The organism is Sphingobium sp. YR768 (assembly GCF_900111125.1).
In the GTDB taxonomy this organism is placed as follows: Bacteria; Pseudomonadota; Alphaproteobacteria; order Sphingomonadales; family Sphingomonadaceae; genus Sphingobium.
Map to the genome: position 1 here is coordinate 1 of NZ_FOGE01000030.1, position 50,198 is coordinate 50,198.

The 50,198-nt window shown below is 62.7% G+C and carries 38 protein-coding genes and 2 pseudogenes; 18 read left to right on the top strand and 22 right to left on the bottom strand.

Translation table 11 applies throughout. The features are described 5' to 3' along the window. Positions 1-173, bottom strand: a pseudogene (locus BMX92_RS22025) (electron transfer flavoprotein subunit beta/FixA family protein); the annotation flags it as partial. Between the two features lie 131 nt (positions 174-304). On the opposite strand from BMX92_RS22025, the gene BMX92_RS22030 reads away from it, so the two are divergent. Beyond that, positions 305-1,060, top strand: coding sequence for a FadR/GntR family transcriptional regulator (locus tag BMX92_RS22030; protein ID WP_093020575.1), 756 nt, complete (start codon positions 305-307; stop codon positions 1,058-1,060). A gap of 69 nt (positions 1,061-1,129) precedes the next feature. Then, complete coding sequence (locus BMX92_RS22035; protein ID WP_093020577.1) at positions 1,130-2,320, top strand: CaiB/BaiF CoA transferase family protein; 1,191 nt, start codon at positions 1,130-1,132, stop codon at positions 2,318-2,320. A 36-nt stretch (positions 2,321-2,356) separates the two neighbouring features. Here the strand turns inward: BMX92_RS22035 and BMX92_RS22040 are convergent, their stop codons facing one another. Then, a complete protein-coding gene (locus tag BMX92_RS22040) occupies positions 2,357-3,496 on the bottom strand; it encodes an acyl-CoA dehydrogenase family protein (protein ID WP_093020579.1) in 1,140 nt (379 codons plus the stop codon). Positions 3,497-3,649: 153 nt separating this feature from the next. On the opposite strand from BMX92_RS22040, the gene BMX92_RS22045 reads away from it, so the two are divergent. From BMX92_RS22045 to BMX92_RS22055, 3 genes are all read left to right on the top strand, one after another. Beyond that, positions 3,650-4,882, top strand: a complete 1,233-nt coding sequence (locus tag BMX92_RS22045) for a LysR family transcriptional regulator (RefSeq protein WP_093020581.1) — start codon at positions 3,650-3,652, stop codon at positions 4,880-4,882. Between the two features lie 82 nt (positions 4,883-4,964). After that, entirely contained in the window at positions 4,965-5,315 is a 351-nt protein-coding gene (locus BMX92_RS22050) for an antitoxin Xre/MbcA/ParS toxin-binding domain-containing protein (RefSeq protein ID WP_093020583.1), read from the top strand. Positions 5,316-5,323: 8 nt separating this feature from the next. After that, complete coding sequence (locus BMX92_RS22055; protein WP_093020585.1) at positions 5,324-5,824, top strand: RES family NAD+ phosphorylase; 501 nt, start codon at positions 5,324-5,326, stop codon at positions 5,822-5,824. 21 nt (positions 5,825-5,845) lie between these two features. Here the strand turns inward: BMX92_RS22055 and BMX92_RS22060 are convergent, their stop codons facing one another. The 5 genes from BMX92_RS22060 to BMX92_RS22080 all read right to left on the bottom strand — a co-directional run bounded on the left by BMX92_RS22060 (position 5,846) and on the right by BMX92_RS22080 (position 12,793). Further along, positions 5,846-7,333 carry an aldehyde dehydrogenase family protein gene (locus BMX92_RS22060; protein ID WP_093020587.1) on the bottom strand — a complete coding sequence of 496 codons (1,488 nt, stop codon included), beginning with the start codon at positions 7,331-7,333 and terminating at the stop codon, positions 5,846-5,848. A gap of 19 nt (positions 7,334-7,352) precedes the next feature. Then, entirely contained in the window at positions 7,353-8,978 is a 1,626-nt protein-coding gene (locus BMX92_RS22065; protein ID WP_093020589.1) for a GMC family oxidoreductase, read from the bottom strand. Continuing rightward, entirely contained in the window at positions 8,975-10,324 is a 1,350-nt protein-coding gene (locus BMX92_RS22070; protein ID WP_256213547.1) for an MFS transporter, read from the bottom strand. The genes BMX92_RS22065 and BMX92_RS22070 overlap by 4 nt, the downstream gene beginning before the upstream one ends. Positions 10,325-10,398: 74 nt before the next feature. Next, entirely contained in the window at positions 10,399-11,331 is a 933-nt protein-coding gene (locus tag BMX92_RS22075; RefSeq protein ID WP_093020591.1) for a PDR/VanB family oxidoreductase, read from the bottom strand. A gap of 148 nt (positions 11,332-11,479) precedes the next feature. Further along, on the bottom strand, positions 11,480-12,793 hold the full coding sequence (locus BMX92_RS22080; RefSeq protein WP_218145825.1) for a Rieske 2Fe-2S domain-containing protein: 1,314 nt from the start codon (positions 12,791-12,793) through the stop codon (positions 11,480-11,482). A gap of 249 nt (positions 12,794-13,042) precedes the next feature. On the opposite strand from BMX92_RS22080, the gene BMX92_RS22085 reads away from it, so the two are divergent. From BMX92_RS22085 to BMX92_RS22100, 4 genes are all read left to right on the top strand, one after another. Continuing rightward, positions 13,043-15,301 carry a TonB-dependent receptor gene (locus BMX92_RS22085; protein ID WP_093020595.1) on the top strand — a complete coding sequence of 753 codons (2,259 nt, stop codon included), beginning with the start codon at positions 13,043-13,045 and terminating at the stop codon, positions 15,299-15,301. A gap of 61 nt (positions 15,302-15,362) precedes the next feature. Continuing rightward, complete coding sequence (locus tag BMX92_RS22090) at positions 15,363-16,145, top strand: SDR family NAD(P)-dependent oxidoreductase (protein ID WP_256213548.1); 783 nt, start codon at positions 15,363-15,365, stop codon at positions 16,143-16,145. Positions 16,146-16,290: 145 nt separating this feature from the next. Beyond that, on the top strand, positions 16,291-17,337 hold the full coding sequence (locus BMX92_RS22095) for an aromatic ring-hydroxylating dioxygenase subunit alpha (protein ID WP_093020597.1): 1,047 nt from the start codon (positions 16,291-16,293) through the stop codon (positions 17,335-17,337). A 66-nt stretch (positions 17,338-17,403) separates the two neighbouring features. Beyond that, positions 17,404-18,147: a MerR family transcriptional regulator gene (locus tag BMX92_RS22100; RefSeq protein WP_093020599.1), complete on the top strand. Its 744-nt coding sequence runs from the start codon at positions 17,404-17,406 to the stop codon at positions 18,145-18,147. Here BMX92_RS22100 and BMX92_RS22105 read toward each other — a convergent pair. After that, positions 18,122-19,225 (bottom strand): NAD(P)-dependent alcohol dehydrogenase, encoded by a 1,104-nt coding sequence (locus BMX92_RS22105; RefSeq protein WP_093020634.1) that lies wholly within the window; start codon positions 19,223-19,225, stop codon positions 18,122-18,124. The two genes, BMX92_RS22100 and BMX92_RS22105, sit on opposite strands and share 26 nt — an antisense overlap. Positions 19,226-19,448: 223 nt before the next feature. Here BMX92_RS22105 and BMX92_RS22110 point away from each other — a divergent pair, with 223 nt between their 5' ends. From BMX92_RS22110 to BMX92_RS22120, 3 genes are all read left to right on the top strand, one after another. Next, positions 19,449-20,750: a cytochrome P450 gene (locus BMX92_RS22110; protein ID WP_093020601.1), complete on the top strand. Its 1,302-nt coding sequence runs from the start codon at positions 19,449-19,451 to the stop codon at positions 20,748-20,750. Between the two features lie 85 nt (positions 20,751-20,835). After that, positions 20,836-23,205: a TonB-dependent receptor gene (locus BMX92_RS22115; protein ID WP_218145826.1), complete on the top strand. Its 2,370-nt coding sequence runs from the start codon at positions 20,836-20,838 to the stop codon at positions 23,203-23,205. A gap of 145 nt (positions 23,206-23,350) precedes the next feature. Next, on the top strand, positions 23,351-24,787 hold the full coding sequence (locus tag BMX92_RS22120) for an aldehyde dehydrogenase family protein (protein WP_093020638.1): 1,437 nt from the start codon (positions 23,351-23,353) through the stop codon (positions 24,785-24,787). Here the strand turns inward: BMX92_RS22120 and BMX92_RS22125 are convergent. Next, a complete protein-coding gene (locus tag BMX92_RS22125; RefSeq protein ID WP_093020603.1) occupies positions 24,762-25,196 on the bottom strand; it encodes a helix-turn-helix transcriptional regulator in 435 nt (144 codons plus the stop codon). The genes BMX92_RS22120 and BMX92_RS22125 overlap by 26 nt on opposite strands. An 82-nt stretch (positions 25,197-25,278) precedes the next feature. Between BMX92_RS22125 and BMX92_RS22130 the strand changes: the two genes are divergently transcribed. The 4 genes from BMX92_RS22130 to BMX92_RS22145 all read left to right on the top strand — a co-directional run bounded on the left by BMX92_RS22130 (position 25,279) and on the right by BMX92_RS22145 (position 30,931). Then, on the top strand, positions 25,279-26,271 hold the full coding sequence (locus tag BMX92_RS22130) for an IS481 family transposase (protein ID WP_093020605.1): 993 nt from the start codon (positions 25,279-25,281) through the stop codon (positions 26,269-26,271). Positions 26,272-26,718: 447 nt separating this feature from the next. After that, positions 26,719-27,807 carry a glycoside hydrolase family 68 protein gene (locus BMX92_RS22135; RefSeq protein ID WP_093020607.1) on the top strand — a complete coding sequence of 363 codons (1,089 nt, stop codon included), beginning with the start codon at positions 26,719-26,721 and terminating at the stop codon, positions 27,805-27,807. After that, on the top strand, positions 27,804-28,718 hold the full coding sequence (locus tag BMX92_RS22140; protein ID WP_177185202.1) for an ROK family protein: 915 nt from the start codon (positions 27,804-27,806) through the stop codon (positions 28,716-28,718). The genes BMX92_RS22135 and BMX92_RS22140 overlap by 4 nt, the downstream gene beginning before the upstream one ends. 5 nt (positions 28,719-28,723) lie before the next feature. After that, entirely contained in the window at positions 28,724-30,931 is a 2,208-nt protein-coding gene (locus tag BMX92_RS22145) for an alpha-galactosidase (protein WP_256213550.1), read from the top strand. Between the two features lie 4 nt (positions 30,932-30,935). Here the strand turns inward: BMX92_RS22145 and BMX92_RS22150 are convergent, their stop codons facing one another. Beyond that, positions 30,936-32,480, bottom strand: coding sequence for a putative 2OG-Fe(II) oxygenase (locus tag BMX92_RS22150; protein ID WP_093020609.1), 1,545 nt, complete (start codon positions 32,478-32,480; stop codon positions 30,936-30,938). 189 nt (positions 32,481-32,669) lie between these two features. Here BMX92_RS22150 and BMX92_RS22155 point away from each other — a divergent pair, with 189 nt between their 5' ends. Then, positions 32,670-35,180, top strand: coding sequence for a TonB-dependent receptor domain-containing protein (locus BMX92_RS22155; RefSeq protein WP_256213551.1), 2,511 nt, complete (start codon positions 32,670-32,672; stop codon positions 35,178-35,180). A 98-nt stretch (positions 35,181-35,278) separates the two neighbouring features. On the opposite strand, the gene BMX92_RS22160 is transcribed toward BMX92_RS22155, so the two are convergent. After that, on the bottom strand, positions 35,279-36,292 hold the full coding sequence (locus BMX92_RS22160) for a LacI family DNA-binding transcriptional regulator (RefSeq protein ID WP_093020611.1): 1,014 nt from the start codon (positions 36,290-36,292) through the stop codon (positions 35,279-35,281). A 53-nt stretch (positions 36,293-36,345) separates the two neighbouring features. Continuing rightward, positions 36,346-37,632, bottom strand: a complete 1,287-nt coding sequence (locus BMX92_RS22165) for an MFS transporter (protein WP_256213552.1) — start codon at positions 37,630-37,632, stop codon at positions 36,346-36,348. A 636-nt stretch (positions 37,633-38,268) separates the two neighbouring features. On the opposite strand from BMX92_RS22165, the gene BMX92_RS28455 reads away from it, so the two are divergent. Then, complete coding sequence (locus tag BMX92_RS28455; protein WP_177185203.1) at positions 38,269-38,619, top strand: hypothetical protein; 351 nt, start codon at positions 38,269-38,271, stop codon at positions 38,617-38,619. A 113-nt stretch (positions 38,620-38,732) separates the two neighbouring features. Here BMX92_RS28455 and cobA read toward each other — a convergent pair whose 3' ends face one another. From cobA to BMX92_RS22215, 10 genes and pseudogenes are all read right to left on the bottom strand, one after another. Next, positions 38,733-39,521 (bottom strand): uroporphyrinogen-III C-methyltransferase, encoded by a 789-nt coding sequence (gene cobA / locus BMX92_RS22175; RefSeq protein ID WP_093020615.1) that lies wholly within the window; start codon positions 39,519-39,521, stop codon positions 38,733-38,735. After that, positions 39,508-42,117, bottom strand: coding sequence for a nitrate reductase (locus BMX92_RS22180; protein WP_093020617.1), 2,610 nt, complete (start codon positions 42,115-42,117; stop codon positions 39,508-39,510). Before BMX92_RS22180 ends, cobA begins: the two co-directional genes overlap by 14 nt. After that, positions 42,117-42,452, bottom strand: coding sequence for a nitrite reductase small subunit NirD (gene nirD, locus BMX92_RS22185; RefSeq protein ID WP_093020619.1), 336 nt, complete (start codon positions 42,450-42,452; stop codon positions 42,117-42,119). The genes BMX92_RS22180 and nirD overlap by 1 nt, the downstream gene beginning before the upstream one ends. A gap of 5 nt (positions 42,453-42,457) precedes the next feature. Next, positions 42,458-44,980, bottom strand: coding sequence for a nitrite reductase large subunit NirB (gene nirB / locus BMX92_RS22190; RefSeq protein WP_093020621.1), 2,523 nt, complete (start codon positions 44,978-44,980; stop codon positions 42,458-42,460). Positions 44,981-45,192: 212 nt separating this feature from the next. Further along, positions 45,193-46,401, bottom strand: coding sequence for a hypothetical protein (locus BMX92_RS22195; protein WP_093020623.1), 1,209 nt, complete (start codon positions 46,399-46,401; stop codon positions 45,193-45,195). 79 nt (positions 46,402-46,480) lie between these two features. Further along, a complete protein-coding gene (locus BMX92_RS22200) occupies positions 46,481-47,725 on the bottom strand; it encodes a nitrate/nitrite transporter (RefSeq protein ID WP_093020625.1) in 1,245 nt (414 codons plus the stop codon). Between the two features lie 216 nt (positions 47,726-47,941). After that, positions 47,942-49,156 (bottom strand): CmpA/NrtA family ABC transporter substrate-binding protein, encoded by a 1,215-nt coding sequence (locus BMX92_RS22205; RefSeq protein ID WP_093020628.1) that lies wholly within the window; start codon positions 49,154-49,156, stop codon positions 47,942-47,944. Beyond that, positions 49,153-49,734 (bottom strand): ANTAR domain-containing response regulator, encoded by a 582-nt coding sequence (locus tag BMX92_RS22210; protein WP_031298515.1) that lies wholly within the window; start codon positions 49,732-49,734, stop codon positions 49,153-49,155. Before BMX92_RS22210 ends, BMX92_RS22205 begins: the two co-directional genes overlap by 4 nt. Before the next feature lie 50 nt (positions 49,735-49,784). After that, entirely contained in the window at positions 49,785-49,913 is a 129-nt protein-coding gene (locus BMX92_RS28130) for a hypothetical protein (protein ID WP_256213553.1), read from the bottom strand. Positions 49,914-50,014: 101 nt separating this feature from the next. Continuing rightward, positions 50,015-50,198, bottom strand: a pseudogene (locus BMX92_RS22215) (hypothetical protein); the annotation flags it as partial.

The window sequence follows — 50,198 nt, forward strand, 5'->3', positions numbered from 1 at the left end:
ACCTCGGTCGCCACGCCCTTTTCCTTCAGGCGAATGGCTTCCTCGACCGCGATCTCGTCAAACGGGTTCATGCTCATCTTGACGTTCGCAAGCTCCACGCCCGTCCCGTCAGACTTCACCCGCGGCTTCACATTATAGTCAATCACCCGCTTCACGGGCACAAGGATCTTCATATCTAACATCCTCCTTTAATGGTCCGACCATTATAATATTCAGGATTGTTGTCAACTCCGCTGGTCTAACCATTGCTCGATCCGCTGGAGGGCGTTAGCGTCTGCTTTCCCGTTCAACAGGCCGGCACGTCATGAAATCTCCGTCACCCACACCCAATTTTGCGCCAATCAAGACGCAGCGCGCCTTCGAGGTCATTTGCGAGCAAATTCGTGCGCAACTGGCTTCGGGTACGCTCAAGACCGGCGACAAGCTGCCAGCAGAGCGCGAACTGGCAGCGGAGTTCCAGGTCAGTCGCAGCGCTCTGCGTGAGGCGCTGCGCAGCCTGGAAGTGGCGGGGATCATCCGTAATGTGAAAGGCGTGAAGGGCGGCGCTTTCATACAGTCGGCCGAACCTGACCGGATCGTGCAGGCAATGCAGGATTATGTGCATCTGGGCAATATCTCGCTGGACGAACTGACCGAGGCGCGACTGGCGACGCAGGATATCATCGTCCGCCTCGCCTGCGCGCGCGCGAGTGAAGCGGATCTGGCCGAATTGGAGGCGATTGCAGAACGAACGCGGCAGGAAACGAGCGTGGAAGCGCGTTATGAATGCGCGGCGGCCTATTATCGCGTCCTGGCACGCGCGACCAGGAATCGCATGTTCGGTATCTTCGTGGACTCGCTGTCAGCCATCCTGCACGAGTTTGTACAGGGGCCGGATTATGAGACGTTGCAGGAGACATTGATCGACTCCCGTTTCAAGCTGGTCCGCCATTTGCGCGCGCGCGATGCGGATGCTGCGGCGGCGGAAATGCGCAAGCATCTGGAGCGGGTGCATCGCCATGTTCGCAAAAACCTGAAGGCGCAAGGCGCGTCAACGAAGACCAGGAAGATCCCCACATAGATTGACCACCCGCCCTTGTCATGCAATAGGTAGGACCATTCAATAATTTGGTTCTGTCGGGGATGAGGCATGGTTGGAGAACAGGTGATGGCGAAGGGCGATGCCCTGGCCGGCGTGCGGGTGCTGGATTTTACCAGCGTAATGGCAGGACCGTTTGCCACACGGATGCTGGCCGACCTGGGCGCCGACGTCGTGAAGGTGGAATCGCTGGACGGGGATCAGGTACGCGCTCGTCCGCCGGTGCGAAACGGACATAGCGCCTATTTCGGCCATCTGAATGCAGGCAAGCGGTCGATCGCCTGCAACCTCAAATCGCCGGAAATTCGCGCTCTGATCCTGGAACTTGTGAAGCGGTTCGATGTGGTGGTCGAAAATTTCCGGCCCGGCGTGATGCAGCGGTTCGGGCTGGACTATGCGACGCTGGCCGCCATCAATCCGCGCCTGATCTACTGCTCCATCTCCGGCTATGGGCAGGAGGGGCCAAAGGCGCATCATCCCGCTTATGCGCCAGTGATCCATGCGGCCAGTGGCTTCGACATGGTCAACCTCCATTATCAGGATGGCGCCGATCGCCCGGCAACCGGCGGCATCTTCGTTGCCGACGTGTTGGGCGGCACCCATGCCTTTGGCGCGATCCAGGCGGCGCTCTATCAGCGCGAGAAGACCGGCATGGGTCAGCATATCGACCTGTCGATGCTGGAAGCGATGATCGGCATGCTGGTGTTCGAGGCGCAGGAGGCGCAATTCCCCGGCGGGGCGCGACGGCCACTCTACTCGCCGCTTCGCACCAGGGATGGCTTCATCATGGTGGCGCCGACCAGTCCGCGCAATTTCGAACAGTTGAGCGATGCGGTGGGCCATCCCGAATGGCGCGATGATCCGCGTTTTTGCACCAATGCCGATCGCAACGCTAATTGGGCGACATTGCTGAGCCTGACCGAGCAGTGGACCGTCGAACGAACATCGGCCGAGGCAGAGGCGGTCCTGTCGCAGCATGGCGTGCCATGCGCATGCTACCGCGATATGGCGGCGGTGCTGGATGATCCGCAACTCGCCGCGCGGGAGGCATGGACCACGATCAATGATGGGGCAGGCCCCTTCGCGGTGCCCAATCCGCCGTTTCGCATGAGTGGGTCGCGGGCGCAGCCGCGCGATTTGGTGGCGGATCTTGGTCAACATGGCGGGTCATTGCTGACGGAAGAACTGGGATTGTCTGATGAAGCGGTCGCGGATTTGCGGACGGCAGGGCAATTGATCTGACAAGAGGGGGGAGGGTCTGCCCTCCCCCCTTCCACTTTAACGCAGCAATTCGCGAGCGATGGTGTTGCGCTGGATTTCCGAGGAGCCTTCGTAAATCCGGGTGATGCGGATGTCGCGATACAGGCGCTCGACCGCGAAGCCGCGGCAATAGCCATTGCCGCCGAAAATCTGGACGGCGGTGTCGACGGTACGGCTGCCCGCTTCGGTCGCGAACAGCTTGGCCATGGCGGCGCGTTCACGGCTCTTGTCGCCCTGATCATAGCGCCATGCGGCGTCGAGCAGCATCAGGCGGGCGGCGCGCATATCGGTCGCCATGTTGGCCAGATAATGGCGGATCGCCTGAAATTCGGAGATGACGCCGCCAAAAGCCGGGCGCACCTTCGATTCCTCGATCGCCAGTTCCAGCGCATATTCGCCCATGCCGACCGCAGTGGCACCGACATTGATGCGGCCTTCATTGAGGCCTTCCAGCGCATAGCGGAATCCCTGCCCCTCTTCGCCCAGCAGCGCGTCGGCCGGCACCTGACATTCGTCGAAGCTGAGTTCGAACACGCCGGGGGATGCGGTGCCCATCAGTTCGATCGTGCCGGTGACCGAGAAGCCGGGCGTGTCGGCGGGCATCAGGAAGGCGGAGATGCCGTTGCGGGCGCCCGCTGCCTTGTCCGTATAGGCGTAGACGATGACATATTTGGCCTTCTTTCCGTTGGAAATGAAGGTCTTGCTGCCATTGATTCGCCAGCCGTCGGCATTGCGGACCGCAGTGGTGCGCATCGAACCCGGATCGGAGCCGCTATTGGGTTCGGTCAACGCGAAGGCGATCGGGATTTCGCCGGTGGCCATGCCGGGCAGCAGGGCAGCGCGCTGTTCCTCGCTGGCATGATAGATGATGTTCTTTGCCCCCGGGCCCATCAGCGGGCGCAGTTCGGTCCAGAACTGGGGCGGAAGGCGGGCAAGTTCGATCTGTACGGCCGCCTGCGCCAGGGCGCCAAGGCCAAGGCCGCCATAGGCTTCGGGCAGGGCCATGCCGAAATAGCCATTGTCGACCAGCGTCTGACGCACGATCGGCGGGATGACCCCCGTCTCCTGAAAGGCGACCTCATAAGGCAGCAGGTCGCGGACGATGGTGCGCGTAACGTCGCAGAATTCCTTGATATCGTCGGGCAGTTCGAAATCCACGGGGCTTCCCCTCCTTGATGAATGAGGCAACGAGTTGGACACATAAATCGGTTTCTTGTTCCATAATGGTCCTACCATTTGTTAAATGGTCAGTCCATTCAAATTTTCAAAGCCGCTGGCGTTCCCGCCAGTACGCATTAGGATGTTGACGCCATGTCCACCGACCCGTTCGACCTCAATCTGCGGCACCTGCGCGCTCTGCTCGCGATCCGGGAGCATGGCGGGATCACGGCCGCCGCCGATGCGGTCAGCCTGTCGCAGCCGGCGCTGACGCAAGGGCTGGCCAAGCTGGAACGGCAGTTCGGCTACACATTGTTCGAGCGACGGTCGGGCGGCATGATCGCGACGCCGATGGGAGAGATTGTGATCGACCGCGCGCAGGCTGCGCTGGAACATCTGTCAGTGGGGGCCAAGGGTCTGTCGGCGGTGTTCCTGCACCCCGAAAGATTGATGACGATGACCCAGTTGCGCGCCTTTCTGGCGCTGGCGGAGGCGGGGAGTTTCGCCTCTGCCGCACAGGGCACCGGCCTGTCGCAGACGGCGGTGCATCGCGCAGTCGGCGATCTGGAGCAGATGATCGGCGGCAAGCTGGTCGAGCGGCGCGGGCGGGTGGTGTGGCTCAACCCGGCGGGCAAGCGGCTGGCGCGCGGCACGCGGCTGGCGGTGGCGGAGATATCGGCGGCGATCGCCGATCTGGGGCTGGATAGCGGCAGCGGCAGCGAACTGATCGCCTTCGGTGCGCTCCCGCTGTCGCGCCCCTATCTGGTGCCCGCCGCCATGGGGCGGCTGACGCGGGAGGAACCGCGCGCGGCCTTCAAGGTGCTGGAGGGCAGTTGGCGCGAACTGGTCGAGCCGCTGCGCGATGGGGTGATCGACATGATCGTGGGCGCCCTGCGGCCCTATGAGATTGCCGACCTTTACCAGATGCCGCTGGTGGAGGATCGTCTGGTGATCGCGGCGGGCAGCGGGCATCCGCTGGCGCAGGTGGCCGCGCCGACCATGGCGCAACTGGCGGCCTATCCGTGGATCGTTGCGCCGGCCAATTCGCCACTGCGCGAACAATGGCAGCAATTGTTCGCTGACCAGCCGCAGCCGCCGACGCCGATCGAGTGCGGGTCGGTGATGATCATCGGCCGGCTGCTGACCGAGGGGCATTTCCTGACCCTGCTGTCGCCCGATCAGGTGGCGTTGCAGATCCGCAGCGGATTGCTGACCCAGATCGGTCCGCCGCTGGAAACCAGCCGGCGTCTGGTGGGCATCACGACGCGCCGTAGCTGGCGCCCGACCGCGATTCAGCGGCGCTTTCTGGATCTGGTGAAGGATGCCGCGACGCGGCGAGTTGAGGAAGCGGCGGTCGTGGGGTTGCGCGGAGAGGGGTGGGTCTAGGAAATGACAGACCCTATCCGTTCCCTGAATGCCGATAATTTTGACGCTATATTGCGTTAGAATGATTGTGGTAGGAAATGATATGAGCCTGCTGGACTATGTCGATCATGGGCTGTTCGCGCCGATCAAGATTGCGGCGGCATTTCGCACGACCAGTGAGGAAGTGGCGCGATCGGCCGGGCTGGGCCGCGATGCGGTGCAGCGCAAGGAGCGGCTGCGTTCCGACAAGACCCAACGCCGCTTGCGGGAAATGGTCGAGATCGTCACGAAGACCAGCCCTCGTTTCGGGTCCGCGCTGATTGCCTATGCCTGGTACAGGTCGGAGCCTCTGGCGGGATTTTCCGGGTGGACGGCGATGCAGCTTGTGCAGGAGGGCAGGGCGAGCGACGTGCTGGATTATATCGACGCGGTCGATGCGGGCGTTTACGCCTGACTACATCCATGCGCTATCGCGGGAAACTCTATCGGGCGTTGAACCCGATCTACGCGCGTGAACCCTGTTCGGGGCAAGGCGCGCAACTGCATGGCGGCCGTTTCAACCCGAAACGCATGGCTGCGCTTTACTGCGCGACATCCCTCCACACCGCCCTTGGCGAGGCCAATCAGGTGGGTGATCTGCAACCCACGACGATTCTCTGCTATGATGCGGATATCGAAACCGTCTTCGACGGGCGCGATCCTGACGGACTGAAGCGGTTCGGCATGACCCCGGCCGCTTTGGCCGATCCGACGTGGCGCGATCAGATGAAGGCGGCCGGAAAGGCCCACACCCAGATTTTTGCCGAAGCCCTGATGGCCGATGGCTTTGACGGACTGCTCGTTCGCAGCTTCGCGCGTGGGGCCACCGACGATGATATCAACCTCATAGTCTGGACGTGGAGCGATAGCGCGCAGTCCAGACTCACGCTGATCGATAATGAGGGACGGCTGGCTACAATCTGATCGCGATATCAAGCCGCGCTCTCAATCCAGCTTGATCCACACCGCCTTGGTTTCCAGATAATCCTCGATATGGTGCGGGCCGGATTCCCGGCCGAAACCGCTCATGCCATAGCCGCCGAAGGGGACGCCGGGGTCGAGCATCTGGTAGCAATTGACCCAGACCGATCCGGCCCTGATCCCCCGCGCGATGCGGTGCGCGGTGGCGAGGTCGCGGGTCCATACGCCGCTGCCGAGGCCAAAGGGGGTGGCGTTCGCGCGCTCCAGCACTTCCTCGATCGTCTCGAACGAGAAGGCGGAGAGAACAGGGCCGAAAATCTCCTCCCGCGCGATCGTCATGTCGTCAGTCACATTGTCGTAGATGGTGGGAGCGAGGAAATAACCGTCGTCATAGCCGGCGCCCGACAGGCGCGCGCCACCGGCCAGCGCACTCGCGCCCTCCGCCACTGCGCTGTCCATGAAGCCCAATATCTTGTCCATCTGAAGCGCGGAGACGACGGGGCCGATCTGGGTTTCCGCGTTGAGCGGATCGCCGACCTTGATGGTCTTTGTGAAGGCGGCGAGGCGCTCCATGAACTCGGTGCGGATCGAGGATTGGACGAAGAGGCGGGTGCCGGCCGAACAGATCTGCCCCGAATTGGCGAAGACGGCCATGGCGGCGGCAGGCACCGCCTTGTCCAGGTCCGCATCGGCGAAGACGATGTTCGGGGACTTGCCGCCCAGTTCGACCGTGACTCGCTTCATGGAGGGGGCGGCGGCGTGCAGGATCTTTTCGCCCACGCCGGTCGATCCGGTGAAGGCGATCTTGTCCACGCCGGGATGGCTGGAAAGCGCCGCGCCGGCGTCGCCCATGCCGGTCAGGATGTTGATGACACCTTCGGGCACGCCGGCCTCCAGACAGAGTTCGCCAAAGCGCAGGGCGGAGAGCGGCGTCTGTTCGGCCGGCTTCATGACGAGGGTGCATCCGCTGGCGAGAACCGGGCCGGCTTTCCACACGGACATGCCGATCGGGCCGTTCCACGGGTTGATCGCCGCGACGACGCCGATCGGTTCCTTCAACGTATGGGACAGGACATCGCCGGGCGCGCTGTTGTCCAGCGTTTCGCCGGCGATCAGCGTCGCCTGCCCCGCATAATAGCGCAGCAGGCTGCCCGCGCGCGCCTTGCCAAGGATGGTGCGGCTATAGGGCGCGCCCAGATCCAGCGTGTCGAGCATCGCCAGTTCTTCATAATGGGCTTCTACCAGATCGGCGAGGCGCAGCATGATGCGCTGGCGTTCTGCGCCCTTCATCCGGCTCCATGGACCGGTGAGCGCCGCGCGGGCGGCCTTGACCGCGCGATCGACATCCTCCGCGTCGCCCTGCGCTACCAGTGCCAGCAATTCGCCGGTCGCGGGGTTGCGGGTTTCGAACCGTTTGCCCGACAAGGCGGGCACGCGCTGGCCGCCGATCAGCATATCCTGTTCGGTCCGGTCGAGCAGGGCAGGGCGAGGCGGGATGGTGGTGATGGTCATAAGTTTCTCCGGGCCGGGATCAGGCGGCGATATTGGATCGAAGGGCATCTTCGAGGATGAAGCGGGCGGCGCGTTCGGCGATCATCATGGTGGGGGCGCTGGTGTTGCCGCTGATGATCTCCGGCATGACCGAGGCATCGACCACGCGCAGGCCGGCGACGCCGCGCACGCGCAGGCGGTTGTCGACCACCGCCATGGGGTCGCCGTCCGGCCCCATCTTGCACGTGCCGGTCGGGTGATAGGCAGTGTTGACGATCTTGCGCAGCGCGGCGTCGATGTCCGCATCGCTCTGATGCTGGGCGCCGGGTTCGATTTCGTCGCCGGTCATGGCGGCCAGCGCCGGCTGGGCGAAGATGCGGCGGGCTTCGCGAAAGCCGGCGATCAGGGTCTTCATGTCATAGGGATCAGCGAAGAAATTGGGGTCGATGACCGGCTTGTCCTCCGGCCGGTTGCTGGCGAGACGGACCGAGCCGGCGCTTTTGGGGCGGAGCAGCTGGATCAGCGCCATATAGCCATGGCGGCGCGGGACCGAGCGGGCGTCGATCTTCAGCCCGACGAGGAAGGTGATCTGGATATCGGGCCGACCGCTGCCGTCGGTGCAGAGAAAGCCGCCACATTCGGCGACATTGGAGGCCAGCATGCCGGTGCGGTTGAAGAGGTAGCGGAACGGGCTGGCGAGGATGCGCGGCAGCGCCTTGGGCGAGATGGCGTAGGATTCCCCCGACGGATTTTCCATCGCGACATGGACGGTCGGGTGATCCTGCAAATGCTGGCCGACGCCGGGCAGGTTGTGGACAAGGTCGATGCCCATGGCGCGCAGATGATCCTGCGGCCCGATGCCCGACAGCATCAGCAACTGGGGCGAATTGGTCGCGCCAGCGCACAGGATGATTTCGCGCCGGGCAGTCAGGATGCGGCGGGCGCCGTCCTTCTCGATTTCGATGCCGCTGGCGCGGCCGCGGTCGAAGAGGATGCGGCGAACCATGGTTTCGTCAAGGACGGTGAGGTTATCGCGATGCAGTGCGGGGTGGAGGAAAGCGCGGGCGCTGGAGAGGCGGGTGCCGTTCCGCTGGTTGAGATCGTAGCGGCCGAAGCCGTCCTGCCGTTCACCCGCGAAGTCCGCGTTGCGATGATGGCCGGCCTGCGCGGCGGCGTCCACGATGGCGGTGGCGATCGGGTTCCAGCTACGCGGCTTTTCGACGTCCAGTTCTCCCCCCTTGCCGTGCCAGGGCTGGTCGGGGCCGTGATAATTTTCGACCGCCTTGAAGGCGGGAAGGACGTCGTCATGGGACCAGCCGGCGTTGCCAGCATCGGCCCAGCCATCATAATCCGCCTTTTGTCCGCGAATATAGACGCCGCCATTGATGGCGCTGCATCCGCCGAACAGCTTGCCGCGCGGAAAGTTGATCTGGCGGTTGTTGACCGCGTCGTTGCCGGCGAGCGATTGTTTCCAGTTATATTTTTCGTGCGGCAGCAGGAAGATATTGCCGACCGGCATGGCGGTCTTGATGTTGACCGGCCAATTGCGGTCGGAAGGGCCGGCTTCGATCAGGGCGACGCGGTTGGCCGGGTCGGCGGACAGGCGATTGGCCATCAGGCTGCCCGCCGAACCGGAACCGATCACGATATAGTCATAGTCGCTCATGCGCGTGCATCCTGTCGGCCGAGGCGGGGGACATGGCCCCGCACGGCGATGAAACCAAGCGCATTGACCAGCATCAGGCCGGCCAGCACGCCGAAGAAACCCAGATTGCCGCCGCCGATCAGCGTGGCCCCGGCGACCGCGCTGACGATCGCCCCGGCGCGGCCGGCGGCCCCCATCAGGCCCAGGCCACGGGCGCGCACAGCGGTCGGGAAAGCGTGGGCGCCGACGGCGAACATGGCCGATTGCGCCGCGCTGGCGAACAGGCCGAGCGCGCCGAGCGCGGCCAGCACCGCCGGCTCGTTGCGTCCGCCGTCGATGGGCAGCAGCGCCAGCAGCGCGCAGACGCCCGCGCCGGTGACAGCCATCAGGATCAGCGTCGGGCGCGATCCGAAGCGGATGATGGCGAGGCTGGCGAACATCGCGCCGATCGTGCCGCCCAGGTTGAAGCTGGTAAGGCCGAGGCTGGCGGTCTGAAGCCCGAAGCCGGCGCTGAAGAGCATGGTCGGCGCCCAGTTGAACATGAGGTAGATCATGAACATGCCCGAGAACATGGCGAGGCTGAGCGCCAGGCTGTCTCGCAACATGGTGCCTTTCAGCAAGGCGCTGAACGGAGTGTAGGGCGCCTTCCCGTCCACCTTCTCCGCCGGTTGGACGGACGCCGGATCGGGATGGTGAATGCGGCGGAGGATCGCGTCGAGTTCCGCCCGACGGTCGGGCCGTTCGGCGAGATAACGGGGCGATTCCGGCAGGATGAACCAGAGCAGGGCGACGAAGGCCATGGTGAGCAGGCCGCCCAGATAGAAGAGCCAGCGCCAGCCCAACACCGGCAGGATCGCGGCGGCCGCGACGCCGCCCAATATGCCGCCGATCGAGACACACACGACGCCGAAGGTGACGGCGACGCTGCGCCAGCGGGCGGGGGTGAATTCCGCGATCATGGCGCTCGCCGTGCCGGGCACGCCGCCCAGGCCGACGCCGGCCAGCGTCTTGAGGACAGCGACATGCCACAGTTCAACCGAAAAGCCGGTGGCGAGTGTCGCCACGCCGAAGATCGCCACGCCGGTCAGCAGCGCTCCGCGCCGGCCGAACCGGTCGCCGATGAAGCCGGAGGTCAGCGTACCGATGGCCATGCCGACGAAGCCGAGCGCGAAGACGAAGCCCAGCGCATCCCGGCTGATATTCCATTCCTTCAGCAGGGACGGGGCGGCAAGGCCTAGCATCTGATTGTCCAGACCGTCCAGAACGACGGTCGCGGCAATCATCAGCACAGCCCAGACCTGAAAGGAGGACAAAGGTAACGAGTCCAACATGCCCTTGCCTTCCGGCTCCAACGCGATCCCTGCCAAAAGGCTTCTCCTCAATGGGCTTTTGCCCTGTTATGCTTCATCGCGGCCCCTACCCATGGGCCTCGCGCTTGCGCTTAAATGTCCAGCACCAGATTGGCGGTCTTGGCGCCCGAGCAGCAGACCATGATCAGCTTGTTTGCCGCCTTTTCCTCATCGGTCAGAAAATGGTCGCGATGATCGGGCACGCCGTCCAGCACCTTGACCTGGCAGGTGCCGCAAATCCCCTCCGAACAGGCGAAGCCGATATCGACGCCCGCCATCAGCAGTGCGTCCAGCATCGTTTCGCCTTCCTCGACGGCGATGGTCTTGCCACTCTTGGCCAGTTCCAGCGTGTATCCGCCTTCGGTCGCCAACTCGGTTTCGGCGGAGAAATATTCGATATGGGCATGGCCTTTTGGCCGGTCGGCATTGGTCGCGACGAAGGCGTCCAGCATGCCGGTCGGGCCGCAGCAATAAAGATGGGCGTCGGCCGGGGCGCGTTCGCAAATGGTCTTCAGGTCCAGTCGCTGGCCACCCGGCACGCCGTCATAGGCGATCTCGACGCGATCATATTCTTCGACCCTATCGACATAGGCGGCGCGATCCGGGGTAGCGGCGACATAATGCAATTCCCAACTGCGGCCCAGTTTCTCCAGCCGCGCGATCATCGGCAACATCGGGGTGATGCCGATGCCGCCGGCGACCAGCACCGTGTGGCTGGCGTCCTCCACCATCGGGAAGTTGTTCTTCGGCTCCGACATTTCGACGATCTGGCCGACGCGCCATTTCTCGTGAATGTGACGGGATCCGCCGCGACCGTCGATCGCGTGATGGACGGCGATCTCATAATAGCCGCGAATGGCGGGATCGTTGACCAGCGAATAGCTGCGCGCCAGCCCTTTTTCGAGCTGGAGGTCGACATGCGCGCCGGGTTCGAATGCGGGCATCATGCCACCGCCGACCGGTTCCAAAACATAGCTGTTGATCCCGTCCGCTTCCCAACGGATGGTCCGGATACGTACCTGCATCACACTCTCCCCTCGGCGCGATGCGTCTCTTGACCCGGCCCGTGCGCGATGGATCGGCGCCCGGTGCGGATCGCAATGCGTCTCGCCACCTTATGTCCCTTCGTTCGGGGCGTGCCGGCACGTGGATCGTGCCGGCCGCCAGTCTGGTTCACTCTGCCGCTTCCACCTTTTCAGGCCAGCGTACCGCCTTTGCCAAGGCCGTTTCATAGGCATTCTGCAAGCTATCGCTGGGGTCGTGCAGGAAAGAGCCTGCTCGGGCGCGGTAGAAGACGTCCGGATTTTCGATGCCCGGCGGCACCACGCCCTTGTTGGCGAAGGCACGGGCGGCCAGAAGCACGCGGCGGCGGACGCGGGCGATCATCTGGTCGGTCGGCGCCAGATTTTCGAAGCTGTGGTCGGTGACCGGCCCCATGCTTTCGGTGACGGCCTGATCCTGCATCGTGATATTGGGGATGCCGGTGAATTGATGGCCATTGCGCTGCGATTCCCGGTCGATCGCCCAGTCGTTCGCTTCGCTGTCGGTCGAGCGCCAGCGGCCGAACCAGTCGGTCGTGTTGGGGGCATAGCTGATCTGGTCGAACAGCGGCGTGCCGTCCTTCAGCGTCGAATTATAGGCCGGGTTCCCCGCGTCCACGCCGCAGGTGATGTCGAACAGCATCGAATGTTCGTCGTCCATCGGCACCCAGGCGCGGGCGATGGCGCGGGTGGCGAAACGGTTGTTGGGCGTCTGCGTCCACATCGGGAACATATAATGGGCGACGCGCCAACTCATCTGGCCATCGTCATTGGGGCGATAGCCGCCATACATGACGCCCCAGTCGGACTGGGCCACTTCATATTCCGGCGCACGGTCCAGCACGGTGGGGCGCATCGGATGATCGGGTTCCAGATCGTCGGCCTCGATCCCGCCGACATGCAGGAAGCCGACATGGCTGGTGTCGATGTCGCCTTCCAGCGCCTGAAGCCAGTTGCAATCGCGTTGCAGGCACCAGATTTCGGCGTCGGGGTGCATCGCCGCCTCGATTTCCGGGAGCGGCGGCGGGTTCGCCTGATCCTGCCCCATATAGACCCAGATCAGGCCATTGGCCTCATGGGTCTTGTACGCCTTGGCATGAACCTTTTCCTTGAAGTCCATGCGGGCGGGGACGGAGGGCATGTCGACGCACTTGCCGTCCACGTCGAACTTCCAGCCATGATAGACGCAGCGTATGCCATTCTGCTCGTTACGGCCGATGAACAGCGACGCGCAGCGGTGCGGGCAGCGATGATCCATGATGCCGACCCGGCCGTTGCTGTCGCGGAAGGCTATCAGCTTTTCGCACAGGATCATCAGCCGGACCGGATCGCCATCGCTCTGCACTTCGGACGATAGGCAAGCGGGCAACCAATATTGCCGCATGAAATTGCCCATCACGGTTCCGGGACCAACTTTGGTCAGGTCTGCGCTATCACTGGACTGCATGGTTCAGGCTCTTCCTACACTACCCTGTTGGACGGTCGGGCCAATCCGGGAAATCCCGTCATTGCCTGCCGTCATTCGTTGCATCTGCTATATCCTCGCTAGACGCTGGTGGGCGGCGACCCCAATCGGAATATGGTCGTACCATTCAAAAATCGGGACGAAGCTATTGTGCGGCGAAGATTTTTGCTGCTTCACCCCACTTGCCAAGGCGGCAGGCAAGCCGCTCGCATCCCAGGGGAGACGCTTTTCATGCCGTTCAAAATCCAAACTTCCACCGCCATCGGCGCCGTTCTGGGCGCCTTGATGATCGGCGCCAGCGCGCCGGCGATGGCGCAGGTGGAAGCTGCCGCGCCGCAAGAGAGCGCGCCGCAGGAATCGGTCAGCGGGGACATTATCGTAACGGCACAGCGCCGCGAATCGACGGTGCGCGAAGTGCCTTTCTCGATCGCGGCTTTTGGTGGCGAGGATCTGCGCAAGACGCAGGTGTTCAGCCCCACCGCCCTGACGCAGCAGATGCCGGGCATCACCGTCAACACATCGGACAAGTCGCTGTCGATCGTCGCGATCCGCGGTAATGTGTCGACGTTCCGCACCGCCACGCTGGACACGCCGGTCGCCTATTTCATGGACGACGTCTACTACGTGTTCAACAATGACCTGAACGCCAATTTCTACGACATTCAGCGCGTGGAAGTGCTGCGCGGGCCGCAGGGCACGCTGTTCGGCCGCAACGTGGTGGGTGGCGCGATCGCGGTCATCACTAACAATCCTGAGATGAAGGAAGACTGGTACGGGCAGGTGACGGCGGGCAATGGCGCCTATGTCCGGACCGAAGGCATGGTGAATGGCATGCTGGTGGACGACAAGCTGGGGTTCCGCGCATCGTTCAGCACGGAAACGTCCAATGGCCTGATCGACACGCCTAACCAGAAGGGCAGTTATGGCAAGACCGATGGCGTCGCGATGCGCGGTAAGCTGCTGTTCCAGCCGACCGATACGCTCAAGATCGTCCTGTCGGGCGACTATAGCTATACCGAGGGCAATGGCGGCGCGATCGGCCTCGGCATTGGCGGGGTGCAGCGGATTCCGGCGACCTTCGGCGATTTTGACGATGGCAAATGGACGAACAACGACTTTGCCCGCTCGCCCTATCGCCAGCGCTTGCGCGGCGGTTATCTGCGCGGCGACCTGGATGTGCTGGGTGGTACGCTGACTGCGATCACCGGCTATCGCCTGAATGACAGCCATGCGATCAACGACGATGTGCCGGTGGCAACGGTGGTGCCGGTGTTCGATCGCCGGCAGGTGGTGAAGAATCGCAGCTTCACGCAGGAAGTGCGCTTTGCCTCCGCGCCGGGTCGTTTCTCCTATGTGGTGGGGGCCTATTATCTGTCGGCCGACGTGTCGACGACCAACATCTTCTACTATAGCCCGCTGCCCGGATCGGCGGTGCCGGCTTCGGTCCGCCGGAACCCGGACGTCACCAACATCACGCGGGTGCAGGACGGTAATGTCCGCAGTGTCGCGGTGTTCGGCGAAGGCACGTTCGAAGTCACCGACCGGCTCTCGTTGGTGGCTGGCGGCCGCTATACATCGGACCGCAAGAAGATCGACTATCATGCCTTCTCGACCACCGATGCAGGGGCGATCCCCGGCTTCGGTTTCCCCGGCGAGGTGCTGGCGTCCGGGGGCAAGACCTGGAACGCCTTCACCCCGCGCGTGACGCTGAAATATGAGCCGATCGACAATGTGAACCTCTACGCGACCTGGGCGAAGGGCTTCAAGTCGGGCGGGTTCGTCGACAATGCCTATCGCAACCCGACCATTCCGCTGGAGCCGGAAAAGGCGCAGAATTACGAAATCGGCGCCAAGACGCGGCTGTTCAACAACATGCTCGATTTCAACGTCGCGCTGTTCAAGCAGAAGACCAAGAATCTCCAGAATTTCTCGGGCGCGGGCGGGATCGCCCATACCTATAATGGTACGCTGGAGATGAAGGGTTGGGAGGTTGAATCCGTGGTCCGGCCGATCGACGGGCTGCGCCTGACCGGCAATTACACGCATCTGATCGGCACCTATACCGATCTGCGCGATCCGCTGGTCAATCTGGATTATTCGGGCAATCCGGCCAAGTTCGCGCCGCGTGACAGCTTCACCCTCGGGGCAAGCTATGATCTGGCGATGAGCAATGGCGCAAAGCTGACACCGCAGGCCGACTTCAACTATTCCAGCCGTATTTCGACGGACGATGCCAACACGCTGCGTCTGTATGAGAATCTGCACAATGATACCAAGGGGCGGACATTGAACGCGCGGCTCAATTATGAGTCCGCCGATGGCCGCTGGACATTGGGCATCTGGGGCAAGAACCTCACCAATAATTATCAGATCGTCAATGCCGACGACATCACGGCCTTCCTGGCGGTGCCGGGCAATGGCACGACCTATTGGAAGATTTTCACCAATACGCCGCGTACCTATGGCCTGACCCTCTCCATCAGGCCGTAAGTCGGACGTGTTGCAGGGGGAGGGTGCAGCCTCCCCCTTTTCCTTCTCAAGATCAGGACGGATGATGGCCGAACATTTCGATTTGCCCGCCAATGGCAGTTTTTCTTTTGTGGGGCGCACGGCGCTCATCACCGGCGGCGGGCGCGGCGTGGGGGAAGCGATCGCACGGGAAATCCATGCGGGCGGCGGCAAGGTCGCGGTGAGCGACGTCGATCTGGCGGTGGCGCAGCAGGTGGCGGATTCGCTGGATCCCGGCGGCGCGAGCGCCATCGCCCTGCCGCTTGACGTGCGGGAGAAGGCGGATTTTCTGGCCGCGCGCGACCGGATCGTGGCGGACTGGGGCAAGGTCGACATCGTCGTCAACAATGCGGGTTTCGCCAAGCGGACGCCGACGCAGGACATCACGCCCGAGGAATTCGATGCGATCGTCCAGATCAACATGCGCAGCGTGTTTTTGAGCTGTCAGATATTCTCCGAGCATATGCGAGAACAGGGCTATGGCCGGATCGTCAACATCACCTCGCTTGCGGGACAAAATGGCGGGACGGTGGCGTCGCCCCATTATGCCGCGTCCAAGGCAGGGGCGATCATGCTGACCAAATATTTCGCCCGCTATCTCGCGGGTTCGGGCGTCACCGTGAATGCCATCGCGCCCGGCCCGATCGACACCGCCAAGGCGCGGCTGTCGGCGGAACAGATTGCGCGGGTCGAAGGAGAGGTGCCGGCCGGCCGCTTCATGGCGGTGAGCGAGATTGCGGCAGCGGCGGCTCTGCTGGCGTCGGACCGGGGCGGCTTCTTCGTCGGCGCGACGCTGGACATGAATGGCGGGCTCTATCTGCGCTGATTGATCGGTCCGCTAATCTTATCGTTTATCCCGCTTATCTTATGGCATTATCGCATAGCGATTGGCGGGCATCGCGCGAGCATAATAGTTTACACCCAATGTCAAATGGGCCGGCAACGCTATCGGCCAGGGTAAGGAGAGTCGGATGTTCATCTATAATGCCTGGTATGTGGCTGCCTTCGCGGCCGATATCGCGCCCGGCAAGACACTCGGCCGCAAATATCTGAACAAGGCCGTCGTGCTGTTCCGCACCGAAGCGGGCGAGATCGCCGCGCTGGAGGACCGGTGCAGCCACCGCGCCATGCCGCTGTCCGCCGGACATGTCGACGGCGATGTCATCCGTTGCTGCTATCATGGCGTGGAGTTCGACAAGCGCGGCGCGTGCACCCGTATTCCCAACCAGACCCGCATCCCGCCGGCCGCCAATGTGCGCCATTATCCGGTGGTGGAGAAGGATCATCTGATCTGGATCTGGATGGGTGAGCCGGCGCTGGCCGACCCGTCGATCATTGTCGACAATCCCGAGCATGACGATCCCAAATGGACGTGGCGGCCCTATAATTTCCCGGTGAAGGCCAATTGGCAACTGATCATCGACAATATCATGGACCTGACCCACGTCCCCTACATCCATGCCCGCACGATCGGCGGCAATCCCGAACAACATTATGGCGCCGACACCAAGGTCGAGTTTGACGGGCGCAAGGTGACGCTGCTGCGCAAGATGCCCAACAGCGTTCCGCCCAAATCCTATGTCGATGCGGGCGGTTTCAAGGGCCGGGTCGATCGCTGGCAGGAAGTGCGCTTCAATCCCGGCATCGGCATGACCTGTCGCGTCAATGCGGGCGGCTGCGATGTCGGCACGGGTGCCTATGAAGGCAAGCGCGACAATGGCTTCATGCTGGCGAACAACCATTTCATCACCCCGGAAACCGAGACGACCAGCCATTATCTCTGGACCATTTGCACCACCGCACCCAAGGAAAGCGGGGTGCCGGATGTGCTGTTCGATCAGTTTTTCGACACCATCACCGAAGATGAGGAAACCTTGCAGGCGCAGCAGGCGCGGATCGATGATGAGCCGGAACGCGCCTTTGTCGGCATCGCCAGCGACGGGGCTGTCAACCAGGCCCGCCGTGTGCTGAGCGCCATGCTGGAAGCCGAACAGGGAGCCGTCATCGCGGCGGAGTGATCCGCCTTGCGTATATCGGTAACATAGTGGCTTGCTCCATCCGGTTCGCCATGCTGTAGCGATGCGATGAAGATGCGCGAACTGGAGGAGCGGACGGGGGTCCATCGCGAGACGATCCGCGTCTATCTGCGCGAAGGACTCATCCCCGAACCTGCGCGGCCGCGCAAGACCGTCGCCGATTATGGCGAGGAACATGTGCAGGCGATCCTGGCGGTACGGCGGTTGCAGCGGGCAAACCGGCTGACTCTGGCGCAGATCAAGGCGATCATCGGCGGTGAGGGCACCGACGGCCGGGTCGAAGCCAGCGCGTTCGACCAGTTGGAGCAACTGGTCGCCCATCGCGTCGGGGCGGATGGTCCGCCGGTGACGATCGTGTCGCTGCTGGAACGCTATCCGAACGCGGCGGAGGATGCCCGCACGCTGGCGAAGATCGGTATCCTCGACATTATCGACACGGATCAAGGTGAGGCGCTGAGCATCACCAGCGCCCATCTGGTGCGGATCTGGGGCGACATGCGCAAGGCCGGCTTCGATCAGCGGCTGGACTATACGCCGGAGATATTGGGATTTTACACCGAGGCGGCGGATTTCGTCGGGCGGTGGGAGGCGACCACCTTCATGGAGCGGGTCGAGGGTCATATCGACGTGGCGGAGGCGGCGACCATGGTGGAACATGCGCTGCCGCTGATGCTCGATTTCTTCGGCCTGATGCGACAGCGCGCCTTTTTCCGTCATGTCGAGGCGATCCGGGCCGGCAAGGAAACGGATCGCCCCGCAGATGGCATCAGTCCATCGTCAGCACGGCCTTGACGCAACGGCCGTCATGCTGGTCGGCGACGGCCTTGTTGATATCCTCCAGCCGATAGCGGGTCATCAGCTTCTCGAAGGGGAACAGCCCTCTGGCATTGAGGGCGATCAGTTCGGGCAGGAAGGTCTGGGGATCGGCATTCCCCTCCGTCACGCCGCAGATGCTGATGCCGAGCGAGAGCATGTGCAGGATGTTGAGGCTGATGGCCGCATCCAGCGCCCTGGGCACGCCGACCATGGCCAGGCGCCCCAGCGGACCAAGCGCGCGCATCCCGGCGTCGACAGCAGGCACGGCGCCCGACGTGTCCAGCACGCAATCGACGCCCTGCGGCCGGATAGCGCGTAGCTGTTCCGCGGTGTCTCCGGCAGTTATATCGATCACATGGGTGCCGCCCAGTTCCAGCGCCATGGCGCGGCGGCTTTCCAGCGGGTCGGCGACGATGATCGCACCTGCGCCGGAGGCTTTGGCCGCCATGACGGCGCTCAGCCCCACCGGGCCGCCGCCGGTAACGAGTATGGCCTCACCGGGCTGGAGTTTCAGCGCCTTCATCACCGCGCCGGCTCCGGTCATGATGCCGCAGCCCAGCGGCCCCAGCAGGTCCAGCGGCGCCTCTGCGGACACTTTCACCAGATTGCGGGCGGCGACGATGGCATGGCGCGCGAAGGAGGATTGGCCGAAAAAATGGCTGCTGACCGGCGCCGTCCCATCATGGAGGCAGGTCGATCCGTCGGCGCGGCAACCGCCGAAATTGAGCGCGGCGAAGTCGCGACAGTAGGCGGGCTGTCCGGCGTCGCATTGCGGACAGGCGCGGCAGGCGGCGAACCCCATCACCACGGCATCGCCCGGCAAGATGGATGTCACATCAGCCCCCACCGCTTCGACTATGCCCGCGCCCTCATGACCCAGCACGGCCGGCAGGGGCGTGGGCAGCAACTGGTCACGCACAACGATGTCGGTATGACACAGTCCGGTGGCGACGATCCTGATCCGCACCTCGTCGGAACGCAGTTCGCCGAGTTCCAGCCGCTCGATCGTAAAGTCTCCGCCAGCGATCCTGGCGACAGCAGCCTGCACTTCCATGGTCATCCTCCTATTCAATTTTGGTGTCGATCATTCAAAATTTGGGACGGTGCTGTTCGATATTCCGACGCATTCCCACGGAAAATTGCCGATTCCTGCCGTTTAAAGCGTGAATGGTCAGACCGCTTTTTACGATTGACGACTCTCCTTGTCCACAGTTACGTAATTCACATACGCAATACGCAAATGTCCGAAGGGCAGCGTAGGTGGAGAGGGTAGTTTCATGGCGACTTCGCTGGATGCAGACACGCGTCCGATCATTCCCGACGATATTGCGCGGATCGTCATCGCGCCAAAAAGCTACACCGATGATGCGGTCGTCTATGGCGCCTTCAAATGGCTGCGCGCGAACATGCCGCTGGGGATTGCCCGGGTGCCGGGCTATGATCCGCTGTGGATCGTCACCAAACATGCCGACATCAGGGAAGTGGAGCGCAATGCCAAGCTGTTCCACAATGCCGATCATAACCCGGTTCTCAACGATCAGGCGTCTGACGCTTTCACGCGGGAGATCAATGGCGGCTCGCTGCGCATATTGTCCTCGCTTACCTATATGGACCCGCCCGAACATGCGTCCTACCGCACGCTGACATCCAACTGGTTCCTGCCGGGCAAGATCGGCAAGCTGGAAGAGCAGATCCGGGTGCTGGCGCGCCAGTCGGTCGACAATCTGCTGAGCTTCGATGGCGAATGCGACTTCGTGCGCGATTTTGCGCTCCACTATCCGCTGCGCGTCATCATGACCCTGTTCGGCGTACCACCCGAAGACGAGCCGAAGATGCTGAAGCTGACGCAGGAATTTTTCGGTGTCCATGATCCCGAGGAACAGCGGCCGGAAATGGCGGCCGACCCGGTGGTGGCGGCAAGGCAGTGGGCCGCGTCGATCGAGGATTTTTACGTCTATTTCGACAGGCTGAGCGCGCAGCGGCGTGAACAGCCGACCGATGATCTGCTGTCGCTGATCGCCAATTCCCGCATCAACGGCGCGCCGATCCCGCGCAACGAGGCCAATGGTTATTATGTCGCGATCGCGACGGCCGGGCATGACACGACGTCATCGTCCACCGCCGGCGGCCTGCACGGCATGATGGTCCATCCGGAGAACTGGGCGAAGGTGAAGGCCGATCCGTCGCTGATCCCCGGTCTGGTGGACGAGGCGATCCGCTGGACCAGCCCGGTCAAGCATTTCATGCGCAACGCCACCGCCGACACGCAGGTCCGCGGCATGGACATCCGGGCGATGGATCGGCTGATGATCTGCTACCCATCGGGCAATCGCGATGCAGATGTGTTTGCCGACGCGGACCGGTTCGACATCAGCCGATCACCAAACCCGCATATCGCCTTCGGCTTTGGGCCGCATATGTGCCTGGGCCAGCACCTTGCCAAGCTGGAGATGCGCATCCTGTTCGAGGAGTTGCTGCCGCATCTTAAATCGGTGGAGATGGCCGGCCCGCCCCGGCTGGTGGAGACGAACTTCGTCGGCGGCTACAAGGCGCTGCCGATCCGATTCAAGAAAGCCTGATTTTTCAAAGGCCGGGACACCGCGCAGGCGGGGCCGGGACAATGCCCGAGGGTGGAACATCCGGGCGATATGGGAGGAGCCTGACATGCAAAAGACAATAGCCCTGCTGGTTGCGAGCGTTTCGGCGGTGGTGCTGCAATCGCCGGCCTTCGCGCAGGAGGATGGCGCGCCACAGGCGCAGCAGCAGCCGGCGGGCCTGGGCGACATCATCGTTACCGCGCAGAAACGCGAGCAGGCGATCAACGATGTGCCGCTGTCCATCACCGCCGCCTCGGGCGAGAAGCTGGCGAACCAGGGCGTCACCAATGTCGCCGATCTGGTGAAGATCGTGCCGGGGTTCAACTATACCGAAAGCGCCTTCGCGACGCCGGTCTATACGTTGCGCGGTATCGGTTTCTACGACACCAGCCTGGCGGCCAAGCCCACTGTCAGCATCTATCAGGATCAGGTGCCGATCCCCTTCTCCATCATGACGCGCGGCGCGACGCTTGATCTGGAGCGGGTCGAGGTGCTGAAGGGGCCGCAGGGCACCCTGTTCGGATCGAACGCGACCGGCGGGGCGATCAACTATATCGCCGCCAAGCCGTCATCGACCTTCAAGGCCGGGATTGACGCGGGGGTGGACAGTTTCAGACAGGTATCGGGTGGCGGCTTCCTCAGCGGGCCGATCAGCGACACGCTGACGGCGCGGGTCGCAGTGCGCACCGAACAGGGCGGGGCGTGGCAGCGCAGCTATACCCGTGACGAAAAACTGGGCGACCGCAATTTCACCACGGGTCGCATCCTTCTCGACTTCCAGCCATCCGATGGTGCGCGCTTCTCGCTCAACCTCAACCGCTTCATCGACAAGAGCGACGGGCAGGCGGCGCAACTGATCGGCGTGGTGCCGCTGGGCAATCCGGCACGTCTGGGGCCGCTCGCCACCTATCCGATCGCGCCGCGCAACAATCGCGATGCCGACTGGACGCCGGAGCAGAAACCCAAGCGCGACGACTGGTTCTTGTCGGCGGCTTTCCGGGGTGACATCGACCTGACCGATGACATCACCCTGACGTCGATCAGCAGCTATTCCCAATATCATAACGATCAGGACATTGATCCGGACGGCGTCGCGCTGCGCGACTATTTCTACAACACTAGGGGGAAGATCACCGCTTTGTCGCAGGAATTGCGGTTGCAGGGGCGGACGGGTGGCCTGACCTATATATTGGGCGCCAATTATGCGCGGGAGAAAACCTACCAACAGGATGATGCCGGTCCCTATGACCAGTCGACGCCCGCCTATAATTTCGTGGATGCCGGCCTTGGCATCCCCTTCTTCGTCTACAGCCAATATTCGCGGCAGAAATTCGTGAACAAGGCCGTGTTCGCCAATCTGGATTACGACATTGGCGACACGATTACCCTGCATGGTGGGGTGCGCTATACCAAGACCAATATCGATTTCGCCGGCTGCACCGCCGATCGCGGCTTCGCCTTGGGACAGGGTATCCAGAATCTTGTGAATTTCATTCGTGGTGGTGCGGGGCTGGCCCCGATCGTCATCCCGGAAAATGGTTGCGTGACGATCGACGGCACGACGCTGACCGTGGGGGAGGTGCAGCGCACCCTGAACGAGGATAATGTGTCCTGGCGGGCGGGCATCGATTATAAGCCAAACAAGGATGTGCTGCTCTACGCGTCGGTGAGCAAGGGGTACAAGTCGGGCAGTTTTCCGATGCTGTCGGCCAGCGATGCCAACCAGTTCAATCCGGTGACGCAGGAATCGGTGACCGCCTATGAGGTGGGCGCCAAGCTGACGGTGCTGGAGAACACGGCCCAGATCAACGGCGCGCTCTTCTATTATGATTATAGCGACAAACAGTTGAAGGGCCGCGTGATCGCCAATCCCGACGTGTTCGGGCCGCTGGAGGCGCTGGTCAATGTGCCGAAATCCCGCGTGCAGGGTGCGGAACTGCAACTGGACCTGGCGCCCACCGAAGGGCTGCGCGTCAGCATTGGCGCGACCTATCTCGACACGAAGATCAAGGGCAGCTTCGTCAACTATGACAGCTATGGCAATCAGGTGGACTTCGGCGGATCGGCCTTCCCCTACACGCCCAAATTCCAGATCGTGGCCGATGCCCAATATGATTGGGTCTTGAGCGACGATGTGGAAGCCTTTGTCGGCGCGAACCTGAATTTTCAGAGCGATACCAAGGCCGTGCTGGGCAACGCCCGCGCGACGCCATCGGCCGATCTTTCCGCGCAGGGCGGCCTGACGATCGAGGATTATGCGCTGATCGACCTGCGTGCCGGCCTGTCCTTTGCCGACAAGCGCTACAAGATCAGCGCCTTCGTGCGAAACCTAGGCAACACCTATTATTGGACCAACGCCACGCGCATCACCGACACGACCGTGCGCTTCGCTGGCCGGCCGCGCACGTTCGGCGTCAACCTTTCGGCACGTTTCTGAACAAGCCTCCCCTGGGCCGCGCCCTGAACGGCGGGCGCGGCTCCTTCTTCCCCTTCCGGAGATATGCCCCATGAATGCATCCACGCCCGTCGCCGCCAGCCTGCATGGCGAACCGGGGCATGCGGTTCGCCTGCCGACCACCCGCATGCTGATCGGCGGCGCATGGGAGGAGGCCGGGGACGGGCGCAGGATCGATGTGGAAGATCCGGCGACCGGGCAGATATTCGCCAGCGTGCCGGCTGGTACCTCGGCGGATGTGGACCGCGCTGTGACGGCAGCCCGGACGGCGTTCGAAGCGGACACATGGGCGCGCATGCGCCCGCTCGATCGCGGCAGGATCATCGAGGCGATCGCGCGCAAGATCGAGGATCATGCGCAGGAACTGGCGTTGCTGGAAAGCTATGACAATGGCAAGGCGGTGCATCATGCGCTGGCGGTGGATGTGCCGGCTGCCGTCGATATCTTCCGCTACATGGCCGGCTGGACGTCGAAGCTCTATGGACAGGTGAACCCGATATCGGGGGATGGGCGACAATATCACAGCTATTCGGTGCGCGAGCCGATCGGCGTGGTCGGCCAGATCGTGCCGTGGAACTATCCGCTGGCGATGGCGGCGTGGAAGATTGCCTCGGCGCTGGCGGCGGGGTGCACGATCGTCCTCAAGCCTTCCGAAGTTACGCCGCTGACGGCGCTGCGTCTGGCCGAGTTGGCGCTGGAGGCGGGCTTGCCCGAAGGCGTGCTCAACATCGTGACCGGCTATGGCCATGAGGCGGGGCAGGCGCTGGTCGAGCATCCCGGCATCGACAAAATCGCCTTCACCGGATCGACCTGCGTGGGCAAGCAGATCGTCCAGACATGTGCGAAAGACCTGAAGCGCGTCACGCTGGAACTGGGCGGCAAATCGCCGTCTCTGATCTTCGCCGATGCCGATCTGGATCAGGCGGCGACCGGCGCGGCGCTCGCCATATTTTTCAACTCAGGTCAGGTCTGCCTTGCCGCGTCACGCCTCTATGTCGAACGCTCCGTGTTCGACAGGGTGGTCGACGGCATCGCGCAGGTGGCGAAGACATTCAAATTGGGCCATGGCCGCGATCCCGACACGATGCTGGGGCCGCTGGTGTCGCGAGTGCAGCAGGGGCGGGTGCTCGACTATATCGCGCAGGGTAAGGCGAGCGGCGCGGATCTCGTCACCGGGGGTGGCACCGGAGGCCGGGACGGCTATTTCGTGGAGCCGACCATTTTTGCCAATCCTTCCGCTGATGCTTCCATCGTGAAGGAGGAGATTTTCGGACCGGTGCTGGTGGCCACGCCCTTTGATGATGTCGATGAGGTGGTAAAAAGCGCCAATGACACACGTTATGGCCTTGCCGCCAATATCTGGACTCGCGACCTGTCCCGCGCGCATCTGACCGCGCGTCGGCTTCAGGCGGGAACGGTGTGGATCAACACCCATGGGATGAACGATCCCTCTGCTCCCTTTGGCGGCGTCAAAGAGTCAGGCTGGGGGCGCGAAGTCGGTGAGGAAGGCGTTCTGCATTATATGGAGACGAAGACCGTCACGGCACTTTTGGAGCATGGATGAGATGGCGTCGGTTCTCCATATCTCGCTTCCACCGTTGGCGAAATGTGGTGGGACGGCTGTCATATCGCTCGTCGAGAAATCTGGCCGCAGCAATGCGATCGGCGCGGAAATGTCGGAAATCCTGTCGTAACTTGCACCAGGCGGCGAGCATTCTCTTGTCATCGAGGAAGCCGAGAATGATCGGCCACATTATGCGCACGGAGGCGACTTCATGCTGATCGAGATATTCGATCTCGATCTTGCGGCCTTCCCGTATCCATAGACGGGCGCGGGCGAGATCGATGCGGTCGGTCGCCATCATATTAGCGGGGCGCGTTCCAATGGCAGGAGTGGTGACGACCGGGCGAAGGCGTTCGGGTATGACGCTGGTGATCTTAGAGACCGTTAGAAAAATGCGCGAAAGGCGCATTCCCAAACAGACTCTTGGCGATCAGATGTTTGGTCCCGGGAATTGATGGTGCATTATTCAGCCAGCAATGGAAGGATGCACTATGGGCCAGATTCTCCACGGGAGCGCCCGCACGACAGCGGCAGTCCGTCGAGCAATACAAGATAGTCAAGAGAGCCTGAGGGCGCTGGCCAAGCGCCACGGGATCAACCAGAAGACCGGGGCCAAGTGGCGCCAGCGCCGATCTCTCGATGACCGGAAGACCGGGCCGAAGGAGCCCAGATCGACGGGGCTGTCGATCGAGGAAGAGGCGATCGTCGTCGCTTTCCGTCGACATACATTGCTCCCGCTGGACGACTGTCTCTACGCGCTGCAGGCAACGATCCCGCATCTGACGCGCTCGTCCCTGCACCGCTGCCTTCAACGCCACGATATTTCGCGACTGCCGGATGTAGAGGGCGACAAGCCCCGGCGGAGCAAATTCAAGAGCTACCCGATCGGCTTCTTCCACATCGACATCGCCGAGGTCCGCACCGAGCAGGGCAGACTGTACATGTTCGTAGCCATCGACCGAACCAGCAAGTTCGCCTTTGTCGAGCTGCACGAGAAAGCGAAGACCGCGACAGCGCGCGACTTCCTATACCGGCTCATCGCTGCCGTGCCCTACAAGATCCACACTGTGCTAACCGATAATGGCATTCACTTCACGACGCCTGGCGCTGGCGGCTCGGCCGTGCCGCTGATCAAGGAAGCCATCGCCAACGGCGAACTCTTCCGAGCCCATGCCTTCGAATATGCTTGCGCGCTCAGCGACATCGATCACCGCACCACCAAGCCCAGGCATCCTTGGACCAATGGCCAGGTCGAACGGATGAACCGAACTATTAAGGAGGCGACCATCAAGCGGTTCTACTACGAGACGCACGACCAACTGCGCGAACACCTCGCCAACTTCGTCGCCGCCTACAACTTCGCCAAGCAGCTGAAGACCCTTCAGGGCCTCACGCCCTACGAATTCATCTGCAAATGCTGGACAAAGGAACCCCAGCGCTTCACATCAAACCCGCACCATCAATTCCCGGGACCAAACATCTAATAAGAGCTGGATTTTACAACATCGGAAGTAATGCGACAAATCATTACGAAAATGGAATGAAATAATTCATTCCGAAACGGACTGACTGAGATAATTCTTTGCCTGAGCAGAATTGCTGATCGCATTTGTCGATGATGCGCCTCTCGCAATTTTTTCCTTGCACGGCGCGCGCCTCAAGGATGGATGCGCCATCGGAAGCGGCTGGTTTGTATCTGGGGGCGAACTTGGCCACTAAACGGCTACAAAGGATCGATGATGGAATGAATGCAGCCTTCCAATTGGAGTTTCCAACCACCTATTGCAAACGTTTGCGTATCGCTTTACGATCCGTGAAGAAGCAGGTTTGGATGGGCGTTTCAACGCCACCAGGCTTGTTTCGATCTCGGGGAGGATGTCGTTGGGACTGCACGCTTGACGGCGTCCTCCTCACATGAAGAGGGCGTTGAAGTGACGATATCCTGGACAGCCGCGCACGTTGCTGCAATTTCTCCTTCGCCGGTCGGCATCGCCCCAATCACCGACAAGGATTTTTCCTCCGTCGCATCTGATCTGGGAATTTGGGATGCGTGGCCGATTCAGAGGCGGGATGGTGTGCCCTTGGCTACAGCTTGCGGAGGCGAGCTTTGGATGGCGCTTGGCGCACCCCGATTTGATGACCCGGACGCGCGGCACGGGCATGCGCGCATTCACCTGCTCCGCTATCAGAATGGCATCTGGTCCGATCTTGGCCCGGCCATGCCGGATGGTTTTTCGCCGGGGAGTCGGGAGTGGTCAGGGTCAGCCATCGCGGATGAGGCCACGGGCGATGTGACCCTCTATTTCACGGCCGCTGGACGGCGCGGCGACAATGGGCTGACCTTTGAACAGCGTATGTTCAGCGCACGGGCCGATCTTGGGAGGGACAGCCGTCTGGCGGACTGGCGCGACCTGCGCGAAGTGATCCCCCCTGCGCCCGATTGGTACATGGCGACCACCGGCGGCGGCGGCATCGGCACGATCAAGGCCTTTCGCGATCCCGCCTACTTCCGCGATCCCGCAGATGGTGGCCATTATCTGTTTTTCGCGGGATCGATGGCAGGATCGATCTCGGCCTTCAACGGCGTTGTCGGGGTTGCCACCGCACCCGCGGATCGCCCGGACGACTGGACCGTCAAACCGCCGCTGATTGCCGCCGATGGCGTCAATAATGAGCTGGAGCGCCCGCACGTCGTGCACCATCAGGGGCGCTATTATCTCTTCTGGTCGACCCAGGCTCATGTGTTCAATCCGGAAGGGCCGACGGGGCCAACCGGTCTTTATGGCATGGTTGCCGACGCGCTTGCCGGACCCTGGCGTCCAATCAACGGTAGCGGCCTTGTCTTCGCCAATCCGCCGGAGGCGCCGGCGCAAAGCTACAGCTGGATGGTGCTACCCGATCTGCGCGTCACCAGCTTCGTGGACAATTGGGGTGGAGGAGCCGAGCGGCGTTTCGGCGGCGCTTTTGCGCCATTTGTCCAGTTGTGGCTCGATGGCGATGCCGCAGGAGTGTTAGCATGACGCGCCCTTTGATCGCGGGTGTCGAACTGGGCGGAACGAAGGTTGTCGTCCTGCGCGCGCAGGGACCGGAGATTGTAGAACGGCTATTGGTGTCGACGACGACGCCCGACGCGACATTGGGGGCGGTGCAGGACATCCTGCGTCGCTGGCAGACGGAACATCCCTTTGCGGCTTTGGGCATCGCCTCTTTTGGTCCTTTGCGGCTCGACAGAAATGCCTGTGATTTCGGCCATATGCTCCCAACGCCCAAGCCTGGCTGGAGCGGAGCGGATATTTTCGGGGCCTTGTCCGGAACGCTGCCTTGTCCGGCGGCGATCGATACCGATGTGAATGCCGCAGCGCTGGCCGAAGCACGCTGGGGCGCCGGCGCTCAGGGGCAGGGCCTGTCCGACTGCCTTTGCTACCTCACCATCGGTACGGGGCTAGGCGGGGGCTTTGCCCTGAATGGCAGGCCGCTGCATGGCGCGATGCATCCTGAACTCGGGCATATCGCCATTCGCCGGGCCGAAGGGGACGATTTCCCGGGCATCTGTCCCTTTCATGGCGATTGTATCGAAGGGCTGATCTCCGGTCCTGCACTGGCACAACGTTTTGGCAAGCCGGGTGATCAGATCGAGGCGGATGATCCCCGCTGGGACCATGTCGCCCATGACCTTGGCCAACTCGTGTCCACGATCCTGCTCATGACGGCAGCGCGGCAGGTGCTGATTGGCGGGGGCGTGGGCATGGGCCGGGCTGATCTGCTCGATCGCGTTCGGGCCAAGGTTCTGGCACAGCTGGGTGGATATCTGCCGTTCGTAACCTCGGAAACGATTGCTGCCATCGTGCGAACCCCTGCGCTGGGAGATCAGGCAGGGCCGCTGGGCGCTGTCGCGCTGGCACTTGATGCTTTGGCGGAAAGACAAGGATGATGAATATGCGGCCCCTGCAATCATTGAGCCTCACGGCCACCGCCTTCACGGCTCTTGCCTGTCCTGACGTCCTTTGGGCAAAGGTCAGCGCAACAGCAGACGGCCGCATGATGCGGCTCGACGGCGGCGGCGTGACCTATGCCATTGGGGTGGACGAGCAGGGCTATCTTCAGCCGCTTTATTGGGGCGCTACGCTGGATGACGCTGCGCCGCTCTCTGCCCGGCATCCTGCTGAACTGTCAGGGTTCGACCCGGCTGGATCGATCACGCCGCAGGAATATGCGGGGCAGGGGGAAGGGCTGGTCAGCGAGCCGGGCATCAAGGCGGTGTTCGCCGACGGCAATCGCGACCTCGTCCTCAAATATCGACGCCACACCGTGTCTGGCGAGACGCTGACGGTCGAACTGGCCGATATTCGCCGACCGCTGACGGTCACGCTACATTATGCGATCGACCCGGCGACGGGGGTGGTCGCCCGGTCGGCCAGCGTGCGCAATGGCGACAGCAAACCGGTGCGCATCGACCAGATCGCGGCAGCGACCTACACTTTGCCGGTCGGCAACGATTATCGCCTCCGCTATCTGACCGGCCGCCACGCCTCGGAATGGTCGCAGGTGGAAACGCCGGTGACGCCTGCCTTGACCGTGCTGGAAAGTCGCCGGGGATCGACCGGCCATGGCAATCAGCCCTGGTTCGCGCTGGTCAAGGATGGCAAGAGCAGCGAGACGGATGGTCCCGTCTGGTATGGGGCGCTGGCCTGGTCCGGCTCCTTCCGCCTGTCGGTCGGTCTTGACAATCTCAGCCGGGTGCGGATCAGCGGCGGCTACAATCCCTATGATTTCGGCTGGACGCTCAAACCGGGTGAGAGCCTGGATACGCCGACTTTCTACACGGGCTATACCAGCAAGGGGATGGGCGACGCCTCGCGCCGCTTCCACACCTTCCAGCGCGCCACCATCATCCCCGGCGGCGCCAAGGCGAAGATCCGACCGGTCCTCTACAATAGCTGGGAAGCAACCACCTTCAACGTGACCGAGGCCGGTCAGATGGCACTGGCCGAGAAGGCGGCGAAGATCGGGGTCGAGCGGTTCGTCGTTGATGACGGCTGGTTCGGTGCACGTGACGACGACAAGGCGGGGCTGGGCGACTGGACGGTCAATCCGCGCAAATTCCCCAATGGCCTCAAACCCCTGATCGACCGGGTGAAAGCGCTGGGCATGGATTTCGGCCTCTGGGTCGAACCGGAAATGGTGAATGTCAATTCCGACCTCTACCGCGCCCATCCCGACTGGGTATTGAACTATCCTGATCGTCCGCGCACCGAAGGCCGCAACCAATTGGTCCTCAACCTCGCCCGGACCGATGTGCGCGATCATCTGCTGGCGGTGCTGGACCGGCTGGTGAGCCAGAATGACATCGCCTTCCTCAAATGGGACTATAACCGCAACTGGACCGAAGCGGGCTGGCCCGAAATGCCGCCAGAGGATCAGCAGCGGATACAGGTCCAATATGTCCGCAACCTCTATTATGTCCTCTCCGAACTGCGGCGGCGCCATCCGGGGCTGGAGATTGAGGGCTGCTCGGGTGGCGGCGGGCGCATCGACCTGGGCATCATGGGGCTTACCGATCAGAGCTGGACCTCGGACAATACCGATCCCTATGATCGGCTGATCATTCAGGACGGCTTTACGCAGGCCTATGCGCCGTCGATCATGATGGCCTGGGTGACGGACAGCCCCAATTGGGCGAATGGACGGGAAACCAGTCTCGATTATCGCTTCCTGTCCGCCATGCAGGGCAGCCTGGGCATCGGCGCCAATCTGGATCATTGGCAGGACGCCGATTTCGCCACGGCCACGAAATGGATCGCCGCCTACAAGAACATCAGGGATATCGTGCAGCGTGGGGATCTCTATCGCATCGCGCCGCCCCGGCCGGGCGCGGCGACCTCCGCAACCTTCCATGTCGCCCCTGACAAGCGTCGGGCCGTGCTGTTCGAGATGCTGCACAGTTCATCCTTCCGCGACAATGTCGAGGCGCTGCATCCGGCGGGGCTCGATCCGGCGCGCCGCTACAGGTTGCGGATGCTGGACGGGTCGGCCTTGCCCGATGGTGTGCCGGCGGAAGCGAGCGGCGCCTATTGGATGGAGCAGGGCCTGCGTGTGAAGTTGAAGGGCGATTACAAGGGCGCGGCCTTCCTGTTCGAAAGCTGAGCGTTCAGCGGCGCGGCGGGCGTATGTCGAAGGCAATCGACAGTCGCTCGCCGTCTGCAAATGGCACCGTGCCGTGCCAGAGGGTCGAAGGGAACAGGATCAGGCGGCCGACCTTGGGTTCGATCTGGTGATAGGGAGGCAGGTCCAGCCCCAGCTCCGGCGGCGGCGTGCCGAACCGAAGCCAGCCCGACGGCGCGTCGCCCATTGCCGAGGCGTCGGGCAAGGCGACATGGAGCGCCGAACTGATCCAGCCGACCGGATGGGTGTGCGCGACATGAAACCCCTGGGCGGAAAGGCGCACCGACCAGCTTCCTGCAAACTTCACTTCGCTGCGCGGCGTTCCGAGTAAAGGATGCCCCGGTTCGGCAGGTGGCAAGCGATCGATATAGTCGCGCACCGCCGCCTCGATCGCCGCGCGGGCACGCTGCATGATCGGCTCATGTCGGAAAAGCAGCGGCCGGTCGGTCTGGGTGCCGCCGCGCACCGACTGGTCGGGATAGGGCGCTGTCGCCATGTGCAGCGTGCGGAGAAGATCGGCAAGGTCGGATAATTGTTGCGCGTCCAGGCCGATGTCGACCGCGCTGATCAACTGGTCGGGCCGGTCGAGCCAAGCCGCTCTGTCATCCCCCAGCATACGCCATCCGATCGACAGATAGGGCCAGAATAGCGGCGCGGACGGGGAGCCAAGCTGCGCCAGCGCAATCTTCACCGCTCGCTCCGGTGCGCCGCAGCGCAGCGCGTGGCGGACACGGGCAAGTGTCAGGCCGGGATCGGGGCGGTCAGCCAGCCTGTCGAACAGATTGGGATTGTCCGCAGCCGCCCCTGATTCCGCTTCGAGATAGAGGCGTGCTATCTCCAGCGCGGCGACCGCTCCGCAAGCGCATATTGCCTTCTCCAGCACCGCGCGAGCCTGATCCCATTTCTTCGTCTTGGCCAGCCAATGGAAATGCCCAAGATGCAGCGCAAGATTGTGCGGCTCGACACGCAGCGCTTCGGCAAAGCCGTCATCCTCTCGTCCGCTGCCGCCGACAAGACGGTGCAATGTCGCGCGGTAGGTCTGGCCCTCGATCCAGCCGGGGTGATCATGCAGGGCCGCTGTCATCAGCGCCAGCGCCGCTTCGCTGTCGCCTTCTGCCGCCAGCGCGCCTGCATGACTACGGACCAGGGCCATGTCCGCCGGGGCAAGAGTGCGGGCGATCACGAATTGCGCGGCAGCGCTGCGCCCGGTTTCGTAGCGCAACTGGGCGAGGAGGGCGTGTGCCGGCGGGTCCCTCTTCGCAAGCGCCGTAGCGCGTTCGGCAGCGATCAGCGCGGCTTCATGCGCATGAACCTCCCGCAGGACCAATGCCTTCAACCAGAGGAGCCGGGGATGATCCGGCCAAAGCAGGCAGGCCTGCTCCAATATCGGCGGCAGATGGTTTTCGGCCCCGGCGCGCAATGCGCCAAATATGGCCGACTCGATCGACCTCAGCCAATTGGTGGCATCAGGAGAAGAGGGCGATGCGGGCTGGTGCGCGGCAAGATCGGCAAAATTATGATTATCATCCATCCTCGACCTGATCGCTCTTGTTTTTCAGGCAGAACCGCCGGTTCTGCGATCGCAATATAGCAATATGCAACACTCTCAACAAATCAACAGCAAACGTTTGCTGAAATATATTGCAAAGGTTTGCAGAGGCGATTATGCAAGCATTCGACCGACTGCGAAGCGATGCGCGGCGGCCCTAAGGAGGGGATGATGAAGACCAGCATTCAGCCAAGCTGCATTTCTACGTTCGCATTGGCCATGGCGTGCCTTGGCGGGCCTGCCCTGGCGCAGGACGCCGCACCTGCCGATACAACAGCCGCTGCCACGCAGGAGCGCGCGCCCATCAGTGGCGAGGATATTGTCGTCACCGCCGCAGCGGGCGACAAGTCGCGGTTCCGGTCGTCCATTTCGGTGTCGCAGGTCAGCCAGGAAGCGATCCAGAATTTCACACCGCGTTCCGAAGCCGAAGTGCTGCGCTCCATTCCCGGCCTCCAGCCCTCCGATACGGCGGGGCCGGGCGGTAACGCCAATATCGGTGTGCGCGGCATCCCGGTGTCGACCGGCGGCTCGGAATATGTCGCGCTTCAGGAAGATGGCCTCCCCGTCACCCTGTTCGGCGACATCCAGTTCGGCAACAACGACTATTGGCTGCGCTTCGACCAGAATGTCGAGCGGGTCGAAGCCGTGCGGGGCGGTTCCGCCTCCACCTTCGCCAGCCAGGCGCCCGGCGCCGTCGTCAACTATATCAGCAAGACGGGCGAGAAGGAGGGGGGCTCCATCGGCCTCTCGAAGGGCGTTGGCTTCCGCGAGACGCGCGTCGATTTCGACTATGGCGGTCCGATCAGCGACACGCTGCGCTTCCATGTCGGCGGCTACGCCCGTGAGGGCGGCGGCCCGACCAATGAGGATTTCAACATCCTGCGCGGCTATCAGGTGAAGGCCAACCTGACCAAGGATCTGGGCGACGGCCGGGGCTTCATCCGCTTCAACTTCAAGCGTCTGGACGAACAGGCGCCCACCAACACGACCATGCCCTCGCTGGTGACGATCGACGGAAACAAGATCAGCAATTTCAAGCCACTGCCTGGCTTCGATGCGCGCGATGGATCGACCTATTCCATCTATCAGCGCAGCTTCCAATATGTCGACAGCAACGGCGTGCTCAAAAATGCCGATGTGGAGGGCATTCACCCTCGCGTCACGTCCGTCGGTGCGCAATTCCACTATGAACTGAGCGACGCGCTGACTGTCGACAATAATTTCCGCTATACCGACATGAGCGGTAACTTCACCACCCAGTTCCTGAACGTCGCGACGACTGCCAGCGTGCTGGGATCGACCGTCAATGGCCAGACGGTGGGGGCGATCCGTTATGCGGCGGGGCCGAACAAGGGACAGGCCTATACCGGCACCTATCTGAACAATAATCCCAACATCAACACGCTGATGAAGGATATGGGCAGCATCGCCAACAATCTGGCGCTGACCGGCAGGTTCGATGTCGGCGGCGGCAAGATCACCATGCAGGCCGGCTGGTTCCACATGAGCCAGAACATCGTGCAGGACTGGCATGTGAACCGTCAATATAGCGCGCTGGAGGGCGAAAATGCCGCGCCGCTCAATCTCTACTCGACCACCGGCACGCAGATCACCGCGGCGGGCCAGGCCGGGTTCAACGACAATTGGGGCAATTGCTGCGCCCGCAGCGTCGACCTCAAATATACCGACGACGCGCCTTTCCTGTCCGCCAACTATTCGGGCGGCGGCTTCGACCTCGACGCCAGCGTCCGCTTTGATCGGGTGCGTGGCGAAGGCACGGCGCAGGCGGGCGTTGCCGGCCCCGATTATGTCGTCAGCGATGAAGTCGGCACCGCGACCTTGCCGTCCATGCTGCCGGGTGGCGTGATCGAGCGGATCAATTACAGCCGAAGCTATACCAGCTGGTCGGTCGGCGCACTTTATGCCTTCGACAGCAGCACCAGCGTCTTCGCCCGCGTCAGCCGGGGCGGGCGCTTCAACGCAGACCGGCGCACGCTGGGCGGCAACTTCAATGCCGACGGGTCGCTCAACAGCCAGGGCGCCAGCACGGCCATCAACTTCCTCAACCAGCAGGAAGTGGGCGTGAAGCATCGTGGCTTCGTCGGTGGGTCGGGCAATTATTCGGTGGAAGTCACCGGTTTCCGCTCGACCCTAACCGAAAACAACTATGACTTCACCCGGATCAACAATCCACCGCCGAACAATGACCCGAACATCTCCAACGACTATCGCTCCTGGGGTGTCGAATTGACCGGGCGTCTCAATCTCGGCAATTTCCGTCTGGCGGTCGATGCGACCTGGGTAAATCCGAAGATCAAGGATAGCGCGACGGCGGCGCTGGCCGGCAACCGACCGGGCGGCATTCCCAAGCTGACCTATCTGATCTCGCCATCCTATGATGCAGGCCTGTTCGCGGTCGGCCTGTCCGCCAGCGGTCAGTCGAGCGCACCCAATGACGATTTCAACCTCTACACCGTACGCGGCACGACCTTCTTCAACGGCTTCGTGAAGGTGCGGCCGGTCGAAAATCTGGAACTGGGCCTCAACGCCAATAATCTGTTCGACACGCTGGGCTATCGCGGCGGCGGGCAGTTGCTGTCGACCGGCGCGACCACCGGCATTTTCCAGAACAGCGCGGTCTATGGCCGCACCGTGACCGCCTCGATCCGTTACAATTTCTGATCCTTGTTCGACGCCGGAGCGACCGTTCCTCCTCTCCGGAACAATCGCTTCGGCTACCTGAAAGGCCCGGTTCCGCACAGGAGCCGGGCCTTTTCTTGTCAGCTCGACTCCCGCGTCACGATCTCCGGCCCGATCTGGATCGATCCGACCTCCTTGCCTGACAGCCGCTGGCACAGCAGGTCGACCAATAATGCAGCGCCTCGCTGGATATCCTGCCGGATGGTGGTGAGTGGCGGGTTGGACAATCGCGCCAGCGGCACATCGTCAAAGCCCACCACCGATAACTGGTCGGGCACGCGGACATCCTGTTCGGCGGCGGCGGTGATGACGCTCATGGCGGTCACGTCCGAAGCGGCGAATATGCCGTCGGGGCGATGGCCCTCCGCAAAATAGTCGGCCGCCACGCGATAGCTGGCCTCCGGCGTGACATGCGCGTGGACCAGTTCGACCCGGTCTCGCACATCGGCGGGCAGGGCGGACAGAAAGCCTTCATAGCGGGCGGCAAATTCCGGCACGGCGACATTGCCGAAAAAGGCCAGCTTGCCACGCCCGCGCTCCAACAAGTGGCGGGCGGCCAGTGCACCTCCGGCTATATTGTCGGTCCCGACCGTCAGATACTGATTGCGCGCCGCATGGGCGCCCCAGATGACCATTGGGCGATAATGGCTGGCGGTGCGGTCCAGCACGGCGCTCTGGTTGGACTGTCCAATGATGATGACGCCATCGACCCGGCCCCCGCGGATGAAGGCATCCAGCCAATCCTCACCATCGGGCAATACGCGCGACAGCAGCAGATCATAGCCGCGCTCCGTCAGTTCATCCGCCAGAAAACCCAGCATCGCCATGAAAAAGGGATCGGACAGATGCTGGCCACGCTCATGACCCAGGGGCAGCAGGACGGCGATCGCCCCGGTACGGCCCAGTCGCAGATTCTGCGCGGCGACATTCAACTGAAAGCCGTGCTGGGCCGCCAGTTCCTGAATACGGCGCCGCGTCTCCTTGTTGAGCGCGCCCTTGGATGTCAGCGCGCGCGACACGGTCGACACCGAAACGCCCGCGATCCGGGCTAGGTCGGTTATGCTGCGGACAGGTTCTTCATGATGATCCGTCATATCCTATCGTCTAGGCCACTGAATGGCAGGGGACAATCAGGATCGCGGGCGTATCAGTTTTCGCGTGGCTTCCTGACCATAAGGGTGGCGGCCCCGGCGGCGATCATCATCATGCCGCTCATCAACAGGATATTGCGGGGATCGCCGCCCAGCAGCGGACGGTAGATGACCGGCACGATCAGCGTTTCGAGCAGCATGGGAATGACGATGAACATGTTGAAGATGCCCATATAGACCCCAGTCCGCTCGGGCGGGATGGCATTGGCCAGCATGACATAGGGATTGCCCATCATGCTGGCCCAGCCGATGCCGATGCCGATCATCAACAGGAACAGATGCGTGCGATCACCCGCGCCGGGGATGGCCAGCATCGCAGCGCCCGAGAAGGCGACGGCGACAGCATGAACATGATGCGGTCCGATCCGCCGAGTGAGCGGCACCATGGCGAAGGCAGCGAGGAAGGCGACGGCATTGTAGAGCGCGCCCGCCTGCCCGGTCAGTAGCACGGCCTGGCGGAAGCCGCTGCCCGTCGGATCGGCCGTATCGAAAATCGCCCGGGCCAGCGCGAAGCTGATGAACTGCCAATAGGCGAACATCGCGAACCATTGCAGCAGCATCGACAAAGCAAGCTGGCGCATGGCGACGGGCATGCCGCGCACCGCCATCATGAAGTCGCGCAGCGCCGTGCCGAACGACAGTTGCTCGCCCCGCATGCGCGCGATCTCTTCATCCGACAACGGCAATTCGGGAACGCGCAGCACCGACCAGAGGATCGTCGATATGGAAATCACCGCGCCGATCAGAAAGGCAATCCGGGTGACGTCGGGGATGCCGTTCGCATCGACCAGGTCGGCATTGAATCCCCCCCACACGAGCAGCGATGGCGCCAGATAGGACAGCGTCTGGGCGAGGCCCGTAAAGGCGCTCTGCGTCAGAAAGCCTATTGATCGCTGGCTTTCATTCAGCCGGTCGCTCACATAGGCGCGATAGGGCTCCATGGTGATGTTATTCGCCGCGTCGAGCATCCAGAGCAGGCTGGCCGCAAACCAGAGGGTCGGGCTGTAGGGCATCATCAGCAGGCCCAGGCTGCACAATATGGCGCCAATCAGGAAATAAGGCGTGCGTCGGCCCCAACGGCTGACCGTCCGGTCGCTCATCGCCCCTACGATCGGTTGTACGAGAAGCCCCGTCACCGGCCCCGCCAGCCAGAGCAACGGCAAATGGGCTTCGTCTGCGCCAAGATAGCGATAGATCGGCCCCATATTGGCTTGTTGCAAGCCAAAGGAGAATTGAATGCCGAGGAAGCCGAGATTCATTTCGACGATGCGGGACAGCCGCATTCTTGGTTTGCTGGCTCTGTCTCGCATATGAACCTCTCCGTCGCCGTTGCGATCTTCCGGGAGTCGATCATACAGATGAAATGGGCGTAAGCAAACGTTTGCTTTGCTAATTTTTCAGAAATACTGCGGCTCAACGAGATCGGACCATTTTCACGCTGTGAGCAGAGATATTCCAGCGCGGTCGCTAAGCGACCGTTTGAAAAATGCGCCAGAGGCGCATTTCCAAACAGACTCTAAGCGACCGTAAAGGGGTGATTTTGCGGGTGACGACCAGCGGGTTCGCAGGGCGGAACGGCCTCTTAGCGGAAGTCCGCTGGAAAGCGGCTAGAAACAGGTCTGCGGTACGACCTTGAGCGTAGCCGTTGAGGAGCGCTTCTTTCCTTAATCGCCACGGGGCAGGCGTTGTTTTCTGATACGCGGCGGCATCGCTCGCGATAGCGATCGTTGCACTGTCAAAGCTTTGACGGACCACGACAGCTACACCCTTTGGTTCCGCGGCAAAGCGAGACTGTGCAGAATATCTGTCATCTCGGCAGGGCGTTCTGATGCGGCCCATTTGCAGCCGTTCAGCACATTTTATCGATGGGATAGGGATATGGGTGATATCGAATCCAGTGCCTGCGAACCTATTGAAAAATGATGTTCCCTGGTCGGCTCCGCTGGGGAAGGGTAATCCTCGAGCGCTCCACCTCGTCGCTCAAACCATTTGAGGAGGCTGGCGCGAACATCGTCCATCATCTTAAACTGAACAGGCCTCCCGGTTTTTTGCTGAACGACCGTCGCCCTGGCGCGGATTTTCCGATCACGCACAATGTCGCTGATCCTGATTTTCACCAAATCGCAGCCTCGCAGTTTGCTATCGAGGGCCAAGTCAAAGAGGGCTCGATCGCGAATTCGTCCGTGCTGATCCAGAAAGAAACGGATCGCCCAAATCTGCCGGGGTTTGAGCGTCCGTTTCGCTCCAACTCTACGTCCGGTGTTCCATGATACTCGCTTGCGAGCGGCGGGATCAAACTCTGATAATCCCATGACACATTTCCTGTGGCCATGATGGCCGCAGGAACAACGCTTCACACGAGAGCCGCCCTTAATGATGCCAATCAGCCCATCAACGTGGTGCCGACCGTCGCTCCGGCAAAGGTGGCCAGATCGCCCTGTGCTACTGCCTCCCCGATCAAAATCAATGTTGGGCGATCTTGGGCAAAGCACTCGATCACCAATGGCAGCAGATCAAGCCGGGTCCGCAGCATCTGCTCCTGAGGCAAGGACGCATCGCAGCTAATGAGAGCCGGCGTCGATCCCGGCAAGCCAGCGGCAATCAGCGCGCGGCTGAGTTCAGGCGCGGCCTCCCTGCCCATATAGATGGCAAGCGTGCAATCGGGATCGGCCAGCGCCCGCCAGTCGAGGTCGAGCGCCCGTCCCCGGCGACTGTGCGCCGTGATGAATTGGACGCGGCGCGCTATGCCGCGAAGTGACAATGACAGTCCGGCAGCCGCTGCGACCGCGCTGGCGGCGGTGACGCCGGGACAGATGCGCACAATGGCCCCGACCGCGCGTAGGGCAGCGATTTCCTCGGATGCGCGCGCGAACATGGCGGGATCGCCGCCCTTCAGCCGCACGACGCGCTTACCTTCCAGTGCGGCGGCGACCAGCATCTGGTCGATCGTCCCCTGATCCTTCGAATGGCGACCCGAACGCTTGCCGACACTGATCCTTTCGACGCCTGGGGGGATCAGATCGAGGATTCCCGGCCCGACCAACGCATCATAGAAGATGATGTCCGCCGCCGCGATCAGCCTTTCGGCCTTGCGGGTCAAAAGGTCCGGGTCGCCCGGCCCGGCCCCGACCAGCCAGACTTCTCCGGGCGCGATAACTTCATTCGGCTGCATGGACCGTCTCCCGCGATGTTTGAGCAAGGATGTTGGCGAGGGCGGGCCGGCAAGACCCGCAATTGGTACCCGCGCCAAGCGCCTTGCCGATGGCCGGCACGTCGACAAGCTGTTCGTCCCGGATCGCCGCGACGATCTGGTTGAGGCCGATGTCGAAACAGACGCAGATGGTCGCGCCCTTGTCCGGCTGGCTACCCGGCCCGCGCGCGGCAAGAACGGTGGCGCCCACCGCTTCGACCGAAAGCTGGCCGATCAGCCAGTCGCGCGAGGGCAACAGGCCGGTGCGGGTCACGAACAACACGGCCGCCAGCTTTCCGTCACGGATGATGGCGATCCGGCGGCTGCCGCGCGTCTGGTCGATCGCCTCGACCCGCTCGCCTTTGGGCAGGCAGGCTTCCAGCCGAGCCGGATCGCCATTGCCGGCAATCTCGTAGAGCGCGCCGCCCGGCACCGCCACCTTCGTCGCCCAGAGGCAGGGGAGCTTCACCGGTTCCTGCCCGCGCAGGATCAGGAAGCCCTTCCACTCGGTCGCGACCCGCTCGACGCTGGCCGGGGTCAACTTGAAGCCGGGCTGGCCCGAATGGGGATCGACCAATGGGCGCGGCAGCAGGCCGGTGCGCCCGCCGCTCGATATCTGGTCGGTCCAGTGGATCGGCGTGAAGATTTCGCCCGGACGCTGCCCCTCGCTCACGCTCACGCGGAAGATGCTGTTGCCCTGCGCGGTCTGGACGCGGGCAAGGTCGCGATCGACGATACCCAGTTGCTCGGCGTCCTGCGGATGGATTTCCACCAGCGGCTCCTCGCGATGGCGGGCTAATTTCGGGGACAGTCCGGTGCGGCTCATCGTGTGCCACTGGTCGCGATAGCGTCCGGTGTTCAGCGTCATCGGCCACTGTTGGAGCGGCGCCTGAATATCCATCTGCTTCGCCAGCACCATCCGCGCCCTGCCGTCCGGCGTGGGGAAGCGGCCGTCGGCAAAGGGCTGGTCGCCCCAGCGAAAGGGCTCCATCGCGTCATAGGCATCGTTGCCGATGGTGGCGTGCGCACGCAGGTTCAACAATCGCTGCCCGTCATTCTGATAGGCGGTCAGGCGTGCATGTTCGCGCCAGATATCGGCCGGCCGATCATAGGCGAAGGCATTGCGCCATCCCATGCGGCGGGCGACCTCCTTGACGCTCCACCAGTCGGGCTTCACCTCTCCGGGCAGCGCCATAAAGGGCCGCTGGCGGCTAACGGTGCGGTCAGAATTGGTGACGGTGCCGTCTTTCTCCCCCCAACCGGCGGCGGGCAGGCGGACATGCGCATGGGTGCTGCTGTCGGTGTCAGCCATGATATCCGACACGACCAGGAAGGGGATCGACCCCAGCGCCTCGCGCACGCGCCCGGCATCGGGCAGCGAGACGGCAGGGTTGGTCGCCATGATCCATAGTGCCTTGACCCGCCCTTCGTTGATCGCCCGGAACAGGTCGACGGCCTTCAGCCCCGGCCTGGTGGCCATGGTCGGCGCGGCCCAGAAGCGGCCGACGCGGACCACATTGTCCGGTGCGAAGTCCATATGTGCCGCCAGCGTGGAGGCAAGGCCGCCGACCTCCCGCCCGCCCATGGCATTGGGCTGGCCGGTGATCGAGAAAGGCGCCGCGCCCGGTTTGCCGATACGACCGGTGGCGAGATGGACGTTGATGATCGCATTGACCTGATCGGTGCCGCGGATCGACTGGTTGATGCCCTGGCTGAACAGGGTGACGGTGCGTGGGGTCGCAGCGAACAGCTCGAAAAACTGCTTCAACAGCGCCGGTTCGATGTCGCAGGTCGCGGCCGTGGTCCACAGGTCATGCCCGGTGCGGATATGCTCCCAGAAACCTTCGGGCGCGTTCACATGATCGGCCAGATAGGCGGGATCAGTGATGCCCTGCGCATCACACCAGGCCAGCAGGCCGTTCATCAGGGCTACGTCGGTGCCGGGCTTTACTGGCAGATGCAGGTCGGCGCCCTCGCAGGTTTCGGTGCGGCGCGGGTCGATGACGACCAGCTTCGTCCCGCGTGCGGCACGGGCGGCCTGCATGCGCTGATAGACGATCGGGTGGCACCAGGCGGTGTTGGAGCCGACCAGCACGATCAGGTCGGCTTCCTCCAGATCGTCATAGCTGGCGGGCACCACATCCTCGCCAAAGGCCCGGTTATGCCCGGCGACCGCGCTCGACATGCAAAGGCGCGAATTGGTGTCGATGTTCGCCGATCCAATGAAGCCCTTCATCAGCTTGTTGGCGACATAATAGTCCTCGGTCATCAACTGGCCGGAGACATAGAAAGCGACGCTGTCCGGGCCATAACGGTCGACCGTTTCCTTGAAGCGCTTCGCCACAAGGTCCAGCGCCTTGTCCCAACTCGCCCGCTTGGCTCCGATCATCGGATGCAGCAACCGGCCGGTCAGGCCGACGGTTTCGCCCAGATGCGTGCCCTTGGAACAGAGACGCCCGGCATTGGCCGGATGCGCCTCGTCGCCCTTGATGACGACCGATCGCGGCCCGGTCGGCGTGGCCGAAATGCCGCAGCCGACGCCGCAATAGGCGCAGGTAGTGCGGACCGCCTGCCCCATCAGGCCGCCGCCTGCATCGCGGCCGGACGGGCGATCAGGATACGTGTCCCATCCATCCGCACCGCGATGGTGGGCGTGCAACCTTCGTCCGCGCCCTGCGCCTCGCCCGTCTTCAGGGCGATGTTCCAATTGTGCAGCGGGCAGGCGACGCTATGGCCATGGACGATGCCCTGGCTCAATGGCCCCTTCTTGTGCGGGCATTCATTGACCAGCGCGAAGACATGGTCGTCGCCGGTGCGGAACACCGCGATTTCCTTCTCCCCTTCAATTTGCACCGTGCGGGCGCCGCGCCGGGGAATGTCGGCCAGCGTTCCGATGTCGATCCAGTCGGTCATGAATGTCACTCCGCAGCGATGGCAATAGGGGCGAGCGGCTGATGCAGTTCCGCCTGCGCTCCGGCGGCACGCTCTGCCCATGGGTCTTCCTGAGAGAAGCTCTGCGAATAAAGGAAGCGCCCGCGCAGCGCCTCGCGGCCTGCATCATCTTCCACGATCCGCTGCTTGATATAGTCGACGCCGACCCGCTCGATCCACGGCGCGGTGCGCTCCAGATAGCGGGCCTCTTCACGATAAAGCTGGGTGAAGGCGGCGCAATAATCCATCGCCTCCTGCTCGGTAGCGACCTTGCACAGCAGGTCGGTGGCGCGAACATGGATACCGCCATTGCCGCCGACATGCAGTTCATAGCCGGAGTCCACGCAGACCACGCCGAAATCCTTGATCGTCGCCTCCGCGCAATTACGGGGGCAGCCCGACACGGCAATCTTGAACTTGTGGGGCATCCACGATCCCCAGGTCATCCGCTCGATCTTGACGCCAAGGCCAGTCGAATCCTGTGTGCCAAAGCGGCACCATTCGCTGCCCACACAGGTCTTCACCGTGCGCAGCGACTTGCCATAGGCATGGCCCGACACCATGCCGGCAGCATTCAGGTCAGCCCAGACGGCCGGCAGATCTTCCTTCCTGATGCCGAAAATGTCGAGGCGCTGGCCGCCCGTCACCTTCACCATCGGGGCGTTGAACTTCTCGACCACATCGGCGATCGCGCGCAGTTCTCGCGGATTAGTGAGACCACCCCACATGCGCGGAACGACCGAATAGGTGCCGTCTTTCTGGATGTTGGCGTGCATCCGCTCGTTGACGAAGCGGCTCTGCTGATCGTCCTGATAGTCTCCGGGCAGCGCGCAGAGCAGATAATAGTTGAGCGCGGGGCGGCAGGAGGAACAGCCGTCCGGGGTCGACCAGTGCAGCAACTGCATCACTTCGGGGATGGAGCGCATATTCTGCGCCACGATCTCGCGGCGGACATCGTCATGCGTGAAGCTGGTGCATTTGCACATCGTCTTTGGGCCGGACTTCACATCGTCGCCCAGCACCACCGCCAGCAGATTTTCGACCAGACCCGTGCAACTGCCGCAGCTTGCCGACGCCTTGCAGGTGGCGCGAACGGCATCGAGGCTGCAATTGCCTGCCTCGATGCAGGACACAACCTGGCCCTTGCTGACGCCGTTGCAGCCGCAAATCTCGGCATCGTCCGAGAGCGCCGCAACGGCCGCCTTAGGGTCCAGCGCGCCTCCTCCAGAGGCGAAAGCCTGACCGAAGATCAGCAGGTCGCGAATGTCGGCGACATTCTCTTCGCGCTTCAGCATGTCGAAATACCAGCCGCCATCGACGGTATCGCCATAGAGCACCGCGCCGACGATCTTGTCGTCCTTGACGATGACGCGCTTGTAAACCCCGCGTGAGGCGTCGCGCAGGACGATATCCTCGCACCCCTCACCACCGGAAAAGTCGCCGGCCGAGAAAACGTCCAGACCCGCGACCTTCAACTTGGTCGACGTGACGGATCCCTTATAGCCGCTATGCTGACCGGTCAGACCGTCGGCCAAGCTGCGGCACATGTCCCACAGCGGCGCGACAAGGCCATAAACATTGCCGTCATGCTCGACACATTCACCCACAGCCAGAACATCGGGGTCGCTCGTCACCATATGGTCGTCGACCCTGATGCCACGATTGACGTCCAGTCCGGCTTCACGCGCCAGCCCGGTCGCGGGGCGAATGCCCACCGCCATGACGACGAGGCTGGCCGGGATTTCGCGACCGTCCTTCAGGCGGACGCCCTCGACCTTGCCGTCGCCATAAATGGCTTCGGTATTCGCGCCGGTCAGGATGGTCTGGCCGCGCCCTTCCAGCGCACTCTTGAGCAACCAGCCGGCCGCTTCGTCCAGCTGCCGCTCCATCAGCGTGTCCATCAGGTGGATGACCGTCACCTTCATGCCGCGCAGGGTCAGGCCATGCGCCGCTTCCAACCCCAGCAAGCCGCCGCCGATCACCACCGCGCTGCCTCCGCCAGCCGCTTCGCCGGCTTTCGCCGCCGCCAGCATGGTGTCGACATCCTTCATGTCGCGGAAGCTGATGACGCCGGGCAGATCCTTGCCCGGCACCGGGATGATGAACGGGTCGGAGCCGGTCGCGATCAGCAGCTTGTCATAATGAACCGTGCGACCGCTCTGTGCTGTTACGCGCTTGGCATCGCGATCGATCCCCGTCACCGGATCACCAGCGATCAGTTCGATGCCATTATCGTCGTACCAGGCGCGGTCGTTGATGACGATCTGCTCGAACGTCTTCTCCCCCGCCAGCACCGGCGACAGCATGATGCGATTATAGTTTACATAAGGCTCGGCGCCGAAAATGGTGACGCGATAGCGTCCCGCATCCCGCGCCAGCAATTCCTCGACCGCGCGGCAGCCGGCCATGCCGTTGCCCACGACCACCAGATGTTCCCGTACATCGTCGGCGGGGACGAGGATATCCTTGTCGCTCTCTGCCGCCGGTGCCAATCCGTCCTGAAATTCCATCCCCGTGACTCCAGAAAACAAAAAAGCCGCCATCCGGACCTCCGGGGTTTTAAAACCCGAAAGTCTGGATGGCGGCTTTGCCATCATATTGCGCCTTGCCAGTTCTACCCTGAACCGCCGCAGCTATGTGAAGGAGGACATCCTTGTCCCTTGCAGTGCAGCATATGCGGATTCGCCTGACGGCTCAAGCGAATCCTTGATATGCTTTTCAATCAGATGGCCCAGTCGGCCTGAAACCACAGCTTTTCGGTGTCGGTGGCCATCGCCCTGGCATCATAATGGGCATAGCGGACAGACAGCATCGTCTTCTTCACTTTCGCGGACGCAAGAAGATCGATCTCATTGCCATAATGCTGGTCCAGCCGGTCGCTGTCGAACCGATGCCAGCTGGCCGACAGCGCCACGCCCGACAGCGGCCCCAATTGCTTCCAGCCATAGCCGCCACCGACATAGAGATCGCGGATGCCATTGGCCGGCGTAGTCAGGAATTTGTCGGCCCAGCCCTGAAATTTGAAATTGGTGCCTAATGGCGTCTGGAAACTGGTGAAAGCCGCGCCGCTGCTGGCGCCCAGCACTTCATAGCCGGCGTTCAGCTTCCATCCCTTCACGTCCAGCGTGCCGTCCGCCAGCCAGTAATCGGCGCTGTAGGCGTTGGGATTACGGTGATAGTCCGACTGGCGCGCATAGCTGAGCTGATAGCTGATCTTCGCTGCCTTCGACAGCGGACGCACCCCCGCCAGCCGCACGCCATAGGTCTGGCTCGACAGGCGAAATGCTTGTACCGCTGCTTCATCCTGATCGACTAGATAGGCAAAGCCGGTCAGCGTGCCGACGGGCGTAGCATAAGACAGGTTGGCGAGAATATTGTCGCCACTCACCGCCTGTTGCCGTGCCCCCTTGCCCTGAAAACCCCAGATCGTCCGGACGGACCAGGCATAGGCGACATCCAGCTTCAGCCCCTTGGCCGGCGTGATTTCGGCACGCACGGCGTCGAAGGTCTGGCCATTGTCGCGAAAGGCGACATTGCCGACAAAGCGCTCATCATCCAGCGCGATCTTCTGCCGGCCACCGGTCAGGGTGAAGACTTTGGCCTTATATTGCAGCTGGGCGATATAAAGCGCGACATTTTCCGGATCAGCGACGATCGGCCGGGTGGCCGCACCATTCACGCCATCATAATGTTTGTCGACCAGCGCCAGCATCCCCTGGCCCACGATCGTCGCGGACAGCGCCCCGCTGCTGGCCATCAGTCCGGCGCGGGCGCGAACGGTCAGCGCATCGGCCTTTTCCTCCGGCAATCCTTCCTGATCGGCATGTTCGTAGCGCAGCCGCGCTTCGGCTATGGGTTTCAGGCTGATGGTCTGGGCGCAAGCCGGCCCTGCGACGGCCAGCATAGCCGCCGATGCGAGAAGATATTTCATGGAAAGCACGTCCCCCCTCGGACGAGATGGATACGACCCGAATGGGGCGGCGGTCATTGCCGCCGCCCTCCTCTCCGGATCAGATGCGGGCGCCCGTCTTCCAGGTCGCGCGCCACTTGGCCTTCACCAGCGTCACCCCCAGCAGCGCGACGATCGCCAGCCCGGCAAAGATCAGGAAGCCGGGCGCAAAGCTGCCGGTCAGCTGCTTGGCAAGGCCCAGCGAACTGGCAAGATAGAAGCCGCCAATGCCGCCCGCCATGCCGACAAGGCCGGTCATGATGCCGATTTCGGCCTGAAAACGCTGCGGCACCAACTGGAACACCGAACCATTGCCCGTGCCCAGCGCCAGCATCGCGACAACGAAGCAGGCGAGAGCCGCTGCCAGCGTCGTTGCCTGACTGACGCCCGCCAGAGCGATGGCAGCCACCACATAGACGATCATCAGCGCCTTCGACCCGCCGATCTTGTCAGCCAGCGCGCCGCCCATCGGCCGCACCAGCGATCCGGCAAAGACGCAGCCGGCCGTGCAATATCCCGCCACGATCGGCGTCAGGCCGAACTGGTCGGTAAAGTAAATGGGCAGGCTGGCGGCCAGACCGACGAACCCGCCAAAGGTGACGGCATAGAAAGCCATCAGCCACCAGGCATCGGCCTGCTTGAGAGGCTGGAAATAATCCACGATCTTCTTGGGCGCTGGCGCGTTGGGCGCGTCTTTGGCCATGATCATGTACAGGACGAAGACGATCGCCAGCGGGATGCAAGCCAGACCCAGCACCGCGTTCCAACCGAAAATCTTGGCCAGTACCGGGGCAAAGAGCGACGCGAGCACGGTGCCCGAATTGCCCATGCCGGCCAGGCCCATCGCCTTGCCCTGATGCTCAGGCGGATACCAGCGGCTGGCCAACGGCAGCGCGATCGCGAAACTGGCGCCAGCAAAGCCCAGGATCACGCCCAGCGCCAGCGTACCGCCGAAACTGTCAATCCCCGCCACCCAAGCGGTGAACAGGCCGGCGATGACGATGATCTGGCTGATCGCGCCCGACAATTTCGGACCGATCCGGTCGACCAGCAGGCCGTTGACGACGCGCAGCAGCGCCCCGGCCAACGTCGGCGTCGCAACCATCAGACCTTTTTCGGCCGGAGTCAGCGCCAGCGTCTTGGAAATCATCGGCGCCAGCGGGCCGAGCAGCACCCACACCATGAAGGCAAGGTCGAAATAGAGAAAGGCAGCGATCAGCGTCGGCGTGTGGCCGGCCTTCCAGAAGCTGGTCGTCGGCGCGGTCGCGGCATCCTGTGCTTCGCGATCCCAATAAGCGGTTGCCATGATACGTCCCCCAATAAACGGAAATGGACACGAAAAAAGCCGCAGCCCGGACAGCATCCCTTGGGATGATCCGGTCAGCGGCTTTGCTGCGAAATATGGTGAAGATGGCGGTCCCACCTTTGGGACGGCGCATCCGGATAGGCGCGCTTCGTCGCGCGACCCTTATGTTATCTCGCGAATCGCATCATGTTGCAAGGCACAAAATTTCCCGCCGATTCAAAGTGGCGACACAAAATTGGCCAGATAGTCGTCCATCCGTTCCGGATCGAACACCCGCCCGTCAAAGAAGCGATCCGGCCCCAGCGTCAACCCGCCCTTGCGCGATCCCACCGCCAGCGGCAGCCCCAATGCCCCCTCCACTTTCATACTGGCGCCCGGCATGGGGACATCCACATCGGCCAGCGCCCGGCGGAAGATATCGGGACGAAACACGGCGCTGGCCTTCGCCAGAGCGTCCGGGCCATGCTCGACCATGTTCCAGCGGACGAACTGCGAATAGATCCACAACGCCTGGCTACGCCATGGAAAGGGCGTGGCTTCCCGAGAGAATAACAGGAAATCGGGGCTGGCGATGGGCGCTTCCCCCTGACGCACGACGATATGCCCGCTCAGCGCGCGGGCGATAAGGTCGGCGGGCTGATCGACATAACGCGGATCGGACAGCATTTGCGCCAGCGCGTCATGATTGGCCGGGTTATCACACCAGGCCGCCGACCGGATGAGCGCGCGCAACAATCGATCCACGATGTCGGGATTTTCCTCCAGCCAGGGCGTGCGGAAAGCGAGCACCTTCTCCACCCCCCGCTGCCAGATGCGCTCGCCGATCGCGACCGCCTCGGCCAGCCCCGCCTCCACCGCCGCGCTGCCCCATGGTTCGCCGGCAATGAACCCATCTATCTCACCAGCGCGCATCGCCTCCACCGTCAGCGACGGCGGCAGCACGCGCAGCACCACGTCCCGGTCAGGATCGATGCCCGCGCTGGCAAGCCAGTAACGCAGCATCAGCGAATGACTGGAAAAACGATGCACTACGCCGATCACCGGCTTGCGCCGCCACAGGCCGATCGCGGCGGCAAAATCATGCGCTGTGCCCAGCGGATCGGACAGGCGCCGACCGGTATCGGGGTCGAGCGCAGCAGCGAAATCGCTCGCCATCACCAGCATATTGCCATTGACGCCCAGCTTATAGGGTGCGGCCAGCGCGGCGGGTTGCTGGCTCAGCCCCAGCGTCACCGCCACGGCCAGCGGCGCCAGCATCTGCGCCGCATGCACCTGTCCATAGACCAGCCGATCGCGCAGCGTTGCCCAGCTTGTCGATCGGATCAGGTCCAGCGACAGACCCTCCTCCTCGGCAAAGCCGCGTTCGCGTGCCACCGCCAGAACGGCGGCATCGGTCAGCGGCAGGAAGGCGATGCGCAGGCTCGTCGTCATAATCCTCCTCCCAGCAGGTCGCTGGCGGTAATCAACGCCTGCGCCACATCCACGATCTTCTTGCCCTGATTCATCGCGCTCGACCGCAGCAGCGCATAGGCATCCTGCTCGCTGAGCGAGCGCTGGTTCATCAGAATGGATTTGGCGCGATCAATGATCTTGCGTTCCGACAGCGCCGTGCGCGCCTCGTCCAGTTCCGTCTGCATCTTTGCAAAGGCGTTGAACCGGCGCACCGCCAGTTCCAGCACCGGCTTCACCCGCTCCTTGCGCAACCCGTCGACCACATAGGCGGATACGCCCGCATCGATCGCCGCGCCAATCATCGCGTCGTCTGACTGATCCACGAACATGGCGATCGGCCGGGCCAGCGCACGGCTGACCATCAGCATTTCTTCCAGCGTATCGCGGCTGGGACTGCCCAGATCCATCAGCACGACGTCGGGCGCCATCCGCTCCAGCCGCGCGACGAAAGCGCCGCGCGGCGGAACGATATGGATGTCGTCATAGCCCGCGTCGCGCAGGCCTTCCTCGAGCACGGTCGCCCGCAACCCGCTGTCGTCGATGATGACAATTCGCATTGGCGCCCCTTCGACGTGATCATTGCAGCAGGTCGGCGGTCCGCGTCAATTCAGCGGAAAGCAGCATGAAGCAGTTTCTCGTCAGAATGGCGAGCGCGGTCCTCGCAATAGGCCATTTTGAGGAGCGTTGCATCGGCACCAATGATGAATGGGGTTACATTTTCTTCGGTCAGCGGCATATCGGCCGCCTCTCAAAAAGATAAATTTAGCCAGCGAGGGCAGGCGTCGTGCCGGAGACGAGCCAATGTCGTGTTGTAGCAATTGAGTAGCCCCTAGTTTTCTAGACGCCTTCTGCTTTCAAACTCTGCTGCCGTTCGAACTCGATCGGTGGCAGCATCCCATTCCTGACGTGCTTGCGCACCGGATTATAGAGATCGATCACGACAGCCAGATAGGCGAAGCCCTCCAGGGTGCGGATGTAGGTGATGTCCGTCACCAAAGCCCGATCGGGAGCTACAACATCG

Bases quoted from the DNA above. Each gene is read 5' to 3' on its own strand.
- BMX92_RS22155 (WP_256213551.1), top strand. From the start codon at position 32,670: ATGAAGACCAGCATTCAGCCAAGCTGCATTTCTACGTTCGCATTGGCC.
- BMX92_RS22195 (WP_093020623.1), bottom strand. From the start codon at position 46,401: ATGAAATATCTTCTCGCATCGGCGGCTATGCTGGCCGTCGCAGGGCCG.
- BMX92_RS22130 (WP_093020605.1), top strand. From the start codon at position 25,279: ATGGGCCAGATTCTCCACGGGAGCGCCCGCACGACAGCGGCAGTCCGT.
- BMX92_RS22120 (WP_093020638.1), top strand. From the start codon at position 23,351: ATGCTGATCGGCGGCGCATGGGAGGAGGCCGGGGACGGGCGCAGGATC.
- BMX92_RS22045 (WP_093020581.1), top strand. From the start codon at position 3,650: ATGTCCACCGACCCGTTCGACCTCAATCTGCGGCACCTGCGCGCTCTG.
- BMX92_RS22210 (WP_031298515.1), bottom strand. From the start codon at position 49,734: ATGCGAATTGTCATCATCGACGACAGCGGGTTGCGGGCGACCGTGCTC.
- BMX92_RS22060 (WP_093020587.1), bottom strand. From the start codon at position 7,333: ATGACCATCACCACCATCCCGCCTCGCCCTGCCCTGCTCGACCGGACC.
- BMX92_RS22205 (WP_093020628.1), bottom strand. From the start codon at position 49,156: ATGACGACGAGCCTGCGCATCGCCTTCCTGCCGCTGACCGATGCCGCC.
- BMX92_RS22050 (WP_093020583.1), top strand. From the start codon at position 4,965: ATGAGCCTGCTGGACTATGTCGATCATGGGCTGTTCGCGCCGATCAAG.
- BMX92_RS22110 (WP_093020601.1), top strand. From the start codon at position 19,449: ATGGCGACTTCGCTGGATGCAGACACGCGTCCGATCATTCCCGACGAT.
- BMX92_RS22105 (WP_093020634.1), bottom strand. From the start codon at position 19,225: ATGGAAGTGCAGGCTGCTGTCGCCAGGATCGCTGGCGGAGACTTTACG.
- BMX92_RS22150 (WP_093020609.1), bottom strand. From the start codon at position 32,480: ATGGATGATAATCATAATTTTGCCGATCTTGCCGCGCACCAGCCCGCA.
- BMX92_RS22115 (WP_218145826.1), top strand. From the start codon at position 20,836: ATGCAAAAGACAATAGCCCTGCTGGTTGCGAGCGTTTCGGCGGTGGTG.
- BMX92_RS22090 (WP_256213548.1), top strand. From the start codon at position 15,363: ATGATGGCCGAACATTTCGATTTGCCCGCCAATGGCAGTTTTTCTTTT.
- BMX92_RS22085 (WP_093020595.1), top strand. From the start codon at position 13,043: ATGCCGTTCAAAATCCAAACTTCCACCGCCATCGGCGCCGTTCTGGGC.
- BMX92_RS22140 (WP_177185202.1), top strand. From the start codon at position 27,804: ATGACGCGCCCTTTGATCGCGGGTGTCGAACTGGGCGGAACGAAGGTT.
- BMX92_RS22125 (WP_093020603.1), bottom strand. From the start codon at position 25,196: ATGCGCCTTTCGCGCATTTTTCTAACGGTCTCTAAGATCACCAGCGTC.
- BMX92_RS22145 (WP_256213550.1), top strand. From the start codon at position 28,724: ATGCGGCCCCTGCAATCATTGAGCCTCACGGCCACCGCCTTCACGGCT.
- BMX92_RS22095 (WP_093020597.1), top strand. From the start codon at position 16,291: ATGTTCATCTATAATGCCTGGTATGTGGCTGCCTTCGCGGCCGATATC.
- BMX92_RS22065 (WP_093020589.1), bottom strand. From the start codon at position 8,978: ATGAGCGACTATGACTATATCGTGATCGGTTCCGGTTCGGCGGGCAGC.
- nirD (WP_093020619.1), bottom strand. From the start codon at position 42,452: ATGACCGACTGGATCGACATCGGAACGCTGGCCGACATTCCCCGGCGC.
- BMX92_RS22200 (WP_093020625.1), bottom strand. From the start codon at position 47,725: ATGGCAACCGCTTATTGGGATCGCGAAGCACAGGATGCCGCGACCGCG.
- BMX92_RS22160 (WP_093020611.1), bottom strand. From the start codon at position 36,292: ATGACGGATCATCATGAAGAACCTGTCCGCAGCATAACCGACCTAGCC.
- BMX92_RS28455 (WP_177185203.1), top strand. From the start codon at position 38,269: ATGATGTTCCCTGGTCGGCTCCGCTGGGGAAGGGTAATCCTCGAGCGC.
- BMX92_RS22180 (WP_093020617.1), bottom strand. From the start codon at position 42,117: ATGGGGCAGGCGGTCCGCACTACCTGCGCCTATTGCGGCGTCGGCTGC.
- BMX92_RS28130 (WP_256213553.1), bottom strand. From the start codon at position 49,913: ATGCCGCTGACCGAAGAAAATGTAACCCCATTCATCATTGGTGCCGAT.
- BMX92_RS22075 (WP_093020591.1), bottom strand. From the start codon at position 11,331: ATGCAGGTACGTATCCGGACCATCCGTTGGGAAGCGGACGGGATCAAC.
- BMX92_RS22035 (WP_093020577.1), top strand. From the start codon at position 1,130: ATGGTTGGAGAACAGGTGATGGCGAAGGGCGATGCCCTGGCCGGCGTG.
- nirB (WP_093020621.1), bottom strand. From the start codon at position 44,980: ATGGAATTTCAGGACGGATTGGCACCGGCGGCAGAGAGCGACAAGGAT.
- BMX92_RS22080 (WP_218145825.1), bottom strand. From the start codon at position 12,793: ATGCAGTCCAGTGATAGCGCAGACCTGACCAAAGTTGGTCCCGGAACC.
- BMX92_RS22100 (WP_093020599.1), top strand. From the start codon at position 17,404: ATGAAGATGCGCGAACTGGAGGAGCGGACGGGGGTCCATCGCGAGACG.
- BMX92_RS22165 (WP_256213552.1), bottom strand. From the start codon at position 37,632: ATGCGGCTGTCCCGCATCGTCGAAATGAATCTCGGCTTCCTCGGCATT.
- cobA (WP_093020615.1), bottom strand. From the start codon at position 39,521: ATGCAGCCGAATGAAGTTATCGCGCCCGGAGAAGTCTGGCTGGTCGGG.
- BMX92_RS22030 (WP_093020575.1), top strand. From the start codon at position 305: ATGAAATCTCCGTCACCCACACCCAATTTTGCGCCAATCAAGACGCAG.
- BMX92_RS22055 (WP_093020585.1), top strand. From the start codon at position 5,324: ATGCGCTATCGCGGGAAACTCTATCGGGCGTTGAACCCGATCTACGCG.